Origin of the sequence: Lapidilactobacillus mulanensis, from assembly GCF_003946215.1 — a bacterium.
Classification (GTDB): Bacteria; Bacillota; Bacilli; order Lactobacillales; family Lactobacillaceae; genus Lapidilactobacillus; species Lapidilactobacillus mulanensis.
This window is the reverse complement of sequence record NZ_RHOW01000003.1, coordinates 1-57,671: the sequence shown is the minus strand read 5'-3', so window position 1 is coordinate 57,671 and position 57,671 is coordinate 1. Positions and strand designations below refer to the sequence as shown.

The 57,671-nt window shown below is 41.7% G+C and carries 51 protein-coding genes and 1 CRISPR repeat array (1 of these 52 running past the window's edge); of the genes, 49 read left to right on the top strand and 2 right to left on the bottom strand.

The window, feature by feature from the left end; all coding sequences use genetic code 11:
• From rpsP to EKM67_RS01400, 7 genes are all read left to right on the top strand, one after another.
• Nucleotides 1–204, top strand: the 3' portion of a protein-coding gene (rpsP, locus tag EKM67_RS01430) for a 30S ribosomal protein S16 (protein ID WP_125576538.1). Its footprint begins 72 nt before the window's first position; the window shows 204 of its 276 coding nt (coding positions 73–276); its start codon lies beyond the left edge, outside the window; it ends in the stop codon at nucleotides 202–204.
• A 6-nt stretch (nucleotides 205–210) separates the two neighbouring features.
• Nucleotides 211–459: a KH domain-containing protein gene (locus tag EKM67_RS01425; protein WP_125576536.1), complete on the top strand. Its 249-nt coding sequence runs from the start codon at nucleotides 211–213 to the stop codon at nucleotides 457–459.
• A 52-nt stretch (nucleotides 460–511) separates the two neighbouring features.
• The gene (gene rimM / locus EKM67_RS01420) at nucleotides 512–1,027 is read left to right on the top strand and encodes a ribosome maturation factor RimM (RefSeq protein WP_125576534.1); all 516 of its coding nucleotides are present in this window, start codon (nucleotides 512–514) and stop codon (nucleotides 1,025–1,027) included.
• Between the two features lie 2 nt (nucleotides 1,028–1,029).
• Entirely contained in the window at nucleotides 1,030–1,779 is a 750-nt protein-coding gene (gene trmD / locus EKM67_RS01415) for a tRNA (guanosine(37)-N1)-methyltransferase TrmD (RefSeq protein WP_125576532.1), read from the top strand.
• A gap of 127 nt (nucleotides 1,780–1,906) precedes the next feature.
• Nucleotides 1,907–2,254 carry a 50S ribosomal protein L19 gene (gene rplS / locus EKM67_RS01410; protein ID WP_125576530.1) on the top strand — a complete coding sequence of 116 codons (348 nt, stop codon included), beginning with the start codon at nucleotides 1,907–1,909 and terminating at the stop codon, nucleotides 2,252–2,254.
• 174 nt (nucleotides 2,255–2,428) lie between these two features.
• The gene (locus EKM67_RS01405; protein WP_125576528.1) at nucleotides 2,429–3,040 is read left to right on the top strand and encodes a LemA family protein; all 612 of its coding nucleotides are present in this window, start codon (nucleotides 2,429–2,431) and stop codon (nucleotides 3,038–3,040) included.
• Between the two features lie 42 nt (nucleotides 3,041–3,082).
• The gene (locus EKM67_RS01400) at nucleotides 3,083–4,117 is read left to right on the top strand and encodes a M48 family metallopeptidase (protein WP_125576526.1); all 1,035 of its coding nucleotides are present in this window, start codon (nucleotides 3,083–3,085) and stop codon (nucleotides 4,115–4,117) included.
• Between the two features lie 94 nt (nucleotides 4,118–4,211).
• Here the strand turns inward: EKM67_RS01400 and lexA are convergent, their stop codons facing one another.
• Nucleotides 4,212–4,832 (bottom strand): transcriptional repressor LexA, encoded by a 621-nt coding sequence (gene lexA / locus EKM67_RS01395; protein WP_125576525.1) that lies wholly within the window; start codon nucleotides 4,830–4,832, stop codon nucleotides 4,212–4,214.
• Between the two features lie 115 nt (nucleotides 4,833–4,947).
• Here lexA and EKM67_RS01390 point away from each other — a divergent pair, with 115 nt between their 5' ends.
• The 4 genes from EKM67_RS01390 (at nucleotide 4,948) to EKM67_RS01375 (ending at nucleotide 9,244) form a co-directional block, all read left to right on the top strand.
• On the top strand, nucleotides 4,948–5,196 hold the full coding sequence (locus tag EKM67_RS01390) for a DUF896 domain-containing protein (RefSeq protein WP_125576523.1): 249 nt from the start codon (nucleotides 4,948–4,950) through the stop codon (nucleotides 5,194–5,196).
• A gap of 104 nt (nucleotides 5,197–5,300) precedes the next feature.
• Nucleotides 5,301–5,534 (top strand): YneF family protein, encoded by a 234-nt coding sequence (locus EKM67_RS01385; protein ID WP_125576521.1) that lies wholly within the window; start codon nucleotides 5,301–5,303, stop codon nucleotides 5,532–5,534.
• Between the two features lie 133 nt (nucleotides 5,535–5,667).
• Nucleotides 5,668–7,434 carry an ABC transporter ATP-binding protein gene (locus EKM67_RS01380; protein ID WP_125576519.1) on the top strand — a complete coding sequence of 589 codons (1,767 nt, stop codon included), beginning with the start codon at nucleotides 5,668–5,670 and terminating at the stop codon, nucleotides 7,432–7,434.
• Complete coding sequence (locus tag EKM67_RS01375) at nucleotides 7,421–9,244, top strand: ABC transporter ATP-binding protein (RefSeq protein WP_125576517.1); 1,824 nt, start codon at nucleotides 7,421–7,423, stop codon at nucleotides 9,242–9,244. Before EKM67_RS01380 ends, EKM67_RS01375 begins: the two co-directional genes overlap by 14 nt.
• Nucleotides 9,245–9,304: 60 nt before the next feature.
• Here EKM67_RS01375 and EKM67_RS01370 read toward each other — a convergent pair whose 3' ends face one another.
• Nucleotides 9,305–9,961, bottom strand: a complete 657-nt coding sequence (locus EKM67_RS01370) for a lysophospholipid acyltransferase family protein (protein ID WP_125576515.1) — start codon at nucleotides 9,959–9,961, stop codon at nucleotides 9,305–9,307.
• 158 nt (nucleotides 9,962–10,119) lie between these two features.
• Between EKM67_RS01370 and EKM67_RS01365 the strand changes: the two genes are divergently transcribed.
• The 38 genes from EKM67_RS01365 (at nucleotide 10,120) to EKM67_RS01180 (ending at nucleotide 57,557) form a co-directional block, all read left to right on the top strand.
• Nucleotides 10,120–10,854, top strand: coding sequence for a tRNA1(Val) (adenine(37)-N6)-methyltransferase (locus tag EKM67_RS01365; RefSeq protein ID WP_125576514.1), 735 nt, complete (start codon nucleotides 10,120–10,122; stop codon nucleotides 10,852–10,854).
• Nucleotides 10,851–11,108 carry a GIY-YIG nuclease family protein gene (locus EKM67_RS01360; protein WP_125576511.1) on the top strand — a complete coding sequence of 86 codons (258 nt, stop codon included), beginning with the start codon at nucleotides 10,851–10,853 and terminating at the stop codon, nucleotides 11,106–11,108. Before EKM67_RS01365 ends, EKM67_RS01360 begins: the two co-directional genes overlap by 4 nt.
• A gap of 241 nt (nucleotides 11,109–11,349) precedes the next feature.
• Nucleotides 11,350–12,144, top strand: coding sequence for a 30S ribosomal protein S2 (rpsB, locus tag EKM67_RS01355; protein ID WP_125576509.1), 795 nt, complete (start codon nucleotides 11,350–11,352; stop codon nucleotides 12,142–12,144).
• A 565-nt stretch (nucleotides 12,145–12,709) separates the two neighbouring features.
• A complete protein-coding gene (tsf, locus tag EKM67_RS01350) occupies nucleotides 12,710–13,588 on the top strand; it encodes a translation elongation factor Ts (protein ID WP_125576507.1) in 879 nt (292 codons plus the stop codon).
• Between the two features lie 90 nt (nucleotides 13,589–13,678).
• On the top strand, nucleotides 13,679–14,416 hold the full coding sequence (pyrH, locus tag EKM67_RS01345) for a UMP kinase (RefSeq protein WP_125576505.1): 738 nt from the start codon (nucleotides 13,679–13,681) through the stop codon (nucleotides 14,414–14,416).
• Nucleotides 14,406–14,966 carry a ribosome recycling factor gene (frr, locus tag EKM67_RS01340; protein WP_125576503.1) on the top strand — a complete coding sequence of 187 codons (561 nt, stop codon included), beginning with the start codon at nucleotides 14,406–14,408 and terminating at the stop codon, nucleotides 14,964–14,966. The genes pyrH and frr overlap by 11 nt, the downstream gene beginning before the upstream one ends.
• 102 nt (nucleotides 14,967–15,068) lie before the next feature.
• Nucleotides 15,069–15,749 (top strand): isoprenyl transferase, encoded by a 681-nt coding sequence (locus tag EKM67_RS01335; RefSeq protein ID WP_125576618.1) that lies wholly within the window; start codon nucleotides 15,069–15,071, stop codon nucleotides 15,747–15,749.
• 25 nt (nucleotides 15,750–15,774) lie between these two features.
• The gene (locus tag EKM67_RS01330; protein ID WP_125576501.1) at nucleotides 15,775–16,569 is read left to right on the top strand and encodes a phosphatidate cytidylyltransferase; all 795 of its coding nucleotides are present in this window, start codon (nucleotides 15,775–15,777) and stop codon (nucleotides 16,567–16,569) included.
• 66 nt (nucleotides 16,570–16,635) lie between these two features.
• A complete protein-coding gene (gene rseP, locus EKM67_RS01325; RefSeq protein WP_125576499.1) occupies nucleotides 16,636–17,904 on the top strand; it encodes an RIP metalloprotease RseP in 1,269 nt (422 codons plus the stop codon).
• 25 nt (nucleotides 17,905–17,929) lie between these two features.
• Nucleotides 17,930–19,651: a proline--tRNA ligase gene (locus EKM67_RS01320; RefSeq protein ID WP_125576497.1), complete on the top strand. Its 1,722-nt coding sequence runs from the start codon at nucleotides 17,930–17,932 to the stop codon at nucleotides 19,649–19,651.
• A 147-nt stretch (nucleotides 19,652–19,798) separates the two neighbouring features.
• Complete coding sequence (locus tag EKM67_RS01315) at nucleotides 19,799–24,106, top strand: PolC-type DNA polymerase III (RefSeq protein WP_125576616.1); 4,308 nt, start codon at nucleotides 19,799–19,801, stop codon at nucleotides 24,104–24,106.
• Nucleotides 24,107–24,302: 196 nt separating this feature from the next.
• A complete protein-coding gene (gene rimP, locus EKM67_RS01310) occupies nucleotides 24,303–24,776 on the top strand; it encodes a ribosome maturation factor RimP (protein ID WP_125576495.1) in 474 nt (157 codons plus the stop codon).
• A 22-nt stretch (nucleotides 24,777–24,798) separates the two neighbouring features.
• Complete coding sequence (gene nusA, locus EKM67_RS01305; RefSeq protein WP_125576493.1) at nucleotides 24,799–25,947, top strand: transcription termination factor NusA; 1,149 nt, start codon at nucleotides 24,799–24,801, stop codon at nucleotides 25,945–25,947.
• Nucleotides 25,948–25,971: 24 nt separating this feature from the next.
• Nucleotides 25,972–26,271, top strand: a complete 300-nt coding sequence (gene rnpM, locus EKM67_RS01300; RefSeq protein ID WP_125576491.1) for an RNase P modulator RnpM — start codon at nucleotides 25,972–25,974, stop codon at nucleotides 26,269–26,271.
• Complete coding sequence (locus EKM67_RS01295; RefSeq protein ID WP_125576489.1) at nucleotides 26,268–26,588, top strand: YlxQ-related RNA-binding protein; 321 nt, start codon at nucleotides 26,268–26,270, stop codon at nucleotides 26,586–26,588. The genes rnpM and EKM67_RS01295 overlap by 4 nt, the downstream gene beginning before the upstream one ends.
• A gap of 20 nt (nucleotides 26,589–26,608) precedes the next feature.
• Nucleotides 26,609–29,542, top strand: a complete 2,934-nt coding sequence (infB, locus tag EKM67_RS01290; RefSeq protein ID WP_125576487.1) for a translation initiation factor IF-2 — start codon at nucleotides 26,609–26,611, stop codon at nucleotides 29,540–29,542.
• Between the two features lie 18 nt (nucleotides 29,543–29,560).
• Nucleotides 29,561–29,908, top strand: a complete 348-nt coding sequence (gene rbfA / locus EKM67_RS01285) for a 30S ribosome-binding factor RbfA (RefSeq protein WP_125576485.1) — start codon at nucleotides 29,561–29,563, stop codon at nucleotides 29,906–29,908.
• A gap of 258 nt (nucleotides 29,909–30,166) precedes the next feature.
• Entirely contained in the window at nucleotides 30,167–30,547 is a 381-nt protein-coding gene (locus EKM67_RS01280) for a DNA-directed RNA polymerase subunit beta (RefSeq protein WP_125576483.1), read from the top strand.
• Nucleotides 30,544–31,833 carry a Y-family DNA polymerase gene (locus tag EKM67_RS01275; protein ID WP_225417267.1) on the top strand — a complete coding sequence of 430 codons (1,290 nt, stop codon included), beginning with the start codon at nucleotides 30,544–30,546 and terminating at the stop codon, nucleotides 31,831–31,833. The genes EKM67_RS01280 and EKM67_RS01275 overlap by 4 nt, the downstream gene beginning before the upstream one ends.
• The gene (locus EKM67_RS01270) at nucleotides 31,833–32,189 is read left to right on the top strand and encodes a hypothetical protein (protein ID WP_125576481.1); all 357 of its coding nucleotides are present in this window, start codon (nucleotides 31,833–31,835) and stop codon (nucleotides 32,187–32,189) included. The genes EKM67_RS01275 and EKM67_RS01270 overlap by 1 nt, the downstream gene beginning before the upstream one ends.
• A 258-nt stretch (nucleotides 32,190–32,447) precedes the next feature.
• Nucleotides 32,448–36,527 carry a type II CRISPR RNA-guided endonuclease Cas9 gene (gene cas9 / locus EKM67_RS01265; RefSeq protein ID WP_191986397.1) on the top strand — a complete coding sequence of 1,360 codons (4,080 nt, stop codon included), beginning with the start codon at nucleotides 32,448–32,450 and terminating at the stop codon, nucleotides 36,525–36,527.
• 228 nt (nucleotides 36,528–36,755) lie between these two features.
• A complete protein-coding gene (cas1, locus tag EKM67_RS01260) occupies nucleotides 36,756–37,658 on the top strand; it encodes a type II CRISPR-associated endonuclease Cas1 (RefSeq protein ID WP_125576477.1) in 903 nt (300 codons plus the stop codon).
• Nucleotides 37,636–37,941, top strand: coding sequence for a CRISPR-associated endonuclease Cas2 (cas2, locus tag EKM67_RS01255; RefSeq protein WP_125576611.1), 306 nt, complete (start codon nucleotides 37,636–37,638; stop codon nucleotides 37,939–37,941). Before cas1 ends, cas2 begins: the two co-directional genes overlap by 23 nt.
• Nucleotides 37,938–38,612: a type II-A CRISPR-associated protein Csn2 gene (gene csn2 / locus EKM67_RS01250; protein ID WP_125576475.1), complete on the top strand. Its 675-nt coding sequence runs from the start codon at nucleotides 37,938–37,940 to the stop codon at nucleotides 38,610–38,612. The genes cas2 and csn2 overlap by 4 nt, the downstream gene beginning before the upstream one ends.
• Nucleotides 38,613–38,639: 27 nt before the next feature.
• Nucleotides 38,640–42,702: a CRISPR direct-repeat array (repeat unit 36 nt; unit sequence GTTTTAGAAGAGTGTCAAATCAATAAGGTTAAGATC).
• Between the two features lie 92 nt (nucleotides 42,703–42,794).
• Nucleotides 42,795–43,700, top strand: a complete 906-nt coding sequence (gene truB / locus EKM67_RS01245) for a tRNA pseudouridine(55) synthase TruB (protein WP_125576472.1) — start codon at nucleotides 42,795–42,797, stop codon at nucleotides 43,698–43,700.
• 15 nt (nucleotides 43,701–43,715) lie between these two features.
• On the top strand, nucleotides 43,716–44,654 hold the full coding sequence (gene ribF, locus EKM67_RS01240) for a riboflavin biosynthesis protein RibF (RefSeq protein ID WP_125576470.1): 939 nt from the start codon (nucleotides 43,716–43,718) through the stop codon (nucleotides 44,652–44,654).
• Between the two features lie 77 nt (nucleotides 44,655–44,731).
• On the top strand, nucleotides 44,732–45,031 hold the full coding sequence (locus EKM67_RS01235; protein ID WP_225417266.1) for a hypothetical protein: 300 nt from the start codon (nucleotides 44,732–44,734) through the stop codon (nucleotides 45,029–45,031).
• 291 nt (nucleotides 45,032–45,322) lie between these two features.
• A complete protein-coding gene (locus EKM67_RS01230; RefSeq protein WP_125576468.1) occupies nucleotides 45,323–46,543 on the top strand; it encodes a betaine/proline/choline family ABC transporter ATP-binding protein in 1,221 nt (406 codons plus the stop codon).
• Nucleotides 46,540–47,184: an ABC transporter permease gene (locus EKM67_RS01225; RefSeq protein WP_125576466.1), complete on the top strand. Its 645-nt coding sequence runs from the start codon at nucleotides 46,540–46,542 to the stop codon at nucleotides 47,182–47,184. Before EKM67_RS01230 ends, EKM67_RS01225 begins: the two co-directional genes overlap by 4 nt.
• Nucleotides 47,177–48,106, top strand: a complete 930-nt coding sequence (locus EKM67_RS01220; protein WP_125576464.1) for an osmoprotectant ABC transporter substrate-binding protein — start codon at nucleotides 47,177–47,179, stop codon at nucleotides 48,104–48,106. Before EKM67_RS01225 ends, EKM67_RS01220 begins: the two co-directional genes overlap by 8 nt.
• Nucleotides 48,106–48,771, top strand: a complete 666-nt coding sequence (locus tag EKM67_RS01215) for an ABC transporter permease (protein ID WP_125576462.1) — start codon at nucleotides 48,106–48,108, stop codon at nucleotides 48,769–48,771. Before EKM67_RS01220 ends, EKM67_RS01215 begins: the two co-directional genes overlap by 1 nt.
• A gap of 199 nt (nucleotides 48,772–48,970) precedes the next feature.
• Nucleotides 48,971–50,128: a radical SAM family heme chaperone HemW gene (gene hemW, locus EKM67_RS01210; protein WP_125576460.1), complete on the top strand. Its 1,158-nt coding sequence runs from the start codon at nucleotides 48,971–48,973 to the stop codon at nucleotides 50,126–50,128.
• Between the two features lie 204 nt (nucleotides 50,129–50,332).
• Nucleotides 50,333–51,253: an FAD:protein FMN transferase gene (locus EKM67_RS01205; RefSeq protein ID WP_125576458.1), complete on the top strand. Its 921-nt coding sequence runs from the start codon at nucleotides 50,333–50,335 to the stop codon at nucleotides 51,251–51,253.
• Between the two features lie 249 nt (nucleotides 51,254–51,502).
• On the top strand, nucleotides 51,503–52,573 hold the full coding sequence (hrcA, locus tag EKM67_RS01200; protein WP_125576456.1) for a heat-inducible transcriptional repressor HrcA: 1,071 nt from the start codon (nucleotides 51,503–51,505) through the stop codon (nucleotides 52,571–52,573).
• A gap of 21 nt (nucleotides 52,574–52,594) precedes the next feature.
• Nucleotides 52,595–53,272 carry a nucleotide exchange factor GrpE gene (grpE, locus tag EKM67_RS01195; RefSeq protein ID WP_125576454.1) on the top strand — a complete coding sequence of 226 codons (678 nt, stop codon included), beginning with the start codon at nucleotides 52,595–52,597 and terminating at the stop codon, nucleotides 53,270–53,272.
• Nucleotides 53,273–53,309: 37 nt separating this feature from the next.
• Complete coding sequence (gene dnaK / locus EKM67_RS01190; protein WP_125576452.1) at nucleotides 53,310–55,154, top strand: molecular chaperone DnaK; 1,845 nt, start codon at nucleotides 53,310–53,312, stop codon at nucleotides 55,152–55,154.
• 316 nt (nucleotides 55,155–55,470) lie between these two features.
• Nucleotides 55,471–56,619: a molecular chaperone DnaJ gene (gene dnaJ / locus EKM67_RS01185; protein ID WP_125576450.1), complete on the top strand. Its 1,149-nt coding sequence runs from the start codon at nucleotides 55,471–55,473 to the stop codon at nucleotides 56,617–56,619.
• A 155-nt stretch (nucleotides 56,620–56,774) separates the two neighbouring features.
• The gene (locus EKM67_RS01180) at nucleotides 56,775–57,557 is read left to right on the top strand and encodes a M57 family metalloprotease (RefSeq protein WP_125576448.1); all 783 of its coding nucleotides are present in this window, start codon (nucleotides 56,775–56,777) and stop codon (nucleotides 57,555–57,557) included.
• The last annotated feature ends 114 nt before the right edge of the window (nucleotides 57,558–57,671 follow it).

The window sequence follows — 57,671 nt, the reverse complement described above, 5'->3', positions numbered from 1 at the left end:
TCTCGCGCACCTCGTGATGGTCGCTTCATTCAAGAAGTTGGTTACTACAATCCAATCAGTGACCCAATCCAATTGAAGTTAGAAGAAGACGTCATCTTAGACTGGTTACAAAAAGGTGCACAACCTTCAGATACAGTTCGGACTTTACTTTCTTCAAAAGGAATCATGAAGAAGTATCACGAATCACGCTTCGAAAAGAAGTAGTTGACGATGAAATCAGCAGATGTAAGTGAATTAATCAGCGCAATTGTGAGGCCATTGATTACAATGCCAGATGAATTGACAATTAATACTGTTGACGATGAGCGTTTCACAACTTATAATTTGTCACTCGATCGTAAAGATGTTGGTCGAATTATCGGCAAGCAGGGACGGGTTGCTCAGGCAATTCGGACGTTGATTTACGGCATTCGCTTAGATAATGGCAAACGTATTCGCTTAAATATTGTAGACAAGTAAGACTTTAGGGCTCATCACTAGTATGAGTCCTTTTATTATGGTGAGGTTTAAAATGACGAATTATTATGAAGTTGGCAAGATCGTAACCACCCACGGTTTGAAGGGTGAAGTTAAGGTTGCAGCCACGACAGATTTTCCGAATGAACGCTTCAAAAAAGGAGCGACGCTTTTCTTCCAGATGAACGGGCAATGGCAGCCATTGCATGTTGCTTCGACGCGTCCACATAAAGGCATGTATTTACTGACTTTTGCTGAGTATCAAGATATTAATGATGTGCAGCACTTACTGCAGCAAATGCTTTACGTAGACGAGGCGGATCAGCAAGAATTAGCGGCGGATGAATATTATTATCGCGATATTGTCGGCCTGACTATCATTGATCAAGCAACGAATGAATCGATCGGCAAAGTTCGCGAAATTTTAGCGCCTGGTGCTAATGATGTTTGGGTCGTCGCACGACCTGGTCAATCCGATTTATTACTGCCATTTTTAAAATCAGTCGTTCTTAAAGTCGATGTTGCTAACAAAACCGCATTGGTCGATATTCCTGAAGGATTAGATGATTAACTATGCAGATTGATATTTTAAGTTTATTTCCAGAAATGTTTGACGCGATGAATTATTCATTGATCGGTCGCGCGCAAGAAAAAAAGCTACTAAACATTGATGTGACCAATTTTCGCGATTACACTAAAAGTAAACATCATAGTGTCGACGATACGCCCTATGGTGGTGGTGCGGGGATGCTATTAGAAGTGCAACCGATTGCTGATGCGCTAGCACATGTTGAACAGACGCATGGTCATGCCGATCGAACAATCATTTTAGATCCAGGTGGTCGTCCGTTTGATCATCAATATGCAGTCGAACTTGCCGAATGTGACCATCTTACTTTTATTTGCGGTCATTATGAAGGTTTCGATCAACGTGTTTACCAAATGGCGACGGATCAAATCTCATTAGGCGATTATGTTTTGACCGGCGGTGAGTTACCTGCGATGGTGATGATCGATGCGATCAGTCGACAAATTCCGGGTGTTTTAGGAAGTCAGGAGTCTGCAGCGACCGATTCGTTTGCCCAAGGGTTACTTGAATACCCGCAATACACACGTCCGGCCGACTATGAGGGCCGCCAGGTGCCAGAGGTACTTACGAATGGGAATCATCAATTAATTGCCCAGTGGCGTTTAAAAGCGGCAGTTTGGCGGACGCTAAAACAACGGCCAGATTTACTCGAAGGCATTGAAACTCCAGAAATAAAAAAGTTGATTCGTGAATTGAACGCTCAGGAAGACTTGTCAGACTTCACTGATTTATGATAGAATATAACATTGGAACAGTAAGTTGCGTGATATTTCGTTGCGCGATCATCATTCCATAACAACGATATTCCGCTGTGGCGACTTAATGGCGACATATGAATGTCAGTGAAAGAGGAGAAAAAATATGAATCCATTGATCGAAGAAATTACCAAAGAACAATTGCGCACTGATATTCCAGATTTTCGCCCTGGCGATACGCTGAGAGTTCATGCAAAAATCGTCGAAGGTACGCGCGAACGTATCCAGCTTTTCGAAGGTGTTGTTATTAAACGCCATGGTACTGGTATTCGCCAAACTTATACTGTTCGTAAGATCAGTAATGGTGTTGGTGTTGAACGTACTTTCCCACTTCACTCACCACGTGTTGCTGAAATCGAAGTTACTCGTCATGGTCGTGTACGTCGTGCTAAATTGTACTACTTACGCGCATTACGCGGTAAAGCAGCTCGTATCAAAGAAGTTCAACGTTAATTTCAACTTGATCGAAGTTGTTGAAAAGATCGAATTTGCTAATGCAAATTCGATCTTTTTGTATTTTCGGGTAGAGTGGTCATTGCTATTTTTTGATTTCTTAATTGAATTAAGGGCTTAATTTTGTCATCCGTGTTAAAATTAAGCCAATCAGAAATGAAAGAAGGAATAAATATGAGCGCAGGAATTATTATATTGATCGTTGTTGTCGTCTTAGTTATTATTATCGCCACTTTATATAATGGCTTAGTCAAGGCCCGTAATTTAACCGATGAGGCAGAAAGCCAAATTGGTGTCCAATTGAAGCGTAGAGCCGACTTGATCCCTAACCTGGTCAATACGGTTAAAGGCTATGCAAAGCACGAGCATGATACCCTTATGGACGCTATTCAGGCACGTGGTGTTGCTAATGGACAATCTCAAGCTGATCCACTGGCAGATTTGGAGAAGCAGGCTGATGTGATGGGTGATACAAGCAAGTCAATTGCAACTCGTGCCCAAGCGGATAGTCAGGCAACTCAAGTGTTGGGTCATTTATTTGCTGTTTCTGAAAACTATCCTAATTTGAAAGCAGCTCAGAATTTCAGTCAATTACAAGAAGAATTAACGAGTACTGAAAATCGTGTTGCTGCCTCACGGACGAATTACAATCGGACCATTCGGGATTATAATAACAAGGTCGAAGTTTTCCCAACGAATATTTTCGCGGGCATGTTCCACTTTACTAAGAAAGAACAATTGCCAGTTGAAGAAGCAACGAAAACTGCACCCGAAGTTAAGTTTTAATGTATTCAAATCAACGTCGCTGCAGAAGGTGAGTTATGAAGTATGAATAAACGTTTAGATACACTGGAAGCACAAGTTCAATCGAACAAGAAACGGTCGGTTTTTGCCATTGCGGCTTTTATTGCCTTGATCAACGTCATCTTCGTGGTTTTGGTGTTAGTCTTTTATCGGCCGGATACGAATTCTGCACAGTCTGCTAACCAACCATGGTTCTGGTTATTAGTTCTCGAAGGCATTCTTGTCGTTTACGTGGCGTTCCAATATTGGCGTAACGGTCGCAACTTATTAAGTATGAATAAGGGACAAGAAATATCAGAAGACACCACGGATCCAGATCAGAAACGTGTTTATAATATCGTCACTGAGATGAGCTTAGCTGCAGGGCTGCCTATGCCTAAAGTTTATTTGGTTCCGGATCCTTCGCCCAATGCGTTTGCAACGGGAATGAGCCCAGAAAAAGCAAGTGTTGCGGTCACTCAGGGTTTGTTGAATATTATGGATCGTGAAGAACTTGAAGGCGTGATCGGTCACGAAATGAGTCATATTAAAAATTATGATATTCGTGTTACAACACTTTCGATTGCCTTGGTTGGTTTTATTACGATCTTGGGCTATGGTCTGTTACGAGTTGGTCAAACCATTATGTATAGTAGTGGTGGCCGCCGTTCGCGTGATGACAAGGATGAAAATTCGACGCAATTAATTGGGTTAGCCATGCTTCTGGTTGGTGGCTTAATTATTATTGTGGGAATTCCGTTGAGTTATCTTTTGCAAAAGTTTTTGTCTCGTAAGCGAGAGGCGTTGGCCGATGTCTCTGGTGCCGAACTAACTGGAAATCCAGTTGGTTTGATCAAAGCATTCAGAAAGTTGCAAAATCCGCAACCAGCCGCTAAAGTTTTGTCGCCAAACACGTCTCAGCTATGTTTAGTCGAACCGTTATTCGGCAAGAAGCAGTCACGTTCATGGTGGTCACGGATGATGGATGATCATCCACCGCTAGAGGAACGAATCAAGAATTTGCAATTAGTGATGGGTGAACAACCAGATAGTGATCTTGATTCTGGCAGTGAGTCATAAAAATCAAGTTGATCTAAATTAATTTATGAAAAAAAGCGGACCACCTTAACAAAAGTTATTTGTTGAGGTGGTTCGCTTTTTAATCGTTATCATATCAAATGTGTGAACGATAAAGACTGACAACTTTTCCGAGAATCGTAACATCTGGCAAGATGATCGGCGCCATTGTGTCGTTTTCTGGTTGTAAACGGATATGATCTTTTTCTTTAAAGAATCGTTTACAAGTGGCTTCGTCTTGATCGGTCATGGCAATGACGATGTCACCATTCTTGGCCTCTCGTTGTTGACGCACGATGACTTGATCGCCACTGAAAATACCAGCGTTGATCATACTTTCGCCACGAATGGTTAACATAAATAAATTATTGTCATCAATATCTAATTCTGGTGGTAAGGGGAAATAATCGGTTGCTTCTTCCACTGCGAGAATGGGTTCACCGGCAGTGACAACACCGAGTAGTGGAATTTGTTTTTTAGAAATTCCTAATTCTTTCAAACCTGCATCAGTGACTTCGATTGCCCGCGGCTTCGTGGGGTCTCGTTGAATGAGGCCCTTCTTTTCAAGTCGTGACAAGTGACCATGAACCGTCGATGTTGATGACAGATTAACTTCTGCACCAATTTCGCGGACGGTTGGTGGATAGCCACGATCAGTTGCAGTATCATATATGTATTGTAGAACTTCTAATTGTTTGCTGCTGATTGCTTTAGCCATGATAGACACCCCGATAATATGTTAATATAAACATAACATATCATTATTGGAAAATCAAACTTATGTTCGTATTTTAGTAAATATTAATGAACTAAAATTGTGAGGAGAAATTAAAATGTCAGAAATCGATCCTAAATTGATTGCGCGCATCAATGAATTGGCCGCAAAAGCTAAAAAAGGAGATTTGACTCCTGCGGAAGAGGAAGAGCGGGCGAGCTTGCGTAAAGCCTATTTGAAGGAATTCCGAGCTGGTTTTCGGACGCAGGTTGAAGACTTACGTGTTTTTAATTCTGAGGGTCAAGAAATCACGCCACGCAAGGTCCGCCGTGTTCAACATGAAAAAGGATTACGCGATGATGAGTAAATCTTTAAATTTCTCATCAACTTATTAATTGATAAGCTTGCATATTGATAGGTAAAATGTGTAAAATGGTTAGAGAATTCATTATTAAGGAGTTATGAGTAAATATGAGTGTAGGACTAGCAGTATTTTTAATTATTTTGGGTGTTATCGCAGGGGCAGTTGCCGGATTTTTCGGTGCTCGTGCTTATATGAAGAAGTATTTTCGGGACAATCCTCCCGTTAACGAAGACATGATGCGGACAATGATGGTTCAAATGGGCCAGAAACCGTCCGAAAAGAAATTACATCAGATGATGACTGCTATGAAAGCTCAGCAACAAAAGAGCGACAAGAAGTAGAACTCTGACCAGATTTTTTTTGCAGGTGTCTTGACGCCTGCTCTTTTTGTATACTGGCTTTTAAATTTAGTTCCAAGAATATGTTTTAAATCGGGTGTTTGACATCTAGACTCAATTTTTCGTGAGGTTTTTTATGGGAATATTTAAAAAATTAGGTTGGTTCTTCAAGCAAGAAAAGAAACGATATATCGCGGGTATTTTATTTTTGCTCGTTGCTGATATTGCTGGGTTAGTTCCACCGCGTGTCATTGGTATTTTGGCTGATTTAATGAACGATCGCAAGCTAAGTCTGAATCTTTTATTCACTTGGGTCGGCTTGTTATTGGGTGCAGCGATTGTCCAATATATTAGTCGTTACGGCTGGCGCAATATGATCTGGGGTGGCGCTGCCACACTCGAGCGAGAATTACGGAGTCGCTTATTTGGTCATTTCTTAAAAATGGACGAAACTTTTTTCCAACGTCATCGAACTGGTGATTTAATGGCTCATGCGACCAATGACTTGAACGCTATTCAAAATGTTGCTGGCTCTGGCATCTTAACCTTCTTCGATTCAATTCTAACTGGGGGCACGACGATCATTGCCATGATGATTTTTGTCGATTGGCGTTTGACGTTGGTTGCGTTGATTCCAATGCCACTCTTGGCCGTTTCTGCGCGTGTTCTGGGGAGCCGATTGCATCGTGCTTTCGGTGAATCGCAGGCTGCTTTTTCACGGTTAAATGATAAGACACAAGAATCAGTCAGTGGGATCAAAGTCATCAAGACGTTTGGTCAAGCTGATGAAGATATTGATGACTTCGAAAAAATTGTCGATCGCACCATTGATATCAATCGTAAAGTTTATCGCATTGATTCGTTGTTTGATCCGACCACTTCCTTGATCATCGGTCTGACGTACGCCATCACCATTATTTATGGTGGTTGGCTGGTGACGACTTCGACCATTACGTTAGGTCAGTTGATTTCGTTCGTCAGTTATATTGGCACGCTGGTTTGGCCAATGTTTGCCATTGGTCGTTTATTTAATGTAATTGAACGTGGGAATGCCAGTTATGATCGTGTTTACGAATTGTTAGGTGAGAAGAGCCTGATCAAAGAAAAGTCAAATGCAACCGATCATTTGATTGCAGGCGATATTAGTTATCACGTGGCAAGTTTTACTTATCCTGATGATGAAGAGACTTCTTTGAGACAGATCGACTTTGATCTTGGAGCAGGCAAAACGCTAGGCTTGGTTGGTCGTGTCGGTGCAGGTAAGACCACAATTTTGAAATTGTTGCTACGTGAGTTTGATAATTACGATGGCGAAATTAAAATTGGCGTTAAAAACGTTAAAGATTATACATTAGAGGGACTTCTTTCGTCGATTGGTTATGTGCCTCAGGATAATTTCTTGTTTTCGACGACCGTTCGCGACAATATTCGTTTTGCCTCGATGGATAAAGATCAGGATGAAGTTGAATCAGCGGCTAAGCAAAGTGCGATTCATGAAGACATTCAAGGATTCAGTCGTCAGTACGATACTTTAGTTGGTGAAAAGGGTGTCTCGTTATCTGGTGGTCAGAAACAACGGCTAGCCATTTCACGAGCACTGATCACTTTGCCTGAGATTTTAATCTTGGATGATGCCTTATCTGCGGTTGATGCCAAGACAGAAGCTGAGATCCTCACGAATCTGAAGGCAGACCGTCACCAAAAGACGACGATTATTTCTTCACATCGTTTGAGTGGGGTCATGAACGCCGATGAGATCTTAGTCATCGATGAAGGTCGTATCGTTGAACGTGGGACTCATGAACAATTATTAACGCTAAATGGTTGGTATGCCGAAATGTGGCGTCGTCAACAATTAGCAGCACAATTAGGCGTAGGAGGTGCTGAAGATGGCGCAGAATAATGATGCCAATAAGAAAGAAGAAGGTTATCAATCAGCTTGGTCACGTAGCATCCCGATGAAAGATCAGCTCGTGATCATCAAAAAAATGATGCGTTTCGCGTTACCTTTTAAAACCTTTTTCATTGTTGCTTTGATTTTTTCAGCACTGTTGGCAACTATTAATATTTTATTGCCCCGGTTATTACAATATTTCATGGATCATTATTTGAATCATGGCAATACCGCGTTCAATATTATTTTAGGTTTTGCCGCGTTATATTTCTTAGGAACCATACTGAAGGCGATCCTTCAATTTTTCAGCAACTTCTTGTATTCAATGGGTTCTGAAAAGGCATTGGAAGATGTTCGGCGGGCATTGTTCCGTAAGCTTCATAAATTAGGCATGCGGTATTTTGATTTGACACCTGCGGGTTCTATCGTGTCTCGAGTGACCAATGATACCATGTCCTTAATGGATTTCTTACAGGTGTTTGCGTCTGTCTTGACCGGCTTGTTCGCAGTCGTCACGGCATTCATTGCCATGTATACGACCAACTCGTTGTCGGCTTGGATCGTCCTTGCATTTCTACCGATTTTATTGGTGGCGATTTGGTACTATTCACATTACAGCTCCAAGGTTTATAGACACATGCGTGAAAAATTAAGTGAGTTAAACGTTAAGCTGAATGAATCGATCGAAGGTATTTCGATCATTCAAGAATTCCGTCAAGAACACCGGATCGGTCGTGAATTTGAACAGACTAACCAGGATTATTTGGACGCACGGAAGTCGATGATCCGCACCAATTCATTGTTGCTTTCATCGTTGATCAATTTACTGTATTCAATCGCGTTAGTCGCTGTTTTAACACATTTTGGATTGGCCGCTCAGAATCAATTTGTTCAAGCCGGTGTGATTTATGCGTTCACAACTTACATTTCAAATTTCTTCAATCCAATGTCAGATATGATGGATTCACTGTCGTCATTACAAGACGGGGTTGTTGCGGGTAGTCGGATTTTGCGGATCTTAGATGATCAAACCTATGCGCCTGCACAAAACGAAGGTGCACAGGGTGAAATCGCATCCGGTAAAATCGAATTCCGTCACGTTTCGTTTTCTTATGATGGCAAGAACAAAGTGCTCGATGATATTTCTTTCGTCGCCAAACCCGGTGAAACGATCGGGATCGTTGGTCACACGGGTTCTGGTAAAAGTTCGATCATCAACGTCATGATGCGTTTCTATGAATTCTATGAAGGCCAGATTTTGATCGATGATAAAGATATCAAAGATTATCCGATGGACGAAATTCGCCGCCGGATCGGATTAGTTTTGCAAGACTCATTCATGTTTTACGGGGATGTTTCTTCAAATATTCGCTTGTTTAACGATAAAATTACCGATGAACAGGTTCAGGCTGCAGCCAAGTTTGTTCAAGCGGATCGTTTTATTGAAAAACTTCCTGGCAAATATCATGCGCGCGTGATCGAGGGTGGCGCCAAGTTTTCGAGTGGTGAGCGTCAATTAATTTCGTTTGCGCGAACAGTGGTCACCAATCCTAAAATTTTAGTTCTGGATGAAGCCACGTCTAGCATTGATACTGAAACGGAATCGCTGATTCAAGAAGGACTGCAACGACTTCGTAAGGGGCGCACAACTATTGCGATTGCCCATCGATTGTCAACGATTCGCGATGCGGAACAAATTATTGTTCTGGATGCGGGACGCATTGTCGAACACGGAACTCATGATGAGTTGTTAGCTCAAAAAGGACATTACTACCAACTGTATGAATTACAACAAGGCAAGAATGTCACCACTGATTAATTAAAAAAGTGCCGCCTGATCTTGGATAAAATATCCTTAAGATCAGGCGGCACTTTAATTTTATTTGAATTTGTTTTCGGCTTTTTCGTCGTCTAATTTCTTTTGATCGGGTTGGTAAACAAAATTTGGATTGATCTGAGCATCAAGCTGTTTCCAAGCTGCTTCCATTTTCGTGTTAATTTCGGCTAAGCCAGCTTCATCGAGTCGTTGCTTGCGATCAATGTTGATGGGCGCACCGAGGCCAACGATGACTTGCTTTCGCTTGCAAAAATCTTTGAAACTCGTGGGCCCTTGATAAACAGCGGGAAGTAAAGGAACTTTGGCCATTTTAGCAATTAAGGCGGCACCACCCTTTAGTTCAGTTGAATAGCGCGTGCCAGAGGGAAACATGATCAAAGAAAGCTTGCCTTCTTTTAAAATTCGCACTGGAATTTTAACCGCAGAAGGACCTGGATTGAAGCGGTCAACCGGAAAGGCATGGGCGTGTCGCAAGATCCAGCCGAGGATTGGATTGTTGAAGAGTTCTTTTTTAGCCATGAATGAAAATTCGCGCGGACTGGCCGCTAACGCGAAGATGATCGGTTCCCACCAGGTTCTGTGTGGTGCCACTAAAATATAGGGGCCATCGATCAAATTTTCTGGATTTGTAATTTTAGCGCGGCCGTTTAAGATCCAAACAATAAAGCGAGCGACCGGACGAATAAATTTATAGAACATAGCTTCACCTAGTTTTTTTATTATAAAAAAAGTATATCAGAAAAAGGGACGTTTGGTATAATTATATTTAAAGCGCAGATGGGCAGACAAATTTGAACTGTTTGAATTTATCTGCTGTACTTAATCTTAACACGATACAGATTGTGGGGACAATTTCGATGGTAGAGCGGATCGATCAATTATATAATGGTGCTGTGAAAATTATCCAGAGCGATGAGGTATTTTCATTTTCATTGGATGCGGTGTTACTGGCCGATTTTACGCGCGTGGGGCCACATTATCAAGTTGTTGATCTGTGCGCAGGCAATGGGGCGGTCGGTTTATTTTTATCGCGGAAGACGCGTGGACCGATCACCTTGGTGGAAATTCAGCAGAAATTAGCAGACATGGCCCAGCGTTCGGTGGACTTAAACCAGTTGACCTCGCAAGTTAAAGTTGAAAACATCGATTTAAAAAACGCCCCGCAAACTTTAGGCGACGATTTCGCGGATGTGGTGACGTGTAATCCGCCATATTTTGTGGATCATGAAACTAGTATCAAGAATCCGAATCCATACTATGCCATTGCTAGACACGAAATCACGACGAACCTCGACGAAGTGCTCACTGTCAGTGCCAAGCTGCTTAAAACGAATGGTCATTTATACCTTGTTCATCGCCCCGAGCGGCTAGACGAAATCATTTTGGGCTTGCAGACCCATCGTTTTGCGCCTAAAAAAATGCGATTCGTCTATCCCAAAGCCGGTCGAGAAGCAAACATGGTGTTGATCGAAGCCATTAAAGACGGTCGGCCGAATGGCGTGCGGATCCTGCCACCGCTGATCGTTTATGAAGAAAACAACGAATACACGGCGTCTGTCAAAAAGATTTTGTTTGGTGAAGAAGAAAGGTGAATCATATTTATTATTGTTATGTTGTGAAGTGCGCCGACAATACTTTGTATACTGGGACTAGCAATGATGTTGCCAAGAGAATTGCCACCCATAATGCAAGCAAAGGCGCCAAATACACGCGCGCGCGATTACCTGTTACGCTAATCTATTCAGAAGAATTTGCCGATAAATCTAGTGCATTGCGTTTCGAATTGAAATTTAAAAAGAAAACACGTAGGCAAAAAGAAAATTATATTAGAGTTCACAAGAAATGATCCGCATTTTAACACCGTAACAAATTTTTTCGGCTTAATGAAACGAGATAGGCAGAGAGTTCAACTGATGCTTTTTAAACTCACCAGAATAGGCTTGCATTGACTTATCTTTTCCGTTATAATTATTAGCGGTGTAATCACCAAATTCACACACCTTGTGATCGTGCTCGTGTTGCCAGTTTTGCTGGTGCGAGTCCGAATTGATCGGGGTGGCGGAATAAAAACTAGGAGGAACTATTTTATGGCAGTATTATCAATGAAACAATTGCTTGAAGCCGGTGTTCATTTCGGTCACCAAACACGTCGCTGGAATCCAAAGATGAAGCCGTTTATTTTTACAGAACGTAACGGTATCTACATCATCGATTTACAGAAGACTGTTAAAATGGTCGACGACGCTTATAATTACGTTAAGGCTGTTGCCGAAGACGGTGGCGTATTCTTGTTTGTTGGTACTAAGAAGCAAGCACAAGATTCAATCGCTGAAGAAGCAACTCGTGCTGGTCAATTCTACGTTAACCATCGTTGGTTAGGCGGTACTTTGACTAACTGGAACACGATTCAAAGCCGTATCAAACGTTTAAAGAATATCAAAAAAATGGCAACTGATGGCACTTTCGATGTTCTCCCTAAGAAAGAAGTTTCACTGTTGCTTAAGGAACAAGGCAAGCTTGAGAAGTTCTTAGGCGGTATCGAAGATATGCCTCGCATCCCAGATGTGATGTTCATTGTTGACCCACGCAAAGAACGCATCGCCGTTAAAGAAGCACAAAAATTAAACATTCCTATCGTTGCTATGGTTGATACAAATACTGACCCTGATGACATCGATGTTATTATCCCTTCAAACGATGACGCTATTCGTGCCGTACGTTTGATCACTTCTAAGATGGCTGACGCTGTTATTGAAGGCCATCAAGGTGAAGATGACGCAGCTGCTGTTGAAGAACAACAACCAGTTGCATCAGAATCAGGCGACGAATCAATCGAAGAAATCGCTGAAAAAGTTGAGAAATCAACACCAGATGCTGAATAATTAACGAATGACAATGAGAGAGTTTGCCGCAAAACTTGGTTTTGTCACAAGCTCTTTCTTTGTCTGTAGGATGTAATCGTGTTCTGAAGCACTGTCTTTTCCGCTTAACTTGTAATCCGCCTGAATCTAAAAGCAGATTCACGTGGATTACAGGTTAATGCTCAAAGCCAACCGTGCTTCTGCACAACTTAATCGTGTTACGAAAGATTGAAATCAAGTGTCTAAGCAAGAATAGCTAGAAATCTTAAGGTCAAGATTTTAGCTATTCTCACTTAGCCATTGATTTCAGAACATCTTTCTGCACAACATAATCGTGTTCGAGCTGACTGTCTGCTATAGCTAAGTTCGATAAGCGATGGATTCAAAATACGAATCAATCGCTTATCGAGACTTAGCTTACGCAGCCAACCCGTCAGCTCTCACAACTTAATCGTGTTCGTAGCCATTGAAATTTCTGCTTAACTTGAGAGAACACTAAATCTAAAACCAGATTTAATGTTCTCTCAGAGTTAATGCTCAATTTCAACCCATGGCTACTCACAACTTAATCTAGGAGGTTTTACCCATGGCAAAAATTACTGCAGCTCAAGTTAAGGAATTACGTGAAAAGACTAGCGTCGGAATGATGGATGCTAAGAAAGCATTAGTCGCAGCTGACGGCGATATGGATAAAGCAGTTGATGTTTTACGCGAAAAAGGCATTGCTAAGGCAGCGAAGAAGAGTGATCGTGTTGCCGCTGAAGGTTTAGCACAAATCGCAATTAAAGGTAACGAAGCTGCTGTTGTCGAAGTTAACTCAGAGACGGATTTCGTTTCTTCAAATGACAAATTCACTTCTTTGGTTGATGAAATCGCTGAAACTGTTGCCGCCAACAAACCAGCTGACAACGAAGCTGTTCTCGCATTAAGTGTTGATGGTCAAACATTACAAGAAAAAATCACTTCATTAACTGCTGTTATTGGCGAAAAAATCAGCTTACGTCGTTTCCAAATTTTAACAAAGACGGACAGCCAAGTTTTTGGTGCCTATTTGCATAATGGTGGCGCTATTGCTGCGTTAGTTTTACTTGAGGGTGCTGATGAAGCAACTGCTCGTGACGTGGCTATGCATGTGGCTGCTATCAATCCTAAATATGTTTCTCGCGAAGAAGTTCCTTCAGACGTACTTGATCATGAGCGCGAAGTTTTAACTGAAGAAACTAAAAATGAAGGCAAGCCAGAAAAAATCGTGCCCCGTATCGTTGAAGGCCGTTTGAATAAGTTCTTGTCAGAAATTAGCTTGGCAGACCAAGAATTCGTTAAAGATCCAGACCAAACTGTTGGTCAATTTGTTGCCAGCAAGGGTGGCAAATTAATCAGCTTTATTCGTTTCGAAGTTGGCGAAGGTATTGAGAAGCAAGCCGATAACTTTGTTGAAGAAGTTATGAACCAAATCAAAGATTAATTAAGAAAGGGTCAGCAATGACCTTTTTTTTATGCACTGAAAATCAAACCTATGGTAGAATAGTACTTAGCAAATAACGGAGGAACGATTATGTCAAAAATCAAATATCATCGTGTCGTACTTAAACTTAGTGGAGAGGCTTTAGCTGGAGAGACTGCGTTTGGCATTCATCCGCCAGTGATCAAGGAAATTTCTGAACAGATCAAGCAAGTTCACGATTTAGGAGTTGAGATCGGCATCGTTGTTGGTGGTGGAAACATTTGGCGAGGCGAGACCGGCGAACAATTAGGCATGGATCGCGCACAAGCTGATTCCATGGGTATGTTGGCGACAATCATGAATGGTCTTGCTTTACAAGATGGTCTTGAACATTTAGGCGTCGAAGTTCGTGTTCAGACCTCAATTGAAATGCGGCAAGTTGCCGAACCCTATATTCGTCGTCGGGCCATTCACCATCTAGAAAAAGGGCGCGTCGTGATTTTTGCTGGTGGTACTGGTAATCCATACTTCTCAACCGATTCTGCTGCGGCGTTGCGTGCGGCCGAAATTGATGCAGATGTGATCTTGATGGCGAAGAATAATGTGGATGGTGTTTATAATGCCGATCCTAATAAAAATCCCAATGCGCAAAAATTCGATGAATTAACGCAGTTAGATATTATTAATAAAGGTTTGAAAGTGATGGATTCAACGGCTAGCAGTCTGTCGATGGATAATGATATTCCCTTCGTTGTTTTTAACATGCAAGAAGAAGGCAATATCGAACGGGTGGTCATGGGCGAAAAAATTGGAACAACAATAAGTGGAGGTAAAAAGCATGTCAAATAACGAAATTATTAATAAAGCAAAAGAAAACATGGTCAAGTCTGAAGACTCACTGAAACGTGATCTTTCAAATATTCGTGCAGGTCGTGCCAATGCAAGTCTGTTGAATCGCATTACGGTGAGCTATTACGGCGCGCCAACACCATTAAATCAATTGGCGGCTATCAATGTGCCCGAACCACGGGTCTTGATGATCAAACCTTACGATAAGGGTGCCCTCGGCGATATCGAAAAGGCCATCTTAGCATCTGATCTTGGCTTAAACCCAGCGAATGATGGTGACATCATCCGTTTGGTGATCCCACAATTAACGGGGGAACGTCGTCAAGAATTGGCTAAAGAAGTCGGTAAAGATGCGGAAAGTGCTAAAATTGCAGTCCGTAATGTTCGGCGTGACGCCTTGGAAGCCATTCGCAAGCAACAGAAGAATGCAGATATTTCAGAAGACGAAATGCATGATTTGGAAAATGAATTACAAAAAGTAACTGACCAAGCAATCAAAGACGTCGAAGAAATTGCGAAACTTAAAGAAGTCGAAATTACTGAAGGGTAATGCTTTCTATTATTAAATTGATGATTTTAACAATTAATTGAGAAGGAAGTTTTTTTAGTGGCGGATCCAGAACGTAAAATTCCCCAGCATATTGCGATTATTATGGATGGCAATGGGCGCTGGGCGAAGGCTCATCATCGTCCTCGTGCCTTCGGTCATAAGGCAGGCATGGATAATGTCAAGACCATCACGAAAGTTGCCAGCAATCTAGGCGTTAAAGTGTTGACGCTGTATGCTTTTTCCACCGAGAATTGGCGGCGGCCGACTGAAGAAGTTAATTATCTAATGCAACTGCCGATCGACTTTTTTAATACTTTTATACCCGAATTAATGGTTCAGAATGTGAAAGTTAACGTGATGGGTTTCTTAGATCAACTTCCTGAAAAAACGTTGGCGGTCACCAAGCAGGCGATGGCAGAGACCGCGAATAATACTGGTATGATCTTAAACTTTGCCTTGAATTATGGTGGTCGTGCTGAGATTACTGCAGGTGTGCAAGCAATTGCCCAAGAAGTGGCTGTGGGTAAAATCAAGCCAAATGAGATCGATGATCAGGTTGTACAATCGCATCTGATGACGGCCTCGCTAGGGGAACTCGCGGATCCTGACTTGTTGATTCGGACGAGCGGGGAGTTGCGTTTGTCGAATTTTTTGCTGTGGCAAATTGCGTACAGTGAGTTTTTCTTTACCGATGTGCATTGGCCCGATTTCTCTGAAGTCGAGTTAAATGCTGCCATTGATTCGTACAATCATCGTGTGCGTCGTTACGGTGGTTTAAAATAAGGATTTAGGAAGCTGAGGATTTAATATGAAACAACGTGTGATCACGGCAGTTGTTGCCTTGATAATATTTATTCCAATTATTTTATTGGGTGGCTACTGGATCGATGTCGCCGCAATTTGCTTGGCAATCGTTGGCTTGTCCGAAATGTTTATGATGCGCAAACGAATTATCGTTTCACCAGACTTTGTTATTTCCTGTTTAGGGATCACGACGTTAGTCTTGCCGGATGGTTTTTTCGCTAATTTACCGTCATATTTATCTCGATTCGACATTTTTGCGATCACGGTGGCCTTGCTGCTACTCGTCACAGTGACGACGAAGAATAAGACCAACATTGATGATATTGGTATCAACACTTTGGCGATGGTCTATATTGGCAATGGCTTTCATTCATTAGTTGCGGTGCGAGGCGCGCAAAACGGGCTCGAATTACTTGGCTATATTCTCGTCGTGATTTGGGCAACAGATATTGGTGCCTATTCATTCGGACGTAAAATCGGCAAACATAAATTGTGGCCTGCAATCAGTCCTAATAAAACTTGGGAAGGTAGTATTGCCGGAACATTATGTGCATTAGTTGGTGCTGCAATTTATCTTTACTTCTTCCCGGTTGGTTATACGCATACCGTTTGGATGATTTTGGCAACTTTGATTTTCTCAATTTTTGGTCAGTTAGGCGATTTAGTTGAGTCTGCCTATAAACGTTATTACGGCGTTAAAGATTCTGGGAAAATTTTACCAGGACATGGTGGTATTCTAGATCGGTTCGATAGTTTACTGTTTGTGCTACCAATGCTACATTGGTTTGCTTTAATTTAAGCGATAAGTTTGTTGAATGTGCACTGAATTCTAAGCGACTTTTTTGAAGCTGATAGGAGTAACCATTTGAAAACAGTCATTTCTTTTCTCATCATTTTTAGTATTCTGGTGGTCTTTCATGAGTATGGACATTTCATTGCCGCTCGGAAGTCTGGTATTCTTGTCCGCGAATTTGCGATTGGCTTCGGTCCTAAACTGGTCAGCTGGCGCAAAAATCATACAACGTTTACGATTCGTTGGCTGCCGATCGGTGGTTATGTGCGAATGGCCGGTGCCGGCGATGATGATTCGACGATCGAACCGGGGACCATGGGCACGCTACAACTTAATGATGCTGGCGTCGTTACCAAAATCGATATCAGTGAGCAAAATGCGACGCTGTCAGGAATTCCAATTCAGATCTCAGCCGCTGATTTAGTGGACACGTTGACGATCAAAGGTAATGAAAACGCGGACGTAGATCAACCTAGAACTTATCAAGTCGATCATGATGCCTTGATCATCGAGTCTGACGGCACAGAAGTTCAAATTGCACCGCGTGATGTGCAGTTTCAGTCTGTTTCGATCGGTAAACGGATCTTGACTAATTTTGCCGGTCCATTCAACAATTTCTTGCTGGCGATCGTTGGTTTTATTGTGGTCGCTTTTCTACAAGGCGGTGTGATCTCGACTCAAAATATCGTTGGTAGTGTCACTGACAATTCCGTCGCACAACAGGCGGGGCTCAACGCCAACGATCAGATCACCAAAGTCGATTCGGTGACCACAAAGGATTGGACGAGTTTAGTCACTCAGATCCAGAAGAAGCCCGATCAGGAAGTGACGTTGACAGTTAAACGCGCTGATAAAAATCTGAAGATCAAATTAACGCCAGATTCCGTGACACAGTCTGGTAAAAAATATGGTCAAATCGGGATCGTCAATCATGTCGACCGCAGTGTTGGTGGCAAAGTTAAATATGGCTTCACAACAACATGGAACACCGGCAAACAAATTTTGACCGTACTCGGTTCCTTTTTCACTGGCGGATTCAGTTTGAACAAGCTTTCTGGACCAGTAGGTATTTTTACGAGCACATCACAAGTGGTCAACGCTGGGTTCACCAATACAGTTTGGTTCTTGGCGATGCTGTCGATCAATCTTGGTTTGGTCAACTTAGTGCCGATTCCTGGACTCGATGGCGGGAAAATTTTATTGAATCTACTTGAAATCATTCGTCGTAAACCATTACCAGCTGAAAAAGAAGGTATCGTCACTTTGATCGGTGCCGGGTTAATTTTGCTACTATTTATTGCGGTAACTTGGAACGACATCGCTCGCTACTTTATTAAATAAGATCGTGTCTTTGGAGGAGTTATAAATGAAACAGTCTCGCATGTTTATCCCCACGTTAAAAGAAACACCGGCAGATGCTGACGCGCGTAGTCATCAATTAATGTTGCGCGCCGGTTATATTCGCCAAACGTCCGCTGGGGTCTATACTTATTTACCATTAGCAGTACGCGTCCTACAAAAAATCGAAGCAATCATGCGCCAGGAAATGGATGAAATTGGGGCAGTCGAATTATCGATGCCAGAAATTATTCCAGCTGATTTATGGCGTGAAAGTGGTCGCTATCCGACTTATGGTGAGAACTTATTTAAGTTTAAGGATCGTCATGATCGTGACTTTGTTCTCGGACCAACGCACGAAGAGACGATCACGGATTTGGTGCGTCATGAATTAAAGTCGTATAAAAAATTACCCGTGATCTTATATCAAATCAAAACCAAATTCCGCGATGAAGATCGTCCCCGTTATGGGTTGTTACGTGGCCGCGAGTTTATCATGAAAGATGGCTATTCTTTTACAGCTAATGAAGCACAGCTGGAGGATATTTTCCATGATATGGAAACGGCCTACCACCATATTTTTGATCGTTTGAATTTGAATTATCGGACAATTGTGGGCGATGCTGGTGCCATGGGTGGTAAAGATTCCCGTGAATTCTCTGCCATTGCCGATATTGGTGAAGATACGATTGCTTACACAGATAATAATGATTATGCGGCTAATTTGGAAATGGCCAAAAATGTGGACAATTATATCCAAATTCAAGAACAAATGTCTGAATTGAAAAAAATTGCCACACCCGATGTTGGTTCGATCGAATCAGTCACGAAGTTTTTAAAAGTTGAACCACAAAAACTGATCAAGAGTATTTTGTTTATTGCCGACGAACAACCTGTCTTAGTTCTTGTCCGTGGTGATTATGAAGTCAATGATGTGAAGTTGACTAACTTCTTGCATGCCGACTTTTTATCGTTAGCAACTGATGCACAAGTTCAAGAATTATTCGACGCGCCTGTTGGTTCGATTGGTCCAGTTGGTGCACCTGAGTCTGTACGGATCTTGGCGGATGAAACGGTAATGAAATTGATCAACGCTGTCACCGGTGCCAATGAAGAAGGGTTCCATTACTTAAACGTTAATCCAGAACGTGACTTTAAAGTTGCGCCTGAAGATATCAGCGATTTTCGCGTCGCGCGTGCTGGCGATTTAGCACCCGATGGCAAGAGCACGCTTCAATTTACGCGTGGAATCGAAATCGGCCATATTTTCAAGCTTGGCACACGTTATTCGAAAGATTTCGGTGCAAACTTCTTGGATGAAAATGGTCGCGAACAACCTTTGATCATGGGTAGCTATGGTATCGGCGTGTCTCGATTGTTGTCTGCTATTGTTGAACAACATTCTGATGACAATGGGATTATTTGGCCAACGACAATTGCACCATTTGATGTGCATATTGTGCCGATCAATTTGAAAAATGCGGATCAGGCGCGTCTCACTGCTGAAATCGAAGCCATCGTTGCTGAAAGTCAACTGACTTATCTGGTTGATGATCGCAATGAACGTGCAGGTGTTAAGTTTGCCGATTCCGATTTAATTGGCTTACCTGTTCGTGTTACAATTGGTAAAAAAGCAGCCGACGATATTGTCGAAGTTCAATTGCGTGCAACGGGTGAGAATTTGGAAGTCAAGAAAGAAGAGTTACTTAATGTCATCCAAATCTTGCTTTCAAAAACAGTTACCAACTGATCGTTTTTAACTCACACAATTTTATAAGCAAGCTTTAAAAAATCCGAATGAAGCTAGTAGAGCTCATTCGGATTTTCAAATTATCGTCTTTATTGATATTGCGGTGGAACGAGTAATAGGAGAGATATTTTGGCAGAAGAAAACTTAATGACCAAGTTATTGGCGCAGATCCAATGGCCGGAAGATTCGATGACAAATTTTGAAAACGCGCAGTTAACTCAACTAGTGGTACATGAAGTGTCGAAGCGTTGGACGTTTAAAATTCAGACTGCCAAACTTTTGCCGTTTGCAATCTATCAAGCTTTTATACAAAAGCTTGATCATGCATTCGAGGGTATTGCGCAAGTGGATCTGGAATTGACGACGTCCGATCCCACGTTTACTGAAAAGGACTTGCAAGATTATTGGCGATTTGTGGTGACACAAACGGGAATCAAGTCACCGATGATCACCGAAGTTTGTGCCAATCAAATGCCTGAATTCACCGATGGCATGACATTTCTGAACGTCGACAACGAGATCATCAAGAGCTTTATGGTCAAACAAGCCATGGGACCGATCGAAGAAGCCTATGCGCGTGTTGGTTTCCCGAAGTTAATGTTTCGGATCAATGTGGATGAATCTAAAACACAAGAAAAAATCAAAGATCTTAAATCGCAGCAAGCCAAACGAGACCAAGAATTTGCGGCAGTTGCGGCTAAGAAGCAAGCCGAAAAACAGCAGCAACAACAGGACACCACAATTCCTGACGGGCCAATTTCGATCGGTGGTCAGCTGAAGGCAAAAACAGATTTGATTACTTTAGATCAAATCGAACAAGAAGAGCGCAGCGTTTATGTACAGGGATATGTGTTTGACACCGAGGTCAAGACGTTCAACTCTGGACGTTCTTTACTGACGTTAAAAATTACCGATTACACCTCATCAATTATCATCAAACGTTTCTCACGAAAGAATGGGGAAGACACACCACTGTTCGAACAATTCCATAAAGGCATGTGGGTATATGCTCAGGGCAGTGTGCAAAATGACAGCTTCACTCATGAGCTGGTGTTAAATGCCAACGAAATCGTTGAATTCAAGCATCCTGAACCACAAGATTCCTATCGTGGGGAACAAAAACGTGTCGAATTACATTTGCATACGAATATGAGTCAAATGGACGCGACTAATTCGATCGGCGATTTTGCCAAACGCGCCAAAGCATGGGGCGAAACGGCATTGGCATTGACGGATCATGTTGGTGCGCAGTCATTTCCAGATGCGCATTCAGCTAGCCAGAAGTTTGGCTTAAAGCTGATTTACGGTGTCGAAATTAATTTAGTCGACGATGGTAATCAAGTCGCCTATAATTTGCGCGATGAAGTTGCGGATACGGCTGAGTACGTGATTTTTGACGTGGAGACCACGGGTTTGTCTGCCGTTTATGATACGATCATCGAACTGGGTGCAGTTAAGATGAAAGACGGCCAAGTGGAGGCAAGGTTTGATGAGTTCATCGATCCAGGCCATCCGTTGTCTGCAACGACAATTAATTTGACTAACATCACCGATGAAATGGTCCAGTCGGGCGGCACCGAAGCTGAAATTATCAATAAATTTATGGATTTTACCGGTGATGCCGCTATTGTTGGACACAACGTCACTTTTGATATTGGATTCTTGAATGCCGCTTTGCATCGGCTTGATCATCCGGCAGTACACAGTCCAGTCATTGATACCCTAGAAATGTCTCGTTTGCTTCATCCTGAGAATTCTAATCATAAGTTAGACTCATTAGCCAAGCGTTATAATATCTCGCTAGAACATCACCATAGAGCCGATGCGGACGCCGAAGCAACTGGTCTGTTATATTATGCGTTATTGAATGAATTTAGTGAAAAATTTGGGTCAGATAACATTTCCCAATTAAATGACCATATTGGTGGCGGGAATGCGTATCGTTTAGCACGTCCACATCACGCAATCTTGTTGGCACAAACTCAAGCTGGATTAAAAAATTTATTCAAAGTCATCTCTGGTTCCATGGTGGATTATTTTTATCGTGTTGCGCGGGTGCCTAGATCCTTACTCAATCAATATCGAGAAGGCATTTTAGTGGGATCGGCCTGTTCGTCTGGTGAAGTTTTCACCGCGATGATGCAGAAGGGTTATGAAGAAGCTCGCCAGAAGGCACAGTATTACGATTACTTGGAAGTGATGCCTAAGGCGATTTATCAGCCACTGATTCAACGCGAATTGGTCAATAATGATGCCGCCTTGGAAGATATTATCAAGAATATCATTAAACTGGGGCAGGATCTGCATAAGCCGGTGGTTGCGACTGGTGACGTTCATTATTTAGATCCGCATGATTCGATTTATCGAGAGATCCTGATTCGTGCGGATAAGGGTAATCCACTTAGCCGCCAAGTTTTACCGGATGCTCATTTCCGTTCGACTGGTGAGATGCTAGACGATTTTGCCTTCTTAGGCGAAGACGTTGCCAAAGAAATCGTCATCACGAATACGAATCAAATTGCCGATTCGATCGACGATGGCATTACGCCTGTCAAAGACAAGCTGTATACGCCGGAAATGCCTGGCGCCGAAGACGAAATTCGGTCGTTGGCCATGAACAAGGCCTATTCTTGGTATGGCAATCCATTGCCTAAGCTGGTTGATGAACGGTTGCAAAAAGAATTGAAGTCGATTATCGGTAATGGTTTCTCCGTCATTTACTTAATTGCCCAAAAGTTAGTTTTCAAGAGTAATAAAGATGGTTATTTGGTTGGTTCTCGTGGTTCTGTTGGGTCGAGTTTCGTTGCCACGATGACTGGGATCACCGAAGTCAATCCGCTACCGCCACATTATCGCTGTTCAAATTGTAAATATAGTGAATTCTTTACGAAGGGTGAATATGGTTCAGGTTTTGATTTACCGGATAAAAATTGTCCAAATTGTGGACAACCGCTGATCAAAGATGGCCATGATATTCCTTTCGAAACTTTCTTGGGTTTCAAAGGCGATAAAGTCCCCGATATTGATTTGAACTTCTCGGGTGATTATCAGCCGATCGGTCATAATTATACGAAGGTATTATTTGGCGAGAAAAATGTTTTTCGTGCCGGGACGATCGGTACTGTTGCGGATCGAACTGCTTATGGTTACGTGATGCATTACGAAGAAGTTAATGATAAACATTTGCGTGGGGCGGAAGTTGACCGCCTTGCTTCTGGTGCGACGGGGGTCAAGCGAACCACCGGTCAACATCCGGCTGGTATTATTGTTGTCCCTGACAATATGGATATTTACGATTTCACCCCGATCCAATATCCTGCCGATAAAACCGATTCTGCTTGGAAAACGACTCATTTTGATTTCCATTCGATCCACGATAATATTTTGAAGCTCGATATCTTAGGTCATGATGATCCGACCATGATCCGAATGCTTCAAGACCTTTCTGGTATTGATCCGGTGACGATCCCCACGGATGATCCTGGCGTCATGTCGCTGTTTTCTGGCACGGATGCCTTAGGGGTCACCCCAGAACAGATCCATTCTAAAATGGGAACTTTGGGTGTACCGGAATTTGGGACTTCCTTTGTGCGAGGCATGTTGGAGGAAACACATCCGAGCACATTTGCCGAACTCCTGCAGATTTCTGGATTATCTCACGGGACAGATGTTTGGTTGGGCAACGCCGAAGAATTGATCAATCAGGGCGTGGTTACGCTGAAAGACGTTATTGGTTGTCGTGATAATATCATGATGGATTTAATTCACTGGGGCGTCGATTCGCAAATGAGTTTCCAAGTCATGGAGAGCGTGCGTAAAGGCAAGGGCATCAAAGATGAGTGGCAAGAAGTTTTGCGCAGTAATGAGAATGTTCCTGACTGGTATATTGATTCTTGTTTGAAAATTAAGTATATGTTCCCTAAGGCGCATGCGACGGCTTACATTTTGATGGCGTTACGAATCGCATACTTCAAAGTTTATTTTCCAATTATTTATTACACAGCTTACTTCAGTGTGCGCGCCGACGATTTCGATTTAGTTGCCATGGCGCATGGTAAAGAAGCTGTTAAGGCAAGAATGCAGGCCTTGACCGAAGAAATTAATGAAAAAGGTAAGGGACGCGCGGTTAAACAAGCCAACTTACTGACCGTGATGGAATTGGCCAACGAATGTTTAGAGCGTGGTATCGAAATCAAGATGGTCGATATTGAAAAGTCAGATTCTGATGACTTCCAGATTTTAGACGACCACACGATTTTGGCGCCATTCAACGCGGTGCCGGGGTTAGGCGCCAACGTTGCTAAACAGATCGTGGCTGCCCGTGCTGAGAAACCCTTCTTATCGAAAGAAGATCTTGCCACACGGGGAAAGGTTTCAAAAACGATCATTGATTATATGACGGTTAATGGGGTGTTGGATGATCTTCCTGATGAAAATCAGTTGTCGTTGTTCTAAAATATAGACGTCGGTGGAAAACATTAGCCGGACGATTTCAGTTGGTAGGTATATTGTTGCATTGGTAGCTTAGTCACTAATTTCAACCCGTTGCTTTCCACACTCTAAACGTGCTATAATAGTCTCAAGAATTGGTTCGAGTGAGCAGAAATGCTCACTCTTTTTATTGGCCGATTTACTGAAGGGAGGTTTGGTTTTGAGTTCAGTCATAGAAACCGTTCGATCGTTGGTTATGCCGATTCTCAATTCTAACCATTTTCAACTAGTCGATTTGGAATATGTTAAAGAAGGTTCTAGCTGGTATTTACGCGTTTATATCGATAAGCCAGGTGGGATCAATATCGAAGAGTGTGCGTTAGTCAGCGATTTATTAAGCGAGCAACTAGATCAGGCTGATCCTGACCCAATTCCTCAGGCTTACTTCTTAGAAGTATCGTCACCCGGAGCAGAACGACCATTAAAGAACGAAACCGATTATCAAACTGCAATCGATGAGTACGTTCATTTTTCATTGTATGCAGCCATTAATAAGAAAAAAGCTTACGAAGGTTTTTTACGGCAAGTTACTGCAACTGAAGTGACGCTGGCTTATAAAGAAAAAGGTCGTCCTAAAGAAATTACAATTCCGCGTGACAATATTGCTAAAGCAAGATTAGCCATCGAATTCTAGGATTGAGAAGGGAACACGTATTATGAATGAAGAATTATTAGGAGCACTTGATGCGCTAGAAAAGGAAAAGGGCATCAAGAAAGAAGTCGTTATCGACGCCATCCAAGCGGCATTGGTTTCTGCGTACAAACGTAATTACAACCAAGCACAAAACGTTGATGTTGAATTCGACCAAAATTCTGGCAACATTCATGTCTATGCTGTCAAAAAAGTGGTCGAAGAAGTTGCGGATTCACGTTTAGAAATTAGCCTTAAAGATGCTTTAGAAAAGAATCGGGCTTATGAAATTGATGACGAATTCAAAGTTGAAGTGACACCAAGTAACTTTGGTCGCATTTCTGCTCAGACGGCTAAGCAAGTCATCATGCAACGACTTCGCGAAGCAGAACGTTCACAGATTTTTAACGAGTACACACAGTACGAGCACGAAATTATCCAGGGGACGGTTTTGCGCCGTGATAACAAGTTCATCTATGTTGACCTCGGTGATATTGAAGCCGTCATGAGTAAACAAGATCAGATTCCTAATGAAGAATATCAAACGCATGATCGTATCAAGGTTTTCGTGAGCAAAGTTGAAAACACGACTAAGGGACCACAAGTCTACGTTTCAAGAACGAATCCTGAGTTAGTCAAACGTTTATTCGAACAGGAAATTCCTGAAGTTTATGATGGCACTGTTGAGATCGTATCGATTGCCCGTGAAGCTGGTGATCGTTCTAAGGTTGCGGTTCGTTCGACGAATCCTAATGTCGATCCTGTCGGCACTTGTGTCGGTCCTAAAGGTCAACGTGTACAAGCCATTGTGAATGAATTAAATGGTGAGAACATGGACATCGTTAAGTGGGAAGAAGATCCATCTGACTACATTGCCAATGCATTGAATCCTGCGCAAGTGATCGCCGTTCAATTTGACGAAGCGCAACGTGAATGTATGGTCGTTGTGCCTGATTACCAATTGTCATTGGCAATCGGTAAACGCGGACAGAATGCACGTTTAGCAGCTAAGTTAACTGGATTCAAAATCGATATCAAACCTGAATCAGAAGTTGAATTTGTTGATGATGAGGGTAGCGATGTTGATACGGATGCGCCAGATGAAAGCACGGATACAACGCCTGATGAAGCACCAGAATCGACTGAAGCGCAACCTACTGATTCTGAAGAATAGTCTGTAAAATGGTGGGTGATAGTAATGAAAAAGAGAAAAGTTCCCATGCGTCGCGACGTTCTGACTGAGGCAATGTTACCTAAGAAAGAATTAGTGCGTATCGTTCGTGATCAAGAAGGTACTATCAGCATCGATCCGACGGGTAAGAAATCTGGTCGTGGTGCTTATGTTTCTTTAGATCCAGAAGCAGTTAAAGCAGCCAAACCCAAAAAAGTTTTAGACAAAGTTTTCAATCAAAAAATTGCGCCGGAGTTTTATGATGATCTGTTCGCTTATGTGGATCACCAAAAGGCTCGGCAAGAATTGTTTGGTCAACAGAAATGAAGTCACAACAACAAAAGAAAGATCCGCAAAAGATTTTACAGCTGTTGGGGTTAGCGCAACGAGCAAGGAGATTAACAACTGGTGAAGAGTTAGTTCTCAAAGCCATTAGCTCGCATCAAGTCAGTGTTGTTTTTCTTGCTAGTGACACTGGCGTCAACACGACGAAGCGGATCAGAGATAAGTCGAATTTTAATCATATTCCCGTGATTGAAATTTTCAACACCCAGCAATTAACTCAGGCAATTGGACAACCGCGCAAGGTCATTGGCGTTAACGACCCCGGTTTTGCCAAAGGTATGGTGAGTTTAATGAATTAAACAATTAAGGAGTGTGAAATATGGGAAAAAAGCGTGTTTATGAATTAGCAAAAGAATTAAATGTCGCTAGCAAAGACCTGATTACTAAGGCTAATGAGGCCGGCTACGATGTTAAAAACCATATGTCGACACTTGACGATGCGCAAGTTAGTCATTTAAGTCAATCATTTAAGCAAGGTGCACCAAAAACTACGAAAAAAGAAGTTGAGCAGAAAACGACGACTAATCAAAAACCAGAATCAAACCAATCTGCAGCAAAACCTGTTGCTAATAAGCCAGCACCAACGAAACAGCCTAGTCAGACGGCCAAACCCGCAACTGAAACGACTGCTAAAAAACCAGCAGAAAACACAGGGAATCAGCAACAGGGTGGCAAGACGAAGATCAAAGTGACTGCGATCAGACGTAACCGTCCCGCAGAATCGTCGACAACGAATACGCATAGTCCACGACCAACTCACGAAGGTCAGCAACGTGCGCAACATAGTTCTGCTAACAACAATGGAAATAATCGTCCTAATCACACGAATAATACTCATAGTAACAGTAGTAATAATAATCATAGCAATAACAGCAACAATAATAGCAACCAAGCACCACGCGGACAGCGACAAGGTGGCAATCAACCATCTTCACAAGCACGTCCAACACAAGGACAACGTGGAAATTCGAGCCAGTCACAAGGACAGCGTAATAATAATTTCCGCAACAACAATCAGCGTCCATCAGCACCAGCACCACGCTCTGGCAACGCTGGATTGCGTCACCTGGAACAATATAAAGAACAAGCTGCTCAAACACAAGTCGATATTCAACAACAACGTGATCATGACCGCAAACGCCGCCAAGAGAAACGTCGTCAAGAACAGAAACCTGTTGAGAAGAAGGTCGAGGCATCTTCAACGAAGCCAACATCTTCAACTCGCGCACCACAGCATAAACCAGCAGATTCACGTGTGAACACACCGACTTCTCGTGTTAATATGCCTAAGTCAACACCTACAACAAGACCACAAGATACGACCAAGAAGACGACTGAGTCTCATAAAGACGAACATCGTAAACGCAATTTTGGCCCAGATGCAACACCTTACCGTGCTGGTGCTTATAAGAAGAATAATAGTCGACGTAAGCAAAAAGGCCAACAACGTCACCAGATCAAGAAAGAAATGCCTAAACGTAAAGATCGGCCATTGCCAGAACTTCTCGTTTATTCAGAAGGCATGAATGCACAAGATCTTGGTAAATTATTGCACCGTGAACCAGCCGAGATCGTTAAGAAGTTATTCATGTTAGGCGTGATGGTCAACCAGAACCAGTCGTTAGATAATGACACGATCGAATTGATCGCGACTGATTATGGTATTGAATCACAACAAAAAGTCGAAGAAGACGTGTCAGATATTGATACAATTTTCAACGACGAGAATGCTAACAAAGATACTTTAGCTTCACGTCCGCCAGTTGTCACGATCATGGGACATGTCGATCATGGTAAGACTACTTTACTTGATCGTCTTCGTCACACGCACGTTACTGCTGGTGAAGCCGGTGGGATTACGCAGCATATTGGGGCTTACCAAGTTAAGCTCAATGACCGCGTGATCACCTTCTTAGATACGCCAGGACATGCGGCATTCACGAATATGCGTGCGCGTGGTGCTGACGTTACTGATATTATTGTCTTGGTTGTTGCCGCCGATGATGGTGTCATGCCACAGACAATTGAAGCTATCAATCATGCTAAGGCTGCCAACGCGCCAATTATTGTTGCAGTCAACAAGATCGATAAGCCAGGTGCTAATCCTAACCATGTCATGGAACAACTGACCGAATACGGTTTGATTCCTGAATCATGGGGTGGCGATACCATTTTCGTAGAAATTTCTGCAAAAATGGGAACGAACATCGACGAATTATTGGAAATGATTTTACTCGAAGCCGACGTTTTGGAACTTAAGGCTAACCCTGATCAAAAAGGTGTTGGTACCGTTCTGGAAGCACGTTTGGATAAGGGTAAGGGACCAGTGGCCTCATTACTTGTTCAACAAGGGACTTTACGTACCGGTGATCCAATCGTTGTTGGTAACACATTCGGACGTGTCCGTGTGATGACCAATGATCGTGGTCGACGTGTGAAAGAGGCCTTTCCATCCGAGCCAGTCGAAATTACTGGTTTGAATGATGTGCCTGATTCAGCCGATCACTTTGCGGCTTTCGAAGATGAAAAAACGGCTCGTGCTGCCGGTGAAGAACGTGCTAAACGTGCGCAATTGATCGAACGCAACAAGTCACATCGTGTCACTTTGGATAACCTCTTCGAAACAATGAAAGAGGGCGAGCTCAAGGAAGTCGACGTCATTATCAAGGCCGACGTTCAAGGTTCTGCCGAAGCATTGGCTGGGAGCTTGCAAAAGATCGAAGTTGAAGGCGTCCGCGTGAATATTATTCACCAGGCCGTTGGTGCGATCAATGAAAGTGATGTCACGTTGGCTTCTGCAAGTAACGCCATCATCATCGGATTTAACGTACGACCAACGCCTCAAGCTAAGTCACAAGCCGATTCCGACGATGTCGATATTCGTTTGCACAATGTCATTTATCGTGCCATTGATGAGATCGAATCTGCAATGAAGGGTATGTTGGAACCAACTTATGAAGAAAAAGTTATCGGCGATTTAACTGTTCGTGAACTTTACAAGGTTACGAAGTTAGGTACGATTGCCGGCTGTCTTGTTAATACCGGATCGATCCAACGTGATTCTGGCGTTCGCTTGATTCGCCAAGGCATCGTCATTTATGACGGTAAGCTTTCTTCACTGAAACGCTTTAAAGATGACGTTAAAGAAGTTCGTGCCGGTTTTGAATGTGGATTAATGATCGAGAACTATAATGACATTAAGGTTGACGATGAAATCGAAGCTTATGTCATGCAAGAAGTTCCGGTTCAATAGAATTGGAGGTATTGAGCGATGAAGCATCGTATAGGACGTGTTGAGCAGGAAGTTCAACGTGAAGTCAACGATATCCTCTTGAAAAGAGTGCGCGATCCTCGTGTAGAGGGCGTGACGATTACCGGAGTGGATATGTCTGGTGATTTGCAACATGCAAAAATTTTCTTCAGCATTTTATCTAATAAGGCTCACGACGTTGAGAAGGCGCAAGCCGGCTTAGATAAAGCGAGTGGGTTGATCCGTAAGGAATTAGCCGCTCGGATCAAAATTTATAAAATTCCAGCATTGGAATTTTTACAAGACGACTCCGTTCGTTATGGCGAGCACATTGACGAATTAATTCGGAAAATGAACGCGCAAGATTAAGTAGACCAAAAAAAGAATCATCATTTGTAAGCAAGTTGCTTATGAATGATGATTCTTTTTTGTAGCTTGTTAGATTTGATTGCGAATGACTGGAATCAACGGCTCATTGGGTTTGTGGCATTAGTTCTGCGAGTGGGAAGATGCGGTGCCTTTTGTAGCTGATTTCGCGATCGATGAAATTAAATATTTTATTTTCCTTGTTTTTGCAAACATATGTTCGTATAATGTTCATATGAGATGAAGTGCGAGGTGGATCTAATGGAGCGAAATGTACCACGCGATCAGTGGCTATATGATGATCGCGGCATGATGAAGTGGATGGGGTGGATCTTAAGCGACCATTCTGCTTACATGGAAGCAGAAGCGAAGCGAGAGGCACCAACATTGCCTAAGACTGAAATGACTTCAATTGAAATTGATCGAGTTTTGCAGCAAGCTTGGAAAAAATCCGAGATTATTTCTGTCCAAAAAAATATTGAATTCGATCAGCGATTCGAACCAAACATAGAAGGTGCTTTAGTTGGAAACGAGTGCGGTTTAATTTATGTGCAAGGAAAAGATAATCATGCCCAAGAAATTGAAGTTGCTGAAATTCGCCATGTGGAAATTATCGATGCGGAGAAATGGTGGTTACAATGACACCACTCGATGATCTGAGCAAGTTGCCAGTTCACGATATCATGTGTATCGACTGCAAGTCTTTTTATGCTTCAACGGAAGCCATCCGTCGAGGTGAATTTCCCCTGGCTGCCAAAATTGCGGTGATGAGCAATGAAGAATCGAACGGCGGTTTGATTTTAGCGGCGAGTCCGAAAACGAAGAAGAAATATGGCGTGAAATTAGGAACACGCCGTTATGAAATCAAGGACGAGATGGATATTGAAATGGTCGAGCCGCGCATGGCCGATTATATCAAGCGCAACTATCAAATCAATCAAATTTATCGCGCTTATACGGATGATCAACATTGGTATCCTTATTCGGTCGACGAATCCTTTATCGATGTCACGCACTCTCATGCACTTTTCGGTACCAACGAAGAAATTGCCGCTAAAATTCAGCAGGAAGTTTTTGATCAGACGGGAATTATTACCACTGTTGGTATTGGTCAGAATCCGTTGTTGGCTAAGCTGGCCTTAGACAATGAAGCTAAATATGAAGAGCCATGGCGGGCTTACTGGACGTATGAACACGTGCCAGAAACAATTTGGGAAATTGGCAGTCTAACCGATTTCTGGTCGATCGGCGAACGGACAGCCAAGAAATTGAATGCACTGGGGATCAACAGTATCAACGAGCTGGCCCATTTCGATCGAAAGAAATTACATCAAAAGTTTGGTGTCTTGGGCGATGCGTTATATTTTAATGCGTGGGGGATCGACTACTCAGATTTGAAGCGCCGTTATGTCCCGTGTGAAGAAAATAAAGGCTATGGAAATAGTCAGATTTTGATGCGAGATTATAATAATTTAACGGAGATCGAAACGGTTTTGAGTGAAATTGCGGATCAAGTGGGAACCCGCTTGCGTGAACATCACGTTCAAGGTGAAGTGGTTGGTATTTCTGTTGGATTCGCCCAGCCAGATGACCAAGGCAAGGACGGTTTTAGTGCGCAGACTCATATTGATCCTACCGATCGAACGGATCAACTGACACAGGCTGTCCGTTATCTTTTCGAGAAGAAATGGCAGGGAAATACCCTGCGTAATCTGGGTGTGCGGGTGAACCGAATTAGTAAAATGAATACTTTACAAATGAATTTATTTGAAAGCAACGAAAAGTTTGAAGCTAAACGACAGTTGGATCAGACGATCGATCACATTCGCGACCGCTTTGGTTACAAGTCGTTGATCCATGCTTATTCGAAAACTGAAGGGGCGACCGCAATTAGTCGCTCAGGGCTTGTAGGAGGTCATCACGGATAATGATTGCAGAATCAAGGGAATTACTCGCCAATTATCAGAAACGCTTTACACGCGCATATAACTACCAATACTGGATAGTCGTCGTGAACAATCATTTCGAAGACTGCTACTCTTTTTTTATATACACCAAAAAAGTACATACCAAGTTAGTACGTAGCTACGAGCTGGTTAATTTTCCCAATCACGATGAGAAATTGTATCAACAAGTTCTTGCTGACTTTAAGGCTGCTTCGAACTTATCCATCGAGTTTCGCGATACGCGACATTTAGTTCATCCGGGTACGGACATTTTGCAGGATACGGTGCACGGACATGGGAGCAGTGTGGCGTATCGAGAAAAGGAAAAAAGAATTTAAAGCTATAAATCGGTGTTGGCATGTGTTTCAGAGATCAGTAGTTGAGTTTATAACTTAATCATCATGTCAAGACCTCGTTTAATTGAGGCCTTTTTTTATGCAAGCATTAGTATGTAAATTTCGTTCAATTACTTATTGTTACATAAAAAATAATTTTAATTTTTTAATTTTGGACTGTTCATTGAAATGAGTGTTTGATAGAATATGTGTAAGCGATTTATTTAGTGATTGCTTGAATAAAGTAGAGGAGGTCTTTTGATGCCAAAAGACTATCATTTAGGTCTTGATATCGGGACTGGGAGTATAGGTTTTGCAGCCACGGATGACAATAATAAACTCATCCGTGCAAAAGGAAAAAATATTTACGGGGTGCGCCTTTTTGACGAGGGGCAGCCTGCGAGCGAACGTCGGAGTTTTAGAACTACACGTCGACGTTTGAGTCGTCGCGGATGGCGACTTAAGTTGCTAAGAGAAATTTTTGAGCCTTACATTTATCCACAAGATCCGTCATTTTTTATGCGACAGAAATATTCAAGTTTATCAGCGAAGGATCCTAACCAGAAGAAAGACTTTACTGATTTACTTTTTTCAGATCGAACGGATGCGGACTTCTATCAGCAATATCCGACCATTTATCATTTGCGTGAGGCACTTATGACTGAACATCGTCAATTTGATTTGCGCGAAATTTACTTGGCCGTTCATCATATTGTTAAGTATCGCGGGCACTTCTTGGACGATACATTAACAAGCAAGTATAAATTTCAACAGCTTGAATTACGTGATAAATTTGAACAGTTGAATCAAAACTTTCAAGAATTACAGCCTGATCAACCATTTACGATTGATCTGAGTAGTACGGCAGAAATTGAGGCTGGATTAATTGATCAGGCCAAGTCGAAATCTGATCGACAAAAAGAATTGATGTCGAGCTTCTATTTAACGACGGAAGATAAAGATATTGAGAAACAAGAAAAAAGTGTTGCAGCAGAAATCCTAAAATTAATTCTTGGTAATAAAGCACAAATTAATGTCATTTTAGGCGAAGAAGTTGACCCTGAAGCAAAGAAAGATTGGAAGCTGACGTTCGATTCAGAAACGTTTGACACTGATTTTGTAGCGATTTCTACCTCATTGACAGAAGTGCAAATGGATATCATGACGATATTAGAGGAGATTTATTCCGCACTCACTTTGAAAGAGATCATTGGAAATAATAATAGCTTGTCTGGTGCTATGGTTGAAAAATATGATGATCATCATGAACATTTACAGTTGTTGAAGCAAGTAGCTCGTCAAACAACTGTGGACAAAGGTAAGGAACTCAGACTAGCTTATGATTACTATATTACTGGTAAGGGTAAAGATGGTAAAGCATTTGTGAAGGATGATTTCTATAAACTTGTTGAGAAGTCATTGGATGAATCTGCTGAATCACAACGAATTAAGCAATTGATCGATACTGGACATTTTATGCCTAAGCAAAGAACTAAAGAAAATGGGGCAATCCCACACCAGATTCATCAAAAAGAATTGGATTTGATCATAGAAAATCAAAAGGCTTATTATCCATGGCTGGCTGAATTAAATCCCAATGAAAAGCGTCGTCATGTTGCAAATTATAAATTGGATGAACTAGTCTCGTTCAGAGTGCCATATTATGTTGGCCCGATGATTACTGCCAAAGACCAGAAGAAAACTTCTGGTGCAGGTTTTGCATGGATGATCCGGCGTGAAGATGGGACAATTACGCCTTGGAATTTTGATGAGAAAGTTGATCGGATTGAAAGTGCTAATAAGTTTATTAAGCGAATGACGACAACGGATACCTATTTAATTGGTGAGGATGTCCTTCCTGCCTCTAGCCTGATTTATCAACGCTATAACGTTTTAAACGAACTTAATAACATTCGTATCAATGGACACAAAATTGAATTTGAATTAAAAGAAAAAATTTATCAAGATTTATTCATGAAAACCAAATCGATATCTGTTAAAAAGTTTAAAAATTATTTACTAGAGGAAGGCGAATTCAAAGGGTATCTCAAAGTTACCGGTTTTGCCGATGAAGATAAATTTAATAGTAACTTGGGAAGCTATATCGACTTTAAAAAGATCTTGGGTGATTTAGCTGATGATAATGATAAGCAAGCAGATATCGAGCAAATGATCGAGTGGTCGACAATCTTTGAAGACAAACAAATTTACGAAACTAAGTTGGAAGAGATTACTTGGCTCACGCCACAACAACGCGTAGCAATTGCTAACAAGCGTTATACGGGTTGGGGACGCCTCTCAAGAAAATTATTGACCGGTTTACGTAATCAAAACAACCAAAACATGATGGATCTGCTTTGGTCAACTGAGCAAAACTTCATGCAGATTCAGGCAGAGCCAGATTTTGCTGAACTAATTGCAAAAGAAAATCAGAATGTACTGAAAGAAAAAGACTCGCAAAAAGTAATCGACGAGCTATATACATCGCCACAAAACAAGAAAGCTATTCGTCAAATTTTGTTGGTTGTGGTCGATATTAAGAGAGCCATGCACGGTCAGGCACCAACAACCATTAATGTTGAATTTGCCAGAGGCGAAGATAAAAATCCGCGTCGAACAGTTAGTCGTCAACGCCAAATTGAAAATCTTTATCAGAAGGTTGCTAATGAAATTCTGATAAGTCCAAGTGTACGTGAAGAATTAAGTCAAATATCAGACGGTAAGAAATTCAACAGTGATCGATTATTCCTGTATTTCAGTCAGGGTGGTCGTGACATGTATACGAATGAAGCCATTGATATTGATAAACTTTCAAGTTATGATATTGATCATATTTTGCCACAAGCATTTATTAAAGATGATTCGCTAGATAATAGAGTTCTGGTTAGTCAGAAGATTAATCGTGAAAAATCTGACGCAGTTCCTCGTGATTTATTTGGCGCTAGAATGATGCCAATTTGGGAGAAAATGGCCGATAAAGGGCTGATTTCTAAGCGCAAATTAGCAAATCTTAAAACAGATCCAGATAGTATTGATGCCTTTAAAGCACAGGGATTTATTAATCGTCAATTGGTTGAAACACGACAGGTTATTAAATTGGCTGTTGGTATTCTAGCTGATCAGTTCGGTGATGAGACTAAAATTATTTCTGTTAAAGCAAATCTGACTCATCAATTACGTGAAACCTTTGATTGGGTCAAAAATCGTGATGTGAATGATTATCATCATGCTTTTGACGCTTATTTAACCGTCTTTGTAGGTAATTATCTGTTGCGCCGCTATCCAAAATTAGAATCCTATTTTGTCTATGGTAATTTTAAAAAGTTTACTGACAAAAATGCTAAATTCAGAAATTTTAATTTCTTGTATGATTTGAACTTGGATGAAATTATGGTCGACCGAGAAACTGGGGAAATTCTAAAAAAACGGCAAACTACCAGAGAATACATTAATGGCATATATGGCTACAAGAAAATTCTAGTTACTCATGAAGTCCACGAGAATCATGGGGCGTTATATAACATGACTGTTTATGGTCGCAAGGACAATGATAAGAGAAAGTTGATTCCAATCAAGAATAATATGCCGACGGATGTTTATGGTGGCTATTCTAGTCGAAAATTAGCGTACATGGCGATTGTGAAAACGACTAAGGAAAAGACAGTTAAGTATCTTACGGTAGGGATTCCAATTTCTGCTGCAACAAAAATAGACTCGTTCGCAGATGACAAGAAACATAAAGTTCAGATGTTGAATGATATTGTTCGAGATGAATTTGATGATAAGACACAAGTGGAAGTAATTGTTCCGAAAGTATTGTTTAGACAGTTAATTATTGATGATGGTTGTCTCTTTACATTGGGAAGTGACACTTATCGTTATAATGCACAGCAGTTAATTTTAAATGTGACTGATGTTAAAATTATCAACGCTAAGAGTAAAGATGTTGCAGCACAGGATGAAACTGAACGCGGTCAACAACTTATTCAAGTGTATGACGATATTTTGCTTCAGGTTCAGAAGTATTTTCCACTTTATGATATTAAGCAATTTAGAACTAAATTTATAAGTGGTCGCGAAAAGTTTATACAATTTCCGAATAACGATATTTGGAATAATAATAAAGTGACACAGTTAGGAAAAATAACAATTATTCAACGCATTCTTCAAGGATTGCACGCTAATGCAGCAGTTAGTGATTTAAAAAATATTGACATGGGAACACCACTCGGTAAAATACAGGTTCAAAACCGCGGTATCTCTCCAAACGCCGTTCTAATTTACCAATCTCCAACCGGTTTATTCGAACGTCGTGTAAAACTCAGTGATCTTGATCGTTAGAAATTAAGTCAAAAAAAGAGCTATTGGTCAAAAGCACCAATGGCTCTTTTACTACATATGTATGGCCTGATAGCAGACCCATGAGAAAACTCAAGGAAGAAACTCAGCCGAAGCTTTGTTTGATTTTAACTCAGAGTATCAAATCAATAAGGTTAAAACATATTAAGTGTGTCGAACTTAACAAGTTCATTTTACCACGGATATAAATAAAAGCAAGGAGTGATTTTTATGAGTTGGCGAACCGTTGTGGTAACACAACATGCAAAGATTTCATATTCTGGACATTGCTTGGTGGTACAAACACAAACGGATACCAATCAAATACCGGTGTCAGATATTCAGGTGTTACTGATTAGTACGACACGCGCCGTCATTTCGACAGCGGCCATTAGTGAATTAGCAAAGAATCAAGTGAAAATTATTTTTACCGATGGAAAAGGGGAGCCAATAACTGAAACGGTTGACTATTGTCCAAATAATCGAGATGTTCAGACACTTATGAAACAAATTGGCTGGTCAGAACAACGTAAGAATCAGTTATGGACAGCAGTTGTTAAACAAAAAATCGCGAATCAAATTGCTGTATTACAATCGCTAAATCAAGATGTTTCAGAACTACAATCAGAACTTGAACAAGTTGGCTGCAATGACAGTACAAACAGAGAAGCAGTAGTTGCCAAAAAGTATTTTCCAAAGTTATTCGATGATGAATTTAATCGACGCAATGCGGATGTGATCAATGCAGCGCTCAATTATGGCTATTCATTACTTTTATCAGCCATGAATCGAGAAATTGTTGTGGCGGGGTATTTAACCCAGTTAGGAATTCATCATCACAGTTCAGAGAATCAGTTTAATTTAGGTTCAGATTTGATGGAACCTTTTCGTCCATTTGTAGATATGTGGGTTAAACTACAAAAGTTTAACGAACTTACGCCGGATGTTAAGTATGGCTTGATAGATTTATTAAACTTAGAAATTATTTTCAACGGGCAACATATGATCATTCGCAATGCAATCACCAGGTATGTAAAGGCTTGTCTGAATTTTTTGAGTGAAGAAACAAATGAAATTCAAATCGAGGTGGCTGCAAGTGAGGTATCGTATCATGAGATTAATGGTCATGTTTGACCTGCCAGTTGACACAAGTATGGAAAGAAGAGCGTATCGACATTTTCGCAAGGCATTGCTGGATGAAGGCTTTTTAATGATTCAATACTCAATTTATGTACGTGTTTGCGTCGATATTAAAGGCGCCCATTTCTTAGAACAGTGGATCAGTGATTTCTCCCCAGAAGTGGGTACGATCCAATCAATTATTGTCACGGAAAAGCAGTACAGTGAAATGCATTTTCTCCTGGGAGAGTCTAGCCAAGATGTTAGAAATTCTTCAGAGAGGACAATCATTATATGAATTTAACGTATTATCCATTTAAGCCGTTTATTATCGAGAAAAATAAGGTGCAAGTGATTCAAACAAACAATCCTAAAGTTTACACCGATCTCGCTGGCGGGCTCCGGGAAATTAATGATGATATTCATTTGTCCACGGCCGATTATGATGCCGTTGAAATTAGTAAGGGAATTTTATGGGTTGGTGATGTTTTTCTGGGCTTTGACATAGATAAGGCATTTGCAGGTTTGATTCAGAAAAAAATTATCAATCAAATGAGCTCGGACAGCTTAAGTAAGTTGATTACAATAGATCAGCAACTAAGAGCAACTGTTCTAGACGAGATTTTTACGTATGATTTGCCGATAAAAATCAGTACTGACTTTTCATTGGCGAAAGTAATTAAATACTGTGATATTTCGTTTGAAAGCAGTGCTAAAACGCAACCATATGATATAATTGAGTTATTGTTGAAGACAGCTTCTGAACTACAAGAAACGAAAGTTATTGTCTTAACTAATGTGCGTAACTATCTCAGTGTCAGCCAATTTCAAGAATTGGTGAGTTTAGCGAACACACTTGATTTGTACACTTTATTAGTAGAATTCTCAGAAACGGAAAAACGTGATTATTATGCGAATTGCTGTTATTCCTACATTGATCAAGATTTTGTCGATTGGCGTGATGAATGAATCTGAGGGTATTATTATAAAACACTGGTTTTAGAAGAGTGTCAAATCAATAAGGTTAAGATCAGGCAACACCACTTTGTAGTACACCTTCACGTTTTAGAAGAGTGTCAAATCAATAAGGTTAAGATCTTGCGCCTGTGCTGGGAATTGCACCACCGTGTTTTAGAAGAGTGTCAAATCAATAAGGTTAAGATCCTGAAATGAACGGTAATGGCTTCTCTGATGGTTTTAGAAGAGTGTCAAATCAATAAGGTTAAGATCTGTCAACTTCATCTTTTCGTGGCATATACGGTTTTAGAAGAGTGTCAAATCAATAAGGTTAAGATCTGTGGCATCAGGCGATGTCTTTTTGTTCACGTTTTAGAAGAGTGTCAAATCAATAAGGTTAAGATCGTCACGGCTCATTATGACGTCATCATTATAGTTTTAGAAGAGTGTCAAATCAATAAGGTTAAGATCTTGAATCTACTATTTTTCATCAACAAGGTGGTTTTAGAAGAGTGTCAAATCAATAAGGTTAAGATCACATCATGGACGTGCTCGATAAGGCCGAAGGTTTTAGAAGAGTGTCAAATCAATAAGGTTAAGATCTGCTTGAATCTGTGTAATGTCGTCTGTTGGGTTTTAGAAGAGTGTCAAATCAATAAGGTTAAGATCTAACGATTCCGTGGAAGATGCTACTTACAAGTTTTAGAAGAGTGTCAAATCAATAAGGTTAAGATCCGTTCAAGTCTGTCATGTAGTTAGCCGTGTGTTTTAGAAGAGTGTCAAATCAATAAGGTTAAGATCGTCGGACGAGTTATTTCCATACCGCGTGGGGTTTTAGAAGAGTGTCAAATCAATAAGGTTAAGATCGAGCTATTCACTCGTTCGGTAAGTATATTGGTTTTAGAAGGGTGTCAAATCAATAAGGTTAAGATCTTTTGAATGATTTAAAGCGAACAACAGAGTGTTTTAGAAGAGTGTCAAATCAATAAGGTTAAGATCCTTTCTCAAGGTCTTTCATGTCGCCTTTCAGTTTTAGAAGAGTGTCAAATCAATAAGGTTAAGATCAACGATAATTGGAGAGTCGGTACCACAGGGGTTTTAGAAGAGTGTCAAATCAATAAGGTTAAGATCTTTTTGTTGACAAATAAGAACTAAGTTGTTGTTTTAGAAGAGTGTCAAATCAATAAGGTTAAGATCAATGAATATCAAGCCCAGTGTGAGATTGAGGTTTTAGAAGAGTGTCAAATCAATAAGGTTAAGATCGCGGCTGCTTTCTTTTAATGTTGCTGACAAGTTTTAGAAGAGTGTCAAATCAATAAGGTTAAGATCCAATGGCGATTAGAACGTACAAAGTAACTCGTTTTAGAAGAGTGTCAAATCAATAAGGTTAAGATCTTAAGAACCACATTAATGATCTGCCTAAACGTTTTAGAAGAGTGTCAAATCAATAAGGTTAAGATCAGGCGTGGAAATAGATAAGAAGACAGTGGCGTTTTAGAAGAGTGTCAAATCAATAAGGTTAAGATCCAACAGTTGTTGATGGCGTTCCCGCTTATGGTTTTAGAAGAGTGTCAAATCAATAAGGTTAAGATCTATTTCCTTGAAACGTTTGCCAGGTTGCACGTTTTAGAAGAGTGTCAAATCAATAAGGTTAAGATCATCAATGCAGATATAGAACACAAACGTCAAGTTTTAGAAGAGTGTCAAATCAATAAGGTTAAGATCTGTAATCAATAATCACGCCTCCTATGCGTAGTTTTAGAAGAGTGTCAAATCAATAAGGTTAAGATCCTCATCTCCCTTTCTATATTCGTTCTAGTGGTTTTAGAAGAGTGTCAAATCAATAAGGTTAAGATCTTGGATATCAACTTGTTTGCTATCTGCAAAGTTTTAGAAGAGTGTCAAATCAATAAGGTTAAGATCATTAATTCAGCTTGAGTAACCGCCGTATAGGTTTTAGAAGAGTGTCAAATCAATAAGGTTAAGATCGCGTCAAATACGGTACAACCGCCGGCGGTGGTTTTAGAAGAGTGTCAAATCAATAAGGTTAAGATCTGAAATTTTTAATCATTTTAGCGCGCCTCCGTTTTAGAAGAGTGTCAAATCAATAAGGTTAAGATCTCGTTGACGGCCCTCGCGGATTCTACGACGGTTTTAGAAGAGTGTCAAATCAATAAGGTTAAGATCCGCAATAATAAAATCTTGCACTGGACCCGGGTTTTAGAAGAGTGTCAAATCAATAAGGTTAAGATCGTTCTACCGGCGATATCACTGCTACATTGGGTTTTAGAAGAGTGTCAAATCAATAAGGTTAAGATCCCTAAGGATATCATCTATGTTCCCGAACGCGTTTTAGAAGAGTGTCAAATCAATAAGGTTAAGATCTTCAAAAATATGACTAACTTCTCTATCACTGTTTTAGAAGAGTGTCAAATCAATAAGGTTAAGATCAATAAGGTGATTCCCACGGTCGAACAGCAGGTTTTAGAAGAGTGTCAAATCAATAAGGTTAAGATCATGGTACAAAAATAACCAGAAAGAATTGCGGTTTTAGAAGAGTGTCAAATCAATAAGGTTAAGATCAGCCCTCAGTGGATAAGCTTCAAGCCGTAGGTTTTAGAAGAGTGTCAAATCAATAAGGTTAAGATCCTGAGCTAAGTCCGTGACACTGACACTAACGTTTTAGAAGAGTGTCAAATCAATAAGGTTAAGATCAGAACGATGAAGGAAAATACTGGGAATTTGGTTTTAGAAGAGTGTCAAATCAATAAGGTTAAGATCAAGGCAATGTGTCCAACTCATGGGAAGCAAGTTTTAGAAGAGTGTCAAATCAATAAGGTTAAGATCAACTTCAGTCACATAAACACGATTTCCTTGGTTTTAGAAGAGTGTCAAATCAATAAGGTTAAGATCCTTGACCGCCAGGCATTGGATAGAACCCAGGTTTTAGAAGAGTGTCAAATCAATAAGGTTAAGATCATGGATTGAAAGATATTATCAACGTTGACCGTTTTAGAAGAGTGTCAAATCAATAAGGTTAAGATCTTAATATAGTGTTTAATCACTCGTGTGCCAGTTTTAGAAGAGTGTCAAATCAATAAGGTTAAGATCATGCGGTTGTACATCTTAACCACAATGTCCGTTTTAGAAGAGTGTCAAATCAATAAGGTTAAGATCCGCCTAGTTCTGCCATCAGCTTGTCTAGTCGTTTTAGAAGAGTATCAAATCAATAAGGTTAAGATCGGTTAGGATTGCGCTTGATCATATCCTGTAGTTTTAGAAGAGTGTCAAATCAATAAGGTTAAGATCGAAGATGATTTTCAAACGATAAGCTCTAATGTTTTAGAAGAGTGTCAAATCAATAAGGTTAAGATCAAGCTGCACGCAACAAAAGAACAGTTGCAAGTTTTAGAAGAGTGTCAAATCAATAAGGTTAAGATCGTAATCCGGATAAACTAGTCAGCGATATTGGTTTTAGAAGAGTGTCAAATCAATAAGGTTAAGATCCACCATCAAGGCGCATTGAAACTGGCAAGTGTTTTAGAAGAGTGTCAAATCAATAAGGTTAAGATCTCAAATGGTTCCATCATGTCACCTCAATCCGTTTTAGAAGAGTGTCAAATCAATAAGGTTAAGATCACAGAAGTGGCAATATTGACAATACCATTCGTTTTAGAAGAGTGTCAAATCAATAAGGTTAAGATCACTGGGGCATTGCAGAGGGGCTTGTGTTTGAGTTTTAGAAGAGTGTCAAATCAATAAGGTTAAGATCGGAAAGCCGTAGAATTCGCAAAGGGGAGCAGTTTTAGAAGAGTGTCAAATCAATAAGGTTAAGATCAATTCATAGATGATTGAATATCGCCGATACGTTTTAGAAGAGTGTCAAATCAATAAGGTTAAGATCTTCATTTCAGCAATGGACGGGAACGTCTTTGTTTTAGAAGAGTGTCAAATCAATAAGGTTAAGATCGACAAGATGGGAATGCACGTGATCATCACTGTTTTAGAAGAGTGTCAAGTCAATTAGGCTAAGATCTAAGGCACGGTGGCCTACCGCTGAATGGTGGTTTTAGAAGAGTGTCAAGTCAAAAAAGTTAAGATCCAAGGCATGGTTCACTTCATCATGCTTTTTTTCATATTCATTTTTCGCTTTATGCTATACTAATCAAGACTGAAAAATTGGAGGAAACAAGCATGAATGGTGTGATTCCGTTATTTAAACCAAAGGGTGTGACGAGCGCGGGGTGTGTTTATTCGTTGCGTAAAATTTTGCATGAACGGCGAATTGGGCACACTGGAACACTTGATCCTGAGGTCGATGGGGTTTTACCGATTTGCGTGGGGCAGGCGACTAAATTGGTTAATCGTTTGTTGGCCGGCGGTAAAATTTATCAGGGGGAGATCACACTCGGTTACGCGACGACGACTGAAGATGCGACCGGCGACGAAATCGCACGGATTTTTATCGAGCAGGCGTCAACTGAAGCTGAGGTTGATCAAGCGTTGCTGGCCATGACTGGCGATATTCAGCAGGTGCCGCCGATGTTTTCCGCTGTCAAAATTAATGGCAAGCGTTTATACGAATATGCGCGGGCTGGTGAGACGATCGATCGCCCTAGTCGCGAGATTCACATTGATTATTTTAAACGGACGTCCGCAATTGATTATCAATCTACAACTGGCGAAGTGAAATTTACTTTCGAAGTTGGCTGTTCTAAAGGGACTTATGTGCGTACGTTGGCAACGGATCTGGGCAAGAAACTAGGCTATCCGTCAGTTATGTCAGATTTGCGCCGGCTTGAGAGTGGCCGAATTGAATTGGCACAGACGGTCACGCTGGAACAGGTTACGCAAGCAATGGCAGCTGGTCAATTATCAGAAGTTTTGCGTCCGATCGAGCAAGTGTTATCCGCTTTACCACAAGTTCAATTGACAGATGATCAATGGCAACATGTTAAAAACGGCGGTGCTCTTGAACTAACCGCCACGCAGCCTGAGGTGGCACTTGTTTATGATCAGAAAATCAAGGCGATTTATCAGGCAAAAGTGACGTCATTAGGCAATTACGTTGCCGAAACAATGTTATTAGGAAATGATTGAAAGAAGGATCCGTTTGTGCAAGTAATTCACTTAAAATATCCATTAGAATATGAAAAAATTAATACAGAAGCAAAAGTGATGGCGTTAGGATTTTTTGACGGGGTTCATTTGGGTCATCAGGCAGTCATCAAACAGGCGCTGGCGATCGGTAAGCAGCAAAATTTACCGGTGGCTGTGATGACGTTTGATAAGTATCCTGGAATTGTTTTTCAGAAAATCGACGCAGAAAACTTCGACTATTTAACGACATTGCCACGCAAGGAAACGTTGATGCGTGAGTTGGGTGCCGACTATTTATATATCGTCGATTTCACGTCGCAAGTTGGTCGGCTGAGTCCACAGAAATTTGTCGATGATTTTCTAGTCAAAGTGGGCACGAAGGTTGCAGTTGCTGGCTTCGATTATACTTACGGTAAGGCTGGCATCGCTAATATGGAAAAATTGCCGGAATACGCGGCCGATCGTTTCGAAGTTGTCACTGTTCCCGAACAAAAATTTGGGTCACAGAAGATCTCTTCGACGCAAATTCGCGCAGCCTTAGACAAGGGCGATGTTGATCAGGCGAACGCTTTTTTAGGGTATGTTTATCAAACGAGCGGTATTGTGGTGCATGGCGAGGCGCGCGGGCGCGAGTTGGGCTATCCGACCGCTAATATTATGACAACGGATGGCGAGCGCTTACCCGGAATCGGGATTTTTGCCACAGAAATCCTGGTTCAGGGTCATTGGTATCCATCGATGACGTCGATCGGTCGCAATGTGACTTTCGGCGACAAACGGCCGGTCACGGTTGAAGTCAATCTGTTTGATTTTCACCAAGATATTTACGGTGAAAATATTCAATTGCGGTGGAATCATTGGTTGCGCGGTGAGGTCAAGTTTGATGACGCTGCTGGTTTGATCACACAATTGGCGACCGACGAGAAAAATAGTCGAGCTTATTTTAAAAAATAGCAAACTTGATGTGAGTCAATTTCTTTCTGAAGATTCGGCGGTATGATGTAGTCAAATCAAAGAAGGAAGGAATCAATATGGCAGCAGAAATTGATAATCAAAATTTTATCGAGACAGAATTTCCTAAATTAAACTTTTTCACGACTCAAATTGTTAAGGTGCATGGCGCGCATCATCCAGAATTAGCAGAGGTGCGTGAATTATTCGTGGCAATGGTTGCAAAATTACAAAATAATCTGCAAGCGGATCTCACACCAGAATTTACACGGCTGCAAGTTGTCACCGACGATTATGAAGTGCCGGCGGACGCATGCGGTGCATATCAAGCCACTTATCAATTGCTTCATGAGTTTCAAACTTTAGAATTAGCTGAATAGCATTTTAAAAACCATCAAATTTAATTTGATGGTTTTTCTTTGTCCAAATCGTCAATTGTTGATCTTTTTTGCAAATGGAAATATAAATTTATCTGATCAATTTCGGCACGGTCATTTAACGATAATATTCATGGCTTTAATTGGTATATTAGTATTTAAAATAGAAATATACAAAATATTTTCGTTTGTAATTGTGCTTGACTTATTCCTTAAAGAAACATCAGCCTTTGCAATTATTCGTAAAGTATGTTTATCATTAATAGGTACGATTTTTCGAAAGGCGATGAGTGAATGGCACTATTAACGATGACCCACTTAAATAAAATATATGGCAACAACAAAGCCGTCGATGATTTCAATCTAGAGGTCGAAAAGGGCGAATTTATTTGTTTCATTGGGACTTCTGGTTCTGGTAAAACAACGACGATGCGAATGATCAACCGCATGTTACACCAAACTTCCGGTACAATTAAAATTAATGGGCAAGATATTGCCAAGATGGATCCTGTGAATTTACGACGTAAAATTGGTTATGTGATTCAAAATGTTGGCTTGATGCCCCACATGACGATTCGCGATAATATTACTTTAGTTCCTAAATTATTAAAATGGTCTGATGAAAAGCGCGCGCAAAAGGCAATTGAGATGATCAATTTAGCCGAATTGCCAGTTGAATATTTAGATCGTTATCCGGCAGAATTATCGGGTGGTCAACAACAACGGATCGGGGTTGTTCGCGCTTTGGCAGCAGATCAGGATATTATTTTAATGGATGAACCATTTGGTGCACTGGATCCGATCACCCGTGAATCTTTGCAAGATATGGTTAAGGATCTACAGGAACGGCTTGGTAAAACGTTTATTTTCGTGACTCATGATATGGACGAGGCCTTATCGTTGGCGACCCGGATCGTGATCATGTCGCATGGTAAACAAGTGCAGGTGGATACGCCAGATAATATTTTGCGCCATCCTGCTAATGATTTCGTCGAGAGTTTGATTGGTCAAGATCGTTTGATCCAAGCACGCCCAAGTATTACAACGGTTGGTCAGGTCGCTACGAAAGCCGTCTCTGCCCGTGAAAGTCAAACCTTACATGAAGCACTGGGCGAAATGCATACGAAACGTGTCGACACGCTATTAGTGACTGATGATGAAGGTGTGCTGCGAGGGTTTGTAGGTATTGAGCAGATCAACCAATATTTCCGATCCAATAAAGCAATCGGCGATATTATGGACACGAAGATTTTTTATGTGAAGGAAAATTCCGTGATTCGCGATACGGTTGAACGAATTTTGAAACGGGGATTTCGTAACGTACCGGTGATCGATGAAGATCATCATTTGGTCGGCATCGTGACCCGTGCAACCTTGGTCGATATGGTTTACGATGCGCTCTGGGGCGAGAGCGATAAGGCTGATGACCATGGCGATGCACAACAATCAGATGCCCCTCAGTCTGCAACTCCTGAACCAACGGTGACAACTGGGGAGGCAGGTGATCGTTCATGATTGCCTTTTTTCAAGAATATGGATCACAATTATTATTTAAAACTTGGCAACATCTTTATATCTCGATGATTGCTTTAGTCCTGGGCGCGATCGTGGCAATCCCACTCGGCGTCTTGTTAACACGTTACAAAAAAGCGGCCGGTTTCACGATCGGATTGGCGAATGTTTTGCAGACGGTTCCGGCGATGGCACTGTTGGCGATGATGATTCCAATTTTTGGTATCGGGACCTTACCGGCAGTCGTTGCGTTATTTATTTACTCCCTGTTACCAATTTTACGGAATACGTATTTGGGTATGGAAAATGTTGATCCGACTTTGCTTGATGCCGCTAAAGGGATGGGTATGAGCAATTTCCAGTCGATCACGCAAGTTGAGTTGCACTTGGCAGCCCCGATGATCATGGCGGGTGTGCGTTTATCGGCAACTTATGTGATTGCGTGGACAGCCTTAGCGTCTTATATCGGTGCCGGCGGTTTAGGCGATTTTATTTTCAATGGTCTGAATCTATACCGGTCCGATTTAATTCTCGGTGGATCGATCCCGGTGATTTTGTTGGCGTTAGCGGTCGATTTCTTACTTGGCCGTCTAGAAGCATTCTTAACACCGACAACGGCGCGTAAGGAGGTCGATCATGCGTAAACGTAGACTGATCAAACTTCCGCTATTTTTATTATTGATGACGTCGCTATTAGCAGGTTGCGGATTTCCTGGATTGAGTAGCAGTAGCAAAGATACTGTGAAAATTGCTGCGCAAAATACCACCGAGCAACAAATCATGGCGGCCGTTTTACAACAGATGATCGCTCATTATTCCGATTTAAAGACGACCGTCATTAGCAATCTGGGTTCGAGTACGGTGACGTTTCAAGCGCAAAAACGTGGCGATGCCGATTTATCAGCGATTCGCTATAACGGGACGGATTTCCAAACGGTGCTGAATCAATCTGGCGATACCGATCCTGAAAAAGTTGACCAGATGGTTCGCAGCGCGTTTAAGCAGAAATACCAGATGACTTATTTTCCGAGTTATGGTTTCGCGGATACCTATCAATTCATGGTGACGCAAGAATTTGCCAAGAAGTATCATTTGGAAACCGTCAGTGATCTGAAGAAGATTTCCGGCCAATTACGCGTCGGGATTGATCAAAGTTGGTTGAATCGCAAAGGCGATGGCTATGCTGATTTTCAAAAACGTTACGGCTTTAGTTTCGGCCACGTCTATCCGATGCAAATCGGTTTAGTATATGACGCGTTGGCGAATGGCAAAATGGATGCTGTGTTGGGTTATTCAACTGACGGACGGATCGGCAGTTATCATTTGAAACTGTTGAAAGACGATCTGAATTATTTCCCACCATACGCGGCGAGTGTCGTTGTCAATGACGCGGCTTTGAAAGAACATCCTGAACTGAGCAAGATCCTCAAACGTTTAGCTGGAAAAATTCCAGTTAAAACGATGTATGAATTAAATTATCAAGTCGATGATAATCTGAAAGAACCGGCGTTAGTTGCCAAACAATTTTTAGAAAAGCATAACTATTTCGAAAGGAGTGATGATTAATGCGTGGCATGAATTTACTGGAGCAATTGATCTATTATTTTTCCCACAATGGCATGTATGTTCTCGAACAATTTTATCGTCATTTTTTAATTTCGATTTACGGGGTGCTTTTCGCGGCAATCGTCGGAATTCCAGTGGGTATTTTGATTGCGCGGTATCGCAAGTTAAGCCCGTGGGTGATCGGCTTGGCCAACGTGATCCAAACAGTTCCATCGCTAGCCATGTTGTCGATCATTATGCTTGGGCTGGGTTTAGGCGTGAATACGGTGATCGTAACGGTGTTATTTTACGCATTGTTACCGATTATTAAAAATACCTATACAGGCATGGTCAATGTGAACGCAGACGTACTTGATGCAGGTAAAGGCATGGGCATGACGCGACTGCAAGTGTTGCGGTTGATCGAAATCCCACTGTCGCTTTCTGTGATCATGGCTGGTATTCGTAATGCATTGGTGCTCGCTATCGGGATCACCGCGATCGGTTCGTTTGTCGGCGCCGGTGGTCTGGGTGACATTATTATTCGCGGTACTAACGCAACTAATGGTGGTGCGATTATTTTAGCCGGCGCTTTGCCGACGGCTTTAATGGCGATCATTTCTGATTTGGCGCTAGGTTTTCTGGAAAAGCGATTTGATCCAAGTACCCGAACAACGCAATCGTAAAGGGTGACGTGTTTGACTTAACTAAAAATATCAATAAACTAACCGACCGTTAGCGCTAAGTTTAAACGGTCGGTTTTATTGACGCTTGGTTCACGCGAGTTTGGCCAGTAAAATATGCTACAATGAAGTTATTATTTTGAATGAATTAAGAAAATATAGCGGGCAGTTTTGCCGGCATAGTTAGTGAGAATGGTTAGCGATGGCAGAAACAAAAACAACTGAAAAAACAGGGCTTTATATCCATATTCCGTTTTGTGATCATCTTTGTTATTATTGCAACTTCAATAAAGTTTTTATTCAAGGCCAACCGGTTGATGATTATTTGGATGCGTTATTGAAGGAAATTAGATTGACACTGGCTAAATATCCGCGGACGGCAATCAGCACGATCTACATCGGTGGCGGCACGCCCACGGCATTATCGGCGGCGCAATTGGCCAAACTGTTAGGTGGGTTGCACCAGCTGATCGATATCACCGACCAGGAATTTACCGTCGAAGCCAATCCCAACGATTTGTTAGATGGCACCAAGCTACCGGTTTTACGTGAATATGGCGTGAATCGACTAAGTATTGGCGTGCAATCATTCAACGACACGGTTTTGAAAAAAATTGGCCGCACGCACTCGGCTGCTGAGGCAATCCAAGCCGTCGAGAATGCGCAAAAAATTGGTTTTGAAAATATTTCGATCGATTTGATTTATCGATTGCCTGGACAAGATCTGGCGGATTTCAACCGCAGTTTACAACAAGCCTTAGCATTGAATATTCCACACTATGCGACGTACTCGCTGATTCTGGAACAGAAGACGGTCTTCTATAATTTGATGCGCCGCGGGAAATTACAACTGCCATCACAAGACATGGATGCGGATATGTATCAGCTTGCTATGGATCAATTTGCGGCTCACGGTGTTGATCAGTATGAAATCAGCAATTTTGCTAAGTCTGGTTATCAGGCTGAACATAATTTAATTTATTGGCATAATCAGCATTACTTTGGGTTTGGTGCGGGCGCATCTGGGTATTTGGGCGACACGCGTTATCAGAATTTCGGCCCGATCCAACAGTATCTAAAACCACTTACAAGTGATCAACGTCCGGTTCTCATGTCGGAAACAATTACACCTGATCAGCAAATTGAAGAACAACTTTTTCTGGGCTTGCGTTTAAATGCGGGTGTGAACAAGGCAGAATTTAAGAATCGCTTCGGTAAAGATTTATTGGTGGTTTATCCGCAAGTCATTCCGAAGTTGATCCAACAAGGATTGCTGAAGGAGACACCGACAGCTTATGTGTTGACCGACCGCGGCCGCTTCGTGGGTAACGATGTTTTTGCAGATTTTATGTTGGTTTGATCGACATATTTGTCACGAGTAATGTGCTTTGGTACCACTACTTTCAAATTTAGAATAGACTTAATTAGAAAAAAATCCAGCATAGATGATCATTGCGGCCTGAGTCGTGATGGGTCCGTGGGGATTTTTTTTAATTCACTTGAATTAAGATCAGCGTTTAGGCTACACTCTGAGGAGAAACTGTATTCGGGAGGAATTGCATTCATGGCATTAACAACACGGGTGGTTCATTTAATGGGTACTAAAATCAGCTTGCAGATCGATCATCCAGATCCAGAGCCACTGTTAGATGAGCTGGTCAGCCGCTTGGAAGACTACGAACATCGTTTCAGCGCCAATGATCCGACCTCTGAATTAATGACAATCACCAAGCAAGCCGGCATCGCACCTGTTAAAGTTGATCCAGAACTTTATTCGTTGATCCGCATTGGTTATGACAACAGTATCATACAAGCAAGTAATCTTAATATTGCTATCGGGCCACTCGTGCAAACTTGGCGAATTGGTTTTAAAGATGTGAAATTACCGACACCTCAGGAAATTACCGAAGCCCTAGCACTGACTAATCCATATCAGATCGAACTCAATGACCAAGAACACACTGTCTATTTAGCACAACCGAAGATGACGATCGATCTCGGTTCACTTGCTAAAGGTTATTTTGCTGATTTATTGGCCGATTATTTGCGAAACGTTGACGTTCGATCTGCCTTGCTCGATTTAGGTGGCAATGTTTATGCACTGGGGCCAATGCATGATCATGAGGATGGGTTGTGGCGGATCGGCATTCAGGACCCGACGTTACCTAGAGGCAATTATAAAAAAGTCGTTCGCATTCAAAACCAGTCCGTGGTTACCTCGGGTATTTATGAACGCAGCTTAATTGTCAATGGACAAAAATATCACCATATTTTAGACACGGATACAGGCTATCCGGTAAAGACAAATGTAACTAGCTTGACGATCATTTCAGATAAATCACTAGACGGTGAATTGTGGACGACTAGATTATTTGGGCAACCCGTTGAAAAAATTATCTCGACGGTCGATCAGCTAACAAATATCGAAGCAATTGTGATTACGAATCAAGGTGAAGTTTGGTCCTCGAGTGGGATCGAAGCGTAATCATCCCGAATTAAAGCTAGTTTGGTTTGGTTGAAATGAACTCTCGAAATGGACAATTTAAGATAGAGTGGTGGCGCAAATAACTTGAGGTTAGGCTAATAGCTTCGTGCTTTCTCCGACTAAGGTCTGAATTTTGCTTTTTTCACAGAAAAGCGAGTCGTTTCCTTGACTTTATTCCCTCTGATTGTTATATTTTATAGTGTTGTTAGCACTCATAGTAGTTAAGTGCTAAAAAAGAGGTGAGGGTTTATGCCGACGAAACGTCAGGCGTTAATTTTAACAGAGATCGTCCGGATTTATAACGAAACTGGTCAGCCAGTTGGTTCGAAAACTTTAATGAATCAATTGCCGATCCAAATTAGTTCTGCCACAATTCGTAATGAAATGGCGGCGCTTGAAGAAGATGGTTTGATTATGAAAAATCATACCTCTTCTGGTCGGCTGCCTTCAACGAGTGGTTATCGTTATTACCTAGATTATTTATTACAACCAAGCGTTGTCTCGCCCCAAGTATTTTCAACTATCTCGCAAGATTTTGATCGTGATTTTCATGAGATCGATGATATCGTGAAACAATCTGCCAATATTTTGTCGAATTTAACGAATTATACGTCGATTTCATTGGGACCGGAAACAATCAACGTTACTTTGACCGGCTTTCGGCTGATTCCATTGGGTGGTGATCTAGTGATCGCCATTCTGGCAACTAGTATGGGCTCAGTAGAAAGTCGCGTTTACCGGATCCCGGCAAGTATTAGTTCGGACGATCTTGAAAAAGCCGTTCGAATTATCAACGATCATTTGGTCGGGTTACCGATCGATCAGGTTAAACAGCAACTTGCCACCGAAATGCCCCAGTTGTTAACGAAGTATTTACATTCACCGGACGGCTTTTTGGACATGTTCGGAGATGTTTTACGACACGCAGCCGCGGAACACTTTTACATTGGTGGTCGTTCGAACTTGCTGAATTCTGTGCAACCCGATGATTTGAATCGGATCAAGTCGATTTATCAGTTATTAGATAAGGAATCAGTTTTCCCGTCGCTATTGGATTTGCGGCCTAATAATGATCATCAACAATCGACCGATAAACCGATTTCGGTCAAGTTGGGTGATGAATTCGATAATGCTTTACTGAACGATTATGGTTTGATTACGGCCAGATATCACGTGGCCGATCATGGCGAAGGGATCATTGCGATCCTGGGACCAACAAGCATGCCATATTCGCAGTTAATCGGTTTGATGCAGTTGTTTACAGATGAACTGGTCAAGAAAATATACGAGTATTACAATCATTTTCATGATGATAGTTAGATAAAGGGAGTGAAGGATAACTTGGCACATCGCACAAAAGAAAATGATTTTCCTTCAGAAAAGGATCCGAAGTTTGCTGAAAAAAAAGAGCAGGCAACGAAATCTGAAAAGGTAAAATCAACTAAAACAAAATCAACGGATTCAAAAAGCGATACTGAATCAACAGAAGCCAAAGTTGAAAAATTAACTGAGGCAGATTTGAAAGATCTGATCGATCAAGATCCAGATCAGGAAATAACGGATTTAGAGAAACAAGTGGCTGAATTACAGCAGAAGAACGCTGACCTTGAAGATCAGTATCTGCGTTCTCAAGCCGAAATTCAGAACATGCACACACGTCATCAACGTGAACGCGAAAACCTGCAAAAATATTCGGCTCAACAATTAGGAACGGCGATTTTGCCCGTTGCCGATAATCTTGAACGAGCTTTGAGTGTTAAGGCAGAAGATGAACAGGCTCAACAGTTGCATAAGGGTGTTGAGATGGTGCTGGAGCATTTGCAGCAGGCATTGACGGCTAATAATATTGAAGCACTTGGAGAAGTGGGCGAGAAATTTGACCCCACGAAGCATCAGGCAGTTCAGACCGCAGCAGCCGATAAAGATCATCCGGCTGACACGATTGTGCAAGTGTTACAAAAAGGTTATCAGCTTAAAGATCGTGTGATCCGACCAGCAATGGTCGTCGTTGCTAACTAAGCACCACAAAAAATGTTAATTAAGAGAGGTCAAAAATATGTCTAAAGTTATTGGTATTGATTTAGGAACCACAAACTCAGCTGTCGCCGTACTTGAAGGTGGCAAACCAAAAATTATTGAAAATCCAGAAGGTAATCGTACAACACCATCTGTTGTTGCTTTTAAAGATGGCGAAATTCAAGTTGGTGAAGTTGCCAAGCGTCAGGCCATCACAAACCCAGATACCGTTGCATCGATCAAGCGCCACATGGGCGAAGCTGGTTACAAAGTTTCAGTTGCTGGCAAAGATTACACCCCACAAGAAATTTCTGCAATGATCTTGCAATACATCAAGAAATTCTCAGAAGATTATCTTGGCGAAACTGTCACGGACGCCGTTATTACGGTTCCCGCATACTTCAATGATGCCCAACGTCAAGCAACAAAAGATGCTGGTAAAATTGCCGGCTTAAACGTTCAACGGATCATCAACGAACCAACAGCTAGTGCATTGGCTTATGGTTTGGACAAGGGTGACACAGACGAAAAAGTACTGGTTTATGACCTTGGTGGTGGTACTTTTGACGTTTCCGTTCTTGAATTAGGCGATGGTGTCTTCCAGGTACTTTCTACGAATGGGGATACTCATCTAGGTGGGGATGATTTTGACAACAAGATCATCGACTGGTTAGTTGCACAATTCAAAGATGCGAATGGCATTGATTTATCACAAGACAAGATGGCAATGCAACGTCTCAAGGATGCTGCTGAAAAGGCTAAGAAAGATTTGTCTGGCGTTTCTCAATCACAAATCAGCTTGCCATTTATTTCCGCAGGCGCAAATGGTCCTTTACACTTGGAAGAAACTTTAACTCGTGCAAAATTCGATCAATTGACACAAGACTTAGTTGAAAAGACTAAGGTTCCAGTGGACAATGCGTTACGCGATGCCGGCTTAAGCAATAGTGACATTGACAAAGTCATCTTAAATGGTGGTTCGACACGTATTCCTGCCGTTCAAGACGCTGTTAAGAGCTGGACAGGCAAAGACCCAGACCACTCGATCAATCCTGACGAAGCTGTTGCCATTGGTGCCGCTGTTCAAGGTGGTGTCATTACTGGTGATGTTAAGGATGTCGTTTTACTCGACGTGACACCTTTGTCATTAGGTATTGAAACAATGGGTGGTGTCTTCACTAAGTTGATCGATCGCAACACAACGATTCCAACATCGAAGTCACAAACCTTCTCAACTGCTGCAGATAACCAACCAGCCGTTGATATCCACGTCTTACAAGGTGAACGTCCAATGGCTGCCGATGACAAGACTTTGGGTCGTTTCCAATTAGCTGACATCCCAGCTGCACCTCGTGGCGTCCCACAGATCCAAGTCACTTTTGACATTGACAAAAACGGTATCGTGAATGTTTCTGCCAAAGATTTAGGCACACAGAAGGAACAAAAGATTACGATCAAGAGTTCTTCAGGTTTGTCTGACGAAGAAATTCAGAAGATGCAAAAAGAAGCCGAAGAAAACGCCGAAGAAGATAAGAAACGTAAAGAAGAAGTCGACTTGAAGAACGATGTTGACCAATTACTCTTCCAAACAGATAAGACGTTAGAAGAACTTAAGGGCAAGGTTTCTGATGAAGAAATCAAGAAGGCCGAAGATGCTAAAGAAGCTTTGAAGAAAGCTCAAGAAGCCAATGATACTGAAGATATGAAGAAGAAACGCGACGAATTGAACACGATCGTTCAAGATTTGACCGTTAAACTTTATCAACAAGCCCAAGAAGCACAAAAAGCTGAAGGCGACGCACAACCAAAAGACGATGGTAAGAAAGATGACGACACCGTTGATGGCGACTTCGAAGATCTCGACAAAGATAAAGACAAGAAATAAACAAGTCGGGAAATCGACGCTTTAGTGAGAGAGTAAGATAATTTAGACTGATTGCAAAATCGAATAAATTCAAAAAGGGTTGGCGATGAGAAAACTTGTCCCAACCACTTTTTGTTAGCGTGTGAGTAGCCATGGTTTGAAAGCGAGGATTAACTTTGCCTAACCCCAAAATCTTTTTTGGGGTTAGGCAAGTTAACCGGTAATTTCAGGTGTATGCGACACGTTTCGACCGCTATTTCAATTTTGCAATTAGGCGAGTTTATGCTATTCTTTTCTCAGAACATATTCGACGAATTAGTCGATAAGGAGGAACAACATGGCAGATAAGCAGGACTATTATGACGTTCTTGGCTTACAAAAAGATGCTTCTGAAGCGGATATCAAGAAGGCTTATCGACAGTTATCTAAGAAATACCATCCTGATATCAACAAAGCACCAGATGCCGAAGCAAAATTTAAAGAAGTTAATGAAGCTTATGAAACTTTGTCGGATCCACAAAAAAGATCAACCTATGATCAATATGGTCAAGCTGGTATGGATGGCTTCAACAATGGTGGTGGCAATCCATTTGGTGGCGGCTACGGCCAAGGCGGCGGTGGCGGTTTCGGCGACTTCGGCGATATCTTCAGTCAATTCTTTGGCGGTGGCGGCGGTGCAGCTAATCCTAGCGCACCTAAGCAAGGCGCCGACTTACAATATCGGATGGATTTAAAGTTTGAAGAAGCCATTTTTGGTAAAGAAACCGATATTTCTTATTCGCGGGATGCCGTGTGTGCGACCTGTGGCGGTAATGGTGCCAAGCCTGGAACGAGTCCGATCACTTGTACTAAGTGTCATGGTTCTGGCGTGATCGAAGTTGAACAACAAACACCACTTGGCCGGATGCGTTCTCGTGTTGCTTGTGATCGTTGCCAGGGTAAAGGCAAGATCGTTGAAGATCCATGCCCAACTTGTCATGGTACTGGTAAAGAGAAACAGACACACAAAGTGAAAGTTACCGTTCCAGCTGGCGTTGAAGATGGTCAGCAAATGCGTCTTGAAGGTCAGGGTGAAGCTGGTGAAAATGGTGGCCCTTATGGGGATCTCTATTTAGTTTTCCGTGTGGCACCAAGTAATAAATTCGAACGTGATGGCGCAGAAATCTTCCTGACCGTTCCGATCTCATTCCCACAAGCTGCTCTTGGTGACGAAATCAAAGTTGATACGGTTCATGGGCCGGTCAGCTTGAAAATTCCTGCCGGCACGCAATCGGAAACAAAATTCCGGTTACGCGGCAAGGGCGCACCTAGATTACGTAGCAAGACGAACGGCGATCAAACCGTCACAGTTAAGGTGACAACGCCTAAGCACTTGAATGAGAAACAACGTGAGGCGCTAACCGAGTTTGTCCGTGTGAGCGGCAACAAGATCGATCCGCAAAACAGTAGTTTATTCGGTCGCTTAAAAGAAAAATTCAATGGTTAATTATCTCAAAGTCGAGGCTAACTCGGCTTTTTGTATCTCATCAAATAGTTAAAGTTATTCGAAATTTCGTGCTGAACTGTCGACATTATTTTTGAATTTGGATATGCTTTAGGCAACGACTGGTGATTTGTTTTTGAAATAAAGGAGAATCCTAATTGAGGCATAAAGGAGCTTTATTCTTATTGATCGGATTGGGCGCATTGGCTTTAACGCTGACGAAGCAGCCTGAAACAGTCGATAAGATCGAGCAACAAGTAACAACGAGTCAAATTGGCAATAAGGTTGAACAATTTGCCACTGATTTTAAAATGCGCTTGAGCGATATGCTTGATCCTGATGCTGGTCAAGCAACAGACACCACTGATTTGGGTGCTAATTCAGCGTCTACAGTCACTGACAGCTCAAGTAGTGTAACTAGCTCTAGCCAGGTTGAAAGTGGTACTAGCAGCGAAAATACGCCGATTGAGTCAATCGTTCAAGATCGGACGCTTTCAACAAGTTATACGTATTCGTTTGCGGAAGGAACAACGGCCGCAGTGCAACATGTTTTTCTAGAGGCAATCGATAAATACAATGCGACTGGTATTGTTAAGTTGACCGCGGGGACGCTGGTTGATGACCAGAATCACGTTACCTTTTCGACGTACAATCAGACCACTAGTAATCAAACTGGAACTTTCGAGTTAGGCAAAGGTGGTCCGCAAATCATCGAGAAGTACAGTGTTTTCGAATCGCACACAACTAATCACGCGACCGCGACTTTAAATGTCGCGTATCCTTCGGCAGTTGCTGAATCGGTGGCGATCCACGAATTAGGACACGCGCTGGGGTTAGATCATAGTGATGACCGCACGTCGGTGATGTATCCGATCGATCAAGGCTTGACCAATTTATCTACGGCTGATGTAAACGGCCTGCGGGCAGTTTATCAGCAATAGCGTTTTGTTGTTCAAATAAAAAAATAAATCCACCGACTTGATGAATATATGGGTCTTTGTCAAATAGTGTTGGTGGAGATTTATGAGCGATATCTGAATTTACAGATATCGCTT

What these genes read in the sequence shown, in the direction of transcription:
- EKM67_RS01425 (WP_125576536.1), top strand. Translation starts at nt 211, where the DNA reads ATGAAATCAGCAGATGTAAGTGAATTAATCAGCGCAATTGTGAGGCCA.
- rimM (WP_125576534.1), top strand. Translation starts at nt 512, where the DNA reads ATGACGAATTATTATGAAGTTGGCAAGATCGTAACCACCCACGGTTTG.
- trmD (WP_125576532.1), top strand. Translation starts at nt 1,030, where the DNA reads ATGCAGATTGATATTTTAAGTTTATTTCCAGAAATGTTTGACGCGATG.
- rplS (WP_125576530.1), top strand. Translation starts at nt 1,907, where the DNA reads ATGAATCCATTGATCGAAGAAATTACCAAAGAACAATTGCGCACTGAT.
- EKM67_RS01405 (WP_125576528.1), top strand. Translation starts at nt 2,429, where the DNA reads ATGAGCGCAGGAATTATTATATTGATCGTTGTTGTCGTCTTAGTTATT.
- EKM67_RS01400 (WP_125576526.1), top strand. Translation starts at nt 3,083, where the DNA reads ATGAATAAACGTTTAGATACACTGGAAGCACAAGTTCAATCGAACAAG.
- lexA (WP_125576525.1), bottom strand. Translation starts at nt 4,832, where the DNA reads ATGGCTAAAGCAATCAGCAGCAAACAATTAGAAGTTCTACAATACATA.
- EKM67_RS01390 (WP_125576523.1), top strand. Translation starts at nt 4,948, where the DNA reads ATGTCAGAAATCGATCCTAAATTGATTGCGCGCATCAATGAATTGGCC.
- EKM67_RS01385 (WP_125576521.1), top strand. Translation starts at nt 5,301, where the DNA reads ATGAGTGTAGGACTAGCAGTATTTTTAATTATTTTGGGTGTTATCGCA.
- EKM67_RS01380 (WP_125576519.1), top strand. Translation starts at nt 5,668, where the DNA reads ATGGGAATATTTAAAAAATTAGGTTGGTTCTTCAAGCAAGAAAAGAAA.
- EKM67_RS01375 (WP_125576517.1), top strand. Translation starts at nt 7,421, where the DNA reads ATGGCGCAGAATAATGATGCCAATAAGAAAGAAGAAGGTTATCAATCA.
- EKM67_RS01370 (WP_125576515.1), bottom strand. Translation starts at nt 9,961, where the DNA reads ATGTTCTATAAATTTATTCGTCCGGTCGCTCGCTTTATTGTTTGGATC.
- EKM67_RS01365 (WP_125576514.1), top strand. Translation starts at nt 10,120, where the DNA reads ATGGTAGAGCGGATCGATCAATTATATAATGGTGCTGTGAAAATTATC.
- rpsB (WP_125576509.1), top strand. Translation starts at nt 11,350, where the DNA reads ATGGCAGTATTATCAATGAAACAATTGCTTGAAGCCGGTGTTCATTTC.
- tsf (WP_125576507.1), top strand. Translation starts at nt 12,710, where the DNA reads ATGGCAAAAATTACTGCAGCTCAAGTTAAGGAATTACGTGAAAAGACT.
- pyrH (WP_125576505.1), top strand. Translation starts at nt 13,679, where the DNA reads ATGTCAAAAATCAAATATCATCGTGTCGTACTTAAACTTAGTGGAGAG.
- frr (WP_125576503.1), top strand. Translation starts at nt 14,406, where the DNA reads ATGTCAAATAACGAAATTATTAATAAAGCAAAAGAAAACATGGTCAAG.
- EKM67_RS01335 (WP_125576618.1), top strand. Translation starts at nt 15,069, where the DNA reads ATGGATGGCAATGGGCGCTGGGCGAAGGCTCATCATCGTCCTCGTGCC.
- EKM67_RS01330 (WP_125576501.1), top strand. Translation starts at nt 15,775, where the DNA reads ATGAAACAACGTGTGATCACGGCAGTTGTTGCCTTGATAATATTTATT.
- EKM67_RS01320 (WP_125576497.1), top strand. Translation starts at nt 17,930, where the DNA reads ATGAAACAGTCTCGCATGTTTATCCCCACGTTAAAAGAAACACCGGCA.
- EKM67_RS01315 (WP_125576616.1), top strand. Translation starts at nt 19,799, where the DNA reads ATGACCAAGTTATTGGCGCAGATCCAATGGCCGGAAGATTCGATGACA.
- nusA (WP_125576493.1), top strand. Translation starts at nt 24,799, where the DNA reads ATGAATGAAGAATTATTAGGAGCACTTGATGCGCTAGAAAAGGAAAAG.
- rnpM (WP_125576491.1), top strand. Translation starts at nt 25,972, where the DNA reads ATGAAAAAGAGAAAAGTTCCCATGCGTCGCGACGTTCTGACTGAGGCA.
- EKM67_RS01295 (WP_125576489.1), top strand. Translation starts at nt 26,268, where the DNA reads ATGAAGTCACAACAACAAAAGAAAGATCCGCAAAAGATTTTACAGCTG.
- infB (WP_125576487.1), top strand. Translation starts at nt 26,609, where the DNA reads ATGGGAAAAAAGCGTGTTTATGAATTAGCAAAAGAATTAAATGTCGCT.
- rbfA (WP_125576485.1), top strand. Translation starts at nt 29,561, where the DNA reads ATGAAGCATCGTATAGGACGTGTTGAGCAGGAAGTTCAACGTGAAGTC.
- EKM67_RS01280 (WP_125576483.1), top strand. Translation starts at nt 30,167, where the DNA reads ATGGAGCGAAATGTACCACGCGATCAGTGGCTATATGATGATCGCGGC.
- EKM67_RS01275 (WP_225417267.1), top strand. Translation starts at nt 30,544, where the DNA reads ATGACACCACTCGATGATCTGAGCAAGTTGCCAGTTCACGATATCATG.
- EKM67_RS01270 (WP_125576481.1), top strand. Translation starts at nt 31,833, where the DNA reads ATGATTGCAGAATCAAGGGAATTACTCGCCAATTATCAGAAACGCTTT.
- cas9 (WP_191986397.1), top strand. Translation starts at nt 32,448, where the DNA reads ATGCCAAAAGACTATCATTTAGGTCTTGATATCGGGACTGGGAGTATA.
- cas1 (WP_125576477.1), top strand. Translation starts at nt 36,756, where the DNA reads ATGAGTTGGCGAACCGTTGTGGTAACACAACATGCAAAGATTTCATAT.
- cas2 (WP_125576611.1), top strand. Translation starts at nt 37,636, where the DNA reads ATGAGATTAATGGTCATGTTTGACCTGCCAGTTGACACAAGTATGGAA.
- csn2 (WP_125576475.1), top strand. Translation starts at nt 37,938, where the DNA reads ATGAATTTAACGTATTATCCATTTAAGCCGTTTATTATCGAGAAAAAT.
- truB (WP_125576472.1), top strand. Translation starts at nt 42,795, where the DNA reads ATGAATGGTGTGATTCCGTTATTTAAACCAAAGGGTGTGACGAGCGCG.
- EKM67_RS01235 (WP_225417266.1), top strand. Translation starts at nt 44,732, where the DNA reads ATGGCAGCAGAAATTGATAATCAAAATTTTATCGAGACAGAATTTCCT.
- EKM67_RS01230 (WP_125576468.1), top strand. Translation starts at nt 45,323, where the DNA reads ATGGCACTATTAACGATGACCCACTTAAATAAAATATATGGCAACAAC.
- EKM67_RS01225 (WP_125576466.1), top strand. Translation starts at nt 46,540, where the DNA reads ATGATTGCCTTTTTTCAAGAATATGGATCACAATTATTATTTAAAACT.
- EKM67_RS01220 (WP_125576464.1), top strand. Translation starts at nt 47,177, where the DNA reads ATGCGTAAACGTAGACTGATCAAACTTCCGCTATTTTTATTATTGATG.
- EKM67_RS01215 (WP_125576462.1), top strand. Translation starts at nt 48,106, where the DNA reads ATGCGTGGCATGAATTTACTGGAGCAATTGATCTATTATTTTTCCCAC.
- hemW (WP_125576460.1), top strand. Translation starts at nt 48,971, where the DNA reads ATGGCAGAAACAAAAACAACTGAAAAAACAGGGCTTTATATCCATATT.
- EKM67_RS01205 (WP_125576458.1), top strand. Translation starts at nt 50,333, where the DNA reads ATGGCATTAACAACACGGGTGGTTCATTTAATGGGTACTAAAATCAGC.
- hrcA (WP_125576456.1), top strand. Translation starts at nt 51,503, where the DNA reads ATGCCGACGAAACGTCAGGCGTTAATTTTAACAGAGATCGTCCGGATT.
- dnaK (WP_125576452.1), top strand. Translation starts at nt 53,310, where the DNA reads ATGTCTAAAGTTATTGGTATTGATTTAGGAACCACAAACTCAGCTGTC.
- dnaJ (WP_125576450.1), top strand. Translation starts at nt 55,471, where the DNA reads ATGGCAGATAAGCAGGACTATTATGACGTTCTTGGCTTACAAAAAGAT.